Origin of the sequence: Streptomyces sp. NPDC093071 (genome assembly GCF_044754545.1) — a bacterium.
GTDB lineage: Bacteria > Actinomycetota > Actinomycetes > Streptomycetales > Streptomycetaceae > Streptomyces.
On record NZ_JBIVPH010000003.1, the window covers coordinates 1 to 53,791 of the forward strand.

Annotated in this window: 57 protein-coding genes, 1 rRNA gene and 1 pseudogene (1 of these 59 cut by a window edge); 24 read left to right on the forward strand and 35 right to left on the reverse strand. The window is 72.7% G+C overall.

What is annotated here, in order from left to right; all coding sequences use genetic code 11:
• Both ACIQD7_RS11305 and ACIQD7_RS11310 read right to left on the reverse strand, forming a co-directional pair.
• Positions 1-294 (reverse strand): 16S ribosomal RNA (locus tag ACIQD7_RS11305); the annotation flags it as partial.
• A gap of 497 nt (positions 295-791) precedes the next feature.
• Entirely contained in the window at positions 792-1,454 is a 663-nt protein-coding gene (locus ACIQD7_RS11310; RefSeq protein WP_402441403.1) for a DNA-3-methyladenine glycosylase, read from the reverse strand.
• An 88-nt stretch (positions 1,455-1,542) separates the two neighbouring features.
• Here ACIQD7_RS11310 and ACIQD7_RS11315 point away from each other — a divergent pair, with 88 nt between their 5' ends.
• The 3 genes from ACIQD7_RS11315 to ACIQD7_RS11325 all read left to right on the forward strand — a co-directional run bounded on the left by ACIQD7_RS11315 (position 1,543) and on the right by ACIQD7_RS11325 (position 3,594).
• Positions 1,543-2,325, forward strand: a complete 783-nt coding sequence (locus tag ACIQD7_RS11315; RefSeq protein WP_121830404.1) for a sporulation protein — start codon at positions 1,543-1,545, stop codon at positions 2,323-2,325.
• A 68-nt stretch (positions 2,326-2,393) separates the two neighbouring features.
• Entirely contained in the window at positions 2,394-2,933 is a 540-nt protein-coding gene (locus ACIQD7_RS11320; protein ID WP_402441404.1) for a YbhB/YbcL family Raf kinase inhibitor-like protein, read from the forward strand.
• 154 nt (positions 2,934-3,087) lie between these two features.
• Entirely contained in the window at positions 3,088-3,594 is a 507-nt protein-coding gene (locus ACIQD7_RS11325) for an HNH endonuclease (RefSeq protein WP_121830406.1), read from the forward strand.
• Positions 3,595-3,663: 69 nt separating this feature from the next.
• Here ACIQD7_RS11325 and ACIQD7_RS11330 read toward each other — a convergent pair whose 3' ends face one another.
• From ACIQD7_RS11330 to ACIQD7_RS11345, 4 genes are all read right to left on the reverse strand, one after another.
• On the reverse strand, positions 3,664-4,242 hold the full coding sequence (locus ACIQD7_RS11330) for a sulfite exporter TauE/SafE family protein (RefSeq protein ID WP_402441405.1): 579 nt from the start codon (positions 4,240-4,242) through the stop codon (positions 3,664-3,666).
• 98 nt (positions 4,243-4,340) lie between these two features.
• Complete coding sequence (locus ACIQD7_RS11335; RefSeq protein ID WP_121830408.1) at positions 4,341-5,279, reverse strand: SPFH domain-containing protein; 939 nt, start codon at positions 5,277-5,279, stop codon at positions 4,341-4,343.
• Between the two features lie 93 nt (positions 5,280-5,372).
• Entirely contained in the window at positions 5,373-5,804 is a 432-nt protein-coding gene (locus ACIQD7_RS11340) for an NfeD family protein (protein ID WP_402441406.1), read from the reverse strand.
• 71 nt (positions 5,805-5,875) lie between these two features.
• Positions 5,876-6,673 (reverse strand): ABC transporter ATP-binding protein, encoded by a 798-nt coding sequence (locus tag ACIQD7_RS11345; RefSeq protein WP_121830410.1) that lies wholly within the window; start codon positions 6,671-6,673, stop codon positions 5,876-5,878.
• Positions 6,674-6,809: 136 nt separating this feature from the next.
• On the opposite strand from ACIQD7_RS11345, the gene ACIQD7_RS11350 reads away from it, so the two are divergent.
• Positions 6,810-7,601: a hypothetical protein gene (locus tag ACIQD7_RS11350; RefSeq protein WP_402441407.1), complete on the forward strand. Its 792-nt coding sequence runs from the start codon at positions 6,810-6,812 to the stop codon at positions 7,599-7,601.
• Positions 7,602-7,673: 72 nt separating this feature from the next.
• Here ACIQD7_RS11350 and ACIQD7_RS11355 read toward each other — a convergent pair whose 3' ends face one another.
• The 3 genes from ACIQD7_RS11355 to ACIQD7_RS11365 form a co-directional block, all read right to left on the reverse strand.
• Positions 7,674-7,913: a chaplin gene (locus tag ACIQD7_RS11355; protein WP_062756710.1), complete on the reverse strand. Its 240-nt coding sequence runs from the start codon at positions 7,911-7,913 to the stop codon at positions 7,674-7,676.
• Between the two features lie 153 nt (positions 7,914-8,066).
• The gene (locus ACIQD7_RS11360) at positions 8,067-8,711 is read right to left on the reverse strand and encodes a response regulator (RefSeq protein WP_402441408.1); all 645 of its coding nucleotides are present in this window, start codon (positions 8,709-8,711) and stop codon (positions 8,067-8,069) included.
• Complete coding sequence (locus tag ACIQD7_RS11365; RefSeq protein ID WP_121830413.1) at positions 8,704-9,849, reverse strand: GAF domain-containing sensor histidine kinase; 1,146 nt, start codon at positions 9,847-9,849, stop codon at positions 8,704-8,706. Before ACIQD7_RS11365 ends, ACIQD7_RS11360 begins: the two co-directional genes overlap by 8 nt.
• A 185-nt stretch (positions 9,850-10,034) precedes the next feature.
• Between ACIQD7_RS11365 and ACIQD7_RS11370 the strand changes: the two are divergent.
• From ACIQD7_RS11370 to ACIQD7_RS11380, 3 genes and pseudogenes are all read left to right on the forward strand, one after another.
• A pseudogene (locus ACIQD7_RS11370) lies at positions 10,035-10,715 on the forward strand (SDR family NAD(P)-dependent oxidoreductase); the annotation flags it as partial.
• 194 nt (positions 10,716-10,909) lie between these two features.
• Positions 10,910-12,004: an S-adenosylmethionine:tRNA ribosyltransferase-isomerase gene (locus ACIQD7_RS11375; protein WP_402441409.1), complete on the forward strand. Its 1,095-nt coding sequence runs from the start codon at positions 10,910-10,912 to the stop codon at positions 12,002-12,004.
• Between the two features lie 291 nt (positions 12,005-12,295).
• On the forward strand, positions 12,296-13,072 hold the full coding sequence (locus tag ACIQD7_RS11380) for a transglycosylase SLT domain-containing protein (RefSeq protein WP_402441410.1): 777 nt from the start codon (positions 12,296-12,298) through the stop codon (positions 13,070-13,072).
• A gap of 69 nt (positions 13,073-13,141) precedes the next feature.
• On the opposite strand, the gene ACIQD7_RS11385 is transcribed toward ACIQD7_RS11380, so the two are convergent.
• The gene (locus tag ACIQD7_RS11385; RefSeq protein WP_121830416.1) at positions 13,142-15,724 is read right to left on the reverse strand and encodes an FHA domain-containing protein; all 2,583 of its coding nucleotides are present in this window, start codon (positions 15,722-15,724) and stop codon (positions 13,142-13,144) included.
• A gap of 196 nt (positions 15,725-15,920) precedes the next feature.
• On the opposite strand from ACIQD7_RS11385, the gene serB reads away from it, so the two are divergent.
• The gene (gene serB, locus ACIQD7_RS11390; protein WP_121830417.1) at positions 15,921-17,150 is read left to right on the forward strand and encodes a phosphoserine phosphatase SerB; all 1,230 of its coding nucleotides are present in this window, start codon (positions 15,921-15,923) and stop codon (positions 17,148-17,150) included.
• A gap of 156 nt (positions 17,151-17,306) precedes the next feature.
• On the opposite strand, the gene ACIQD7_RS11395 is transcribed toward serB, so the two are convergent.
• From ACIQD7_RS11395 to ACIQD7_RS11410, 4 genes are all read right to left on the reverse strand, one after another.
• On the reverse strand, positions 17,307-17,825 hold the full coding sequence (locus ACIQD7_RS11395; RefSeq protein WP_121830418.1) for a histidine phosphatase family protein: 519 nt from the start codon (positions 17,823-17,825) through the stop codon (positions 17,307-17,309).
• A 35-nt stretch (positions 17,826-17,860) separates the two neighbouring features.
• Positions 17,861-18,064 (reverse strand): hypothetical protein, encoded by a 204-nt coding sequence (locus ACIQD7_RS11400; RefSeq protein ID WP_121830419.1) that lies wholly within the window; start codon positions 18,062-18,064, stop codon positions 17,861-17,863.
• A 146-nt stretch (positions 18,065-18,210) separates the two neighbouring features.
• Entirely contained in the window at positions 18,211-18,327 is a 117-nt protein-coding gene (locus ACIQD7_RS11405) for an SGM_5486 family transporter-associated protein (protein WP_260321902.1), read from the reverse strand.
• 17 nt (positions 18,328-18,344) lie between these two features.
• A complete protein-coding gene (locus ACIQD7_RS11410; protein WP_402441411.1) occupies positions 18,345-19,730 on the reverse strand; it encodes a CynX/NimT family MFS transporter in 1,386 nt (461 codons plus the stop codon).
• Positions 19,731-19,794: 64 nt separating this feature from the next.
• On the opposite strand from ACIQD7_RS11410, the gene ACIQD7_RS11415 reads away from it, so the two are divergent.
• Positions 19,795-20,499, forward strand: coding sequence for a FadR/GntR family transcriptional regulator (locus tag ACIQD7_RS11415; RefSeq protein ID WP_402441412.1), 705 nt, complete (start codon positions 19,795-19,797; stop codon positions 20,497-20,499).
• Here the strand turns inward: ACIQD7_RS11415 and ACIQD7_RS11420 are convergent.
• From ACIQD7_RS11420 to fabG, 3 genes are all read right to left on the reverse strand, one after another.
• Complete coding sequence (locus ACIQD7_RS11420) at positions 20,485-20,889, reverse strand: hypothetical protein (RefSeq protein ID WP_402441413.1); 405 nt, start codon at positions 20,887-20,889, stop codon at positions 20,485-20,487. The two genes, ACIQD7_RS11415 and ACIQD7_RS11420, sit on opposite strands and share 15 nt — an antisense overlap.
• Positions 20,890-21,076: 187 nt before the next feature.
• Positions 21,077-21,853 (reverse strand): enoyl-ACP reductase FabI, encoded by a 777-nt coding sequence (gene fabI, locus ACIQD7_RS11425; RefSeq protein WP_121830423.1) that lies wholly within the window; start codon positions 21,851-21,853, stop codon positions 21,077-21,079.
• A 5-nt stretch (positions 21,854-21,858) separates the two neighbouring features.
• Positions 21,859-22,578: a 3-oxoacyl-[acyl-carrier-protein] reductase gene (gene fabG, locus ACIQD7_RS11430; RefSeq protein WP_121830424.1), complete on the reverse strand. Its 720-nt coding sequence runs from the start codon at positions 22,576-22,578 to the stop codon at positions 21,859-21,861.
• 443 nt (positions 22,579-23,021) lie between these two features.
• Here fabG and ACIQD7_RS11435 point away from each other — a divergent pair, with 443 nt between their 5' ends.
• From ACIQD7_RS11435 to tyrS, 3 genes are all read left to right on the forward strand, one after another.
• Positions 23,022-24,545, forward strand: coding sequence for a TldD/PmbA family protein (locus ACIQD7_RS11435; protein ID WP_121830425.1), 1,524 nt, complete (start codon positions 23,022-23,024; stop codon positions 24,543-24,545).
• A gap of 82 nt (positions 24,546-24,627) precedes the next feature.
• The gene (locus ACIQD7_RS11440; protein ID WP_402441414.1) at positions 24,628-26,019 is read left to right on the forward strand and encodes a metallopeptidase TldD-related protein; all 1,392 of its coding nucleotides are present in this window, start codon (positions 24,628-24,630) and stop codon (positions 26,017-26,019) included.
• Positions 26,020-26,073: 54 nt separating this feature from the next.
• Positions 26,074-27,342 carry a tyrosine--tRNA ligase gene (gene tyrS, locus ACIQD7_RS11445; protein ID WP_402441415.1) on the forward strand — a complete coding sequence of 423 codons (1,269 nt, stop codon included), beginning with the start codon at positions 26,074-26,076 and terminating at the stop codon, positions 27,340-27,342.
• Between the two features lie 93 nt (positions 27,343-27,435).
• Here tyrS and ACIQD7_RS11450 read toward each other — a convergent pair whose 3' ends face one another.
• Positions 27,436-27,711, reverse strand: coding sequence for a GlsB/YeaQ/YmgE family stress response membrane protein (locus tag ACIQD7_RS11450; RefSeq protein WP_383405627.1), 276 nt, complete (start codon positions 27,709-27,711; stop codon positions 27,436-27,438).
• Between the two features lie 169 nt (positions 27,712-27,880).
• Between ACIQD7_RS11450 and ACIQD7_RS11455 the strand changes: the two genes are divergently transcribed.
• Together ACIQD7_RS11455 and ACIQD7_RS11460 are read left to right on the forward strand one after the other, a co-directional pair.
• Positions 27,881-28,225 (forward strand): DUF3099 domain-containing protein, encoded by a 345-nt coding sequence (locus ACIQD7_RS11455; RefSeq protein ID WP_402441416.1) that lies wholly within the window; start codon positions 27,881-27,883, stop codon positions 28,223-28,225.
• Between the two features lie 188 nt (positions 28,226-28,413).
• Positions 28,414-28,638 (forward strand): hypothetical protein, encoded by a 225-nt coding sequence (locus ACIQD7_RS11460; RefSeq protein ID WP_062756692.1) that lies wholly within the window; start codon positions 28,414-28,416, stop codon positions 28,636-28,638.
• A gap of 8 nt (positions 28,639-28,646) precedes the next feature.
• Here the strand turns inward: ACIQD7_RS11460 and moaA are convergent, their stop codons facing one another.
• The 3 genes from moaA to ACIQD7_RS11475 form a co-directional block, all read right to left on the reverse strand.
• Positions 28,647-29,636 (reverse strand): GTP 3',8-cyclase MoaA, encoded by a 990-nt coding sequence (moaA, locus tag ACIQD7_RS11465; protein ID WP_383148867.1) that lies wholly within the window; start codon positions 29,634-29,636, stop codon positions 28,647-28,649.
• A 163-nt stretch (positions 29,637-29,799) separates the two neighbouring features.
• Positions 29,800-31,425, reverse strand: coding sequence for a cation acetate symporter (locus tag ACIQD7_RS11470; protein ID WP_402441417.1), 1,626 nt, complete (start codon positions 31,423-31,425; stop codon positions 29,800-29,802).
• Positions 31,422-31,796, reverse strand: a complete 375-nt coding sequence (locus ACIQD7_RS11475; protein WP_121830432.1) for a DUF485 domain-containing protein — start codon at positions 31,794-31,796, stop codon at positions 31,422-31,424. The genes ACIQD7_RS11470 and ACIQD7_RS11475 overlap by 4 nt, the downstream gene beginning before the upstream one ends.
• A gap of 273 nt (positions 31,797-32,069) precedes the next feature.
• Here ACIQD7_RS11475 and ACIQD7_RS11480 point away from each other — a divergent pair, with 273 nt between their 5' ends.
• Together ACIQD7_RS11480 and ACIQD7_RS11485 are read left to right on the forward strand one after the other, a co-directional pair.
• Positions 32,070-33,605, forward strand: a complete 1,536-nt coding sequence (locus tag ACIQD7_RS11480) for a S8 family peptidase (protein ID WP_402441418.1) — start codon at positions 32,070-32,072, stop codon at positions 33,603-33,605.
• 91 nt (positions 33,606-33,696) lie between these two features.
• Positions 33,697-35,004: a CoA transferase gene (locus tag ACIQD7_RS11485; RefSeq protein WP_402442318.1), complete on the forward strand. Its 1,308-nt coding sequence runs from the start codon at positions 33,697-33,699 to the stop codon at positions 35,002-35,004.
• Here ACIQD7_RS11485 and ACIQD7_RS11490 read toward each other — a convergent pair.
• From ACIQD7_RS11490 to ACIQD7_RS11505, 4 genes are all read right to left on the reverse strand, one after another.
• Entirely contained in the window at positions 34,994-36,037 is a 1,044-nt protein-coding gene (locus ACIQD7_RS11490) for a zinc-dependent alcohol dehydrogenase family protein (protein ID WP_402441419.1), read from the reverse strand. The two genes, ACIQD7_RS11485 and ACIQD7_RS11490, sit on opposite strands and share 11 nt — an antisense overlap.
• A gap of 18 nt (positions 36,038-36,055) precedes the next feature.
• Positions 36,056-36,733, reverse strand: coding sequence for a lysoplasmalogenase (locus ACIQD7_RS11495; protein WP_402441420.1), 678 nt, complete (start codon positions 36,731-36,733; stop codon positions 36,056-36,058).
• A complete protein-coding gene (locus ACIQD7_RS11500; RefSeq protein WP_402441421.1) occupies positions 36,730-37,662 on the reverse strand; it encodes a sterol desaturase family protein in 933 nt (310 codons plus the stop codon). The genes ACIQD7_RS11495 and ACIQD7_RS11500 overlap by 4 nt, the downstream gene beginning before the upstream one ends.
• Positions 37,663-37,777: 115 nt before the next feature.
• A complete protein-coding gene (locus ACIQD7_RS11505; RefSeq protein WP_402441422.1) occupies positions 37,778-38,491 on the reverse strand; it encodes a VIT family protein in 714 nt (237 codons plus the stop codon).
• Between the two features lie 117 nt (positions 38,492-38,608).
• On the opposite strand from ACIQD7_RS11505, the gene ACIQD7_RS11510 reads away from it, so the two are divergent.
• The 5 genes from ACIQD7_RS11510 to ACIQD7_RS11530 all read left to right on the forward strand — a co-directional run bounded on the left by ACIQD7_RS11510 (position 38,609) and on the right by ACIQD7_RS11530 (position 43,371).
• Positions 38,609-39,583, forward strand: a complete 975-nt coding sequence (locus ACIQD7_RS11510; protein WP_121833478.1) for a DEDDh family exonuclease — start codon at positions 38,609-38,611, stop codon at positions 39,581-39,583.
• A gap of 63 nt (positions 39,584-39,646) precedes the next feature.
• A complete protein-coding gene (locus ACIQD7_RS11515) occupies positions 39,647-39,880 on the forward strand; it encodes a hypothetical protein (RefSeq protein ID WP_078489738.1) in 234 nt (77 codons plus the stop codon).
• Between the two features lie 91 nt (positions 39,881-39,971).
• Positions 39,972-40,787, forward strand: a complete 816-nt coding sequence (locus ACIQD7_RS11520; RefSeq protein ID WP_402441423.1) for an SURF1 family protein — start codon at positions 39,972-39,974, stop codon at positions 40,785-40,787.
• Between the two features lie 36 nt (positions 40,788-40,823).
• On the forward strand, positions 40,824-42,611 hold the full coding sequence (locus ACIQD7_RS11525; RefSeq protein WP_402442320.1) for a glycoside hydrolase family 15 protein: 1,788 nt from the start codon (positions 40,824-40,826) through the stop codon (positions 42,609-42,611).
• A 4-nt stretch (positions 42,612-42,615) separates the two neighbouring features.
• Positions 42,616-43,371, forward strand: a complete 756-nt coding sequence (locus ACIQD7_RS11530; protein WP_121833475.1) for an SDR family oxidoreductase — start codon at positions 42,616-42,618, stop codon at positions 43,369-43,371.
• A gap of 27 nt (positions 43,372-43,398) precedes the next feature.
• Here the strand turns inward: ACIQD7_RS11530 and amaP are convergent, their stop codons facing one another.
• The 5 genes from amaP to ACIQD7_RS11555 all read right to left on the reverse strand — a co-directional run bounded on the left by amaP (position 43,399) and on the right by ACIQD7_RS11555 (position 45,771).
• Positions 43,399-43,986, reverse strand: a complete 588-nt coding sequence (gene amaP / locus ACIQD7_RS11535; RefSeq protein WP_402441424.1) for an alkaline shock response membrane anchor protein AmaP — start codon at positions 43,984-43,986, stop codon at positions 43,399-43,401.
• Positions 43,987-44,059: 73 nt separating this feature from the next.
• Positions 44,060-44,674 (reverse strand): DUF6286 domain-containing protein, encoded by a 615-nt coding sequence (locus tag ACIQD7_RS11540; protein WP_402441425.1) that lies wholly within the window; start codon positions 44,672-44,674, stop codon positions 44,060-44,062.
• Positions 44,671-45,048, reverse strand: coding sequence for an Asp23/Gls24 family envelope stress response protein (locus tag ACIQD7_RS11545; RefSeq protein WP_402441426.1), 378 nt, complete (start codon positions 45,046-45,048; stop codon positions 44,671-44,673). The genes ACIQD7_RS11540 and ACIQD7_RS11545 overlap by 4 nt, the downstream gene beginning before the upstream one ends.
• Before the next feature lie 6 nt (positions 45,049-45,054).
• Entirely contained in the window at positions 45,055-45,246 is a 192-nt protein-coding gene (locus tag ACIQD7_RS11550; protein WP_121833471.1) for a hypothetical protein, read from the reverse strand.
• Between the two features lie 42 nt (positions 45,247-45,288).
• The gene (locus ACIQD7_RS11555; RefSeq protein WP_399761429.1) at positions 45,289-45,771 is read right to left on the reverse strand and encodes an Asp23/Gls24 family envelope stress response protein; all 483 of its coding nucleotides are present in this window, start codon (positions 45,769-45,771) and stop codon (positions 45,289-45,291) included.
• Positions 45,772-45,864: 93 nt separating this feature from the next.
• On the opposite strand from ACIQD7_RS11555, the gene ACIQD7_RS11560 reads away from it, so the two are divergent.
• Positions 45,865-46,539, forward strand: a complete 675-nt coding sequence (locus ACIQD7_RS11560; protein ID WP_402441427.1) for a hypothetical protein — start codon at positions 45,865-45,867, stop codon at positions 46,537-46,539.
• A 13-nt stretch (positions 46,540-46,552) separates the two neighbouring features.
• Here the strand turns inward: ACIQD7_RS11560 and ACIQD7_RS11565 are convergent, their stop codons facing one another.
• From ACIQD7_RS11565 to ACIQD7_RS11575, 3 genes are all read right to left on the reverse strand, one after another.
• Positions 46,553-47,353 (reverse strand): enoyl-CoA hydratase/isomerase family protein, encoded by an 801-nt coding sequence (locus ACIQD7_RS11565; RefSeq protein WP_161372815.1) that lies wholly within the window; start codon positions 47,351-47,353, stop codon positions 46,553-46,555.
• Between the two features lie 129 nt (positions 47,354-47,482).
• Entirely contained in the window at positions 47,483-47,704 is a 222-nt protein-coding gene (locus tag ACIQD7_RS11570) for a helix-turn-helix domain-containing protein (RefSeq protein ID WP_006123601.1), read from the reverse strand.
• A gap of 410 nt (positions 47,705-48,114) precedes the next feature.
• Complete coding sequence (locus ACIQD7_RS11575) at positions 48,115-49,713, reverse strand: ABC-F family ATP-binding cassette domain-containing protein (RefSeq protein WP_121833813.1); 1,599 nt, start codon at positions 49,711-49,713, stop codon at positions 48,115-48,117.
• Between the two features lie 276 nt (positions 49,714-49,989).
• Between ACIQD7_RS11575 and ACIQD7_RS11580 the strand changes: the two genes are divergently transcribed.
• Both ACIQD7_RS11580 and ACIQD7_RS11585 read left to right on the forward strand, forming a co-directional pair.
• Complete coding sequence (locus tag ACIQD7_RS11580) at positions 49,990-50,880, forward strand: neutral zinc metallopeptidase (protein ID WP_402441428.1); 891 nt, start codon at positions 49,990-49,992, stop codon at positions 50,878-50,880.
• 68 nt (positions 50,881-50,948) lie between these two features.
• Positions 50,949-51,350: a VOC family protein gene (locus tag ACIQD7_RS11585; RefSeq protein ID WP_402441429.1), complete on the forward strand. Its 402-nt coding sequence runs from the start codon at positions 50,949-50,951 to the stop codon at positions 51,348-51,350.
• Between the two features lie 49 nt (positions 51,351-51,399).
• On the opposite strand, the gene ACIQD7_RS11590 is transcribed toward ACIQD7_RS11585, so the two are convergent.
• The gene (locus ACIQD7_RS11590) at positions 51,400-52,809 is read right to left on the reverse strand and encodes a hypothetical protein (RefSeq protein WP_390755237.1); all 1,410 of its coding nucleotides are present in this window, start codon (positions 52,807-52,809) and stop codon (positions 51,400-51,402) included.
• 283 nt (positions 52,810-53,092) lie between these two features.
• On the reverse strand, positions 53,093-53,791 hold the 3' portion of the coding sequence (locus tag ACIQD7_RS11595; RefSeq protein WP_402441430.1) for an alpha/beta hydrolase. It continues 429 nt past the right edge of the window; only the last 699 of its 1,128 coding nucleotides appear in the window; its start codon lies off the right edge, out of view; it ends in the stop codon at positions 53,093-53,095.

Here is a 53,791-nt window from a genome sequence, read left to right on the forward strand (position 1 = left end):
CCTCTCAGGCCGGCTACCCGTCGTCGCCTTGGTAGGCCATTACCCCACCAACAAGCTGATAGGCCGCGGGCTCATCCTTCACCGCCGGAGCTTTCAACCAGCCCCCATGCGGAAGCCGGTGTTATCCGGTATTAGACCCCGTTTCCAGGGCTTGTCCCAGAGTGAAGGGCAGATTGCCCACGTGTTACTCACCCGTTCGCCACTAATCCACCCCGAAGGGCTTCATCGTTCGACTTGCATGTGTTAAGCACGCCGCCAGCGTTCGTCCTGAGCCAGGATCAAACTCTCCGTGAATGTTTACCGGATATCCGGTGTGACACTCGCGTTGAGCGGGACAGCCATGCCGGAATAAGGCCGGCTGTCCACAACGTCCTCGCTGTGTTTTTCTTCAAAGGAACCTCGACCAACCGAAACCGGCTGGACGGGGTATCAACTAATCTGGCGTTGATTTTTGGCACGCTGTTGAGTTCTCAAGGAACGGACGCTTCCTTCGTACTCACCCTCGCGGGCTTTCCTCCGGGCTTTTCCCTTCGGTCTTGCGTTTCCGACTCTATCAGATCTTTCCGATCCGATTTCCTCGGTGCTTTCCGGTCCCTTTCGCTTTCACTCCGGGGGCCTTTCGGCGTGGTCACTACTTTAGCGGATTTCCCCGGTGACTCATAATCGAGTCATTCGAAACGCATTTACGGCACGCCGAAATACGCCCCCGCCGGGGGAATCTTCTTGAGTAGTGGATGGCCGCTACGGGGGTGCTTGAACAAGCAGGCCCTGATCCAGCGGCTCGGGCCACATTACGCACTTCCCCGTCCGGAGTCAAGGCGCCGCTTGCGAGGGGTGTGGGCGCGGTACGGGCTCACCGTGCGGTCGCCCTCGATCCAGAAGCGCCAGGGGTGCGGGGCGCCCTCGCCGCCGACGCCCGTGCGGGGGCCGCTGCGGATCAGGGCCGGGGCCGGCGGGGTGCCGGTGAGGACGGCGAGCGGGGCGTCCGGGCCGGCGCAGGCGTCCTCGCCGTTCAGGGAGAGCGCGACGTCGAGGGCGGTGGCCAGGCGCGCCGGGCCCTTGGCCAGCTCCTCGTCCTTCCGGGCCGAGCGGCGGCGGGGGCGGGCCTGGTCGGCGCCGCTCACGATCTCCCCCGCGCGCAGCAGGACCCCGCTCGCGCTGCCCTCGGGGCCGCACACCAGGTTCAGGCAGTGCCACATGCCGTAGGTGAAGTACACGTACGCGTGTCCGGGCGGGCCGAACATGACGGCGTTGCGTGCCGTCCGTCCCCGGAAGGCGTGCGAGCCCGGGTCGATCGCTCCGGCGTACGCCTCCACCTCCGTGAGGCGCAGTTCGATGCGTCCTTCCTCCGTGGTGCGGACGAGGGTGCGTCCGAGGAGGTCGGGGGCCACCTCCAGGACGGGGCGGTCGAAGAAGGACCGCGGGAGCGGCGTACGGTCGGGGCTCTCGTTCATGGCGTCCGAGGGTAGTGGGGGGGCCGGCGCGGAACCGGTTACCGTCTTCGCGCGTATGTAGGGGTCAGGACTAGAAGGAGTGAAGGCCATGGGATTCAAGAAGCTGCTCGCGAGCCTGGGTGCCGGTGGGGCCACCGTGGAGACGGTGCTCACCGAGGAGAACGTGGTCCCGGGCGGGGTCGTCCAGGGCGAGGTGCGGATCCAGGGCGGGAGCGTCGACCAGCAGATCGAGGGGCTGTCCGTCGGGCTCCAGGCGCGCGTGGAGGTCGAGGGCGGCGACCAGGAGCACAAGCAGGACATCGAGTTCGTGAAGGTGCGCCTCGGCGGGGCCTTCCAGGTGCAGGCCGGCGCGGTGCACGTGGTGCCGTTCGGTCTGGAGATCCCGTGGGAGACGCCGGTCACGGCCGTGTCCGGGCAGCAGCTGCGCGGCATGAACATCGGCGTGACCACGGAGCTGGAGATCGCGCGCGCCGTGGACTCCGGTGACCTGGACCCGATCAACGTGCACCCGCTGCCGGCGCAGCAGGCGATCCTGGACGCCTTCCTCCAGCTGGGCTTCCGCTTCAAGAGCGCGGACATGGAGCGCGGGCACATCCGGGGGACGCGGCAGAAGCTGCCCTTCTACCAGGAGATCGAGTTCTTCGCGCCGCAGCAGTACCGCGGTCTGAACCAGGTCGAGGTCAGCTTCGTCGCCGACGACCGCGAGATGGACGTCGTCCTGGAGATGGACAAGAAGCCGGGCCTGTTCACCGAGGGCAGCGACTCCTTCCGGTCCTTCACGGTGGGCCTGCACGACTTCCACACCACCGATTGGGCGGCTTACCTGAACCAGTGGCTCGCCGAGGTCGGCGGCCGTCGCAACTGGCTCTAGGCTCGGGTGCGCAAGGCCGTCGAGGCGGGACCGCCGAGGCGGCGACGGGCGATACGGAGGGTTTCTACGTGTCCGAGGGCAAGAGGGCGCCGCTCCCCCACGACTTCCATCCGCCGGTGGCGACGTTCACCGTGGTGAGCGACGACATCGCGCCGGGCGGGGTCCTGAAGGACGCTCAGGTGTACGCGGAGGGGAACACCTCGCCGCAGCTGCGCTGGGAGGGGTTCCCGGCGGAGACCAAGAGCTTCGCCGTCACCTGCTTCGACCCGGACGCCCCGACGGGCAGCGGGTTCTGGCACTGGGTGGTGTTCGACATCCCGGCGTCGGTGACGGAGCTGCCGGCCGGTGCCGGGTCGGGTGCGTTCGAGGGTCTGCCGGCCGGTGCCGTGCACGCCCGGAACGACTACGGCGCGAAGGAGTTCGGCGGTGCGGCTCCCCCGGAGGGGGATCCGGCGCACCGTTACGTCTTCACGGTGTACGCGGTGGACAGCGAGAAGCTGGGGCCGGACGCCGACGCCTCGCCGGCGGTGGTGGGATTCAACCTGCGGTTCCACACGCTGGGCCGTGCGCAGTTGGTCGGTGAGTACGCGGCTCCCGCGGCAGGCTGATCGTTCGTTTGTTGTTTGCCCGCTTCTGGTCTTGGAGAGATCAGAAGCGGGCACCTTTTGTTTCGCGAGAAATTGCGTTGTCCGACCCGGCCGGCCCGGCCATCGTTGATCCAAGCCCGCCAGGGGGCGGGCCGGCATACGGGAGGTGGGCAACATGCGGGACACGCTGGTACTCAACGCGAGCTTCGAGCCGCTTTCGACGGTCACTCTGCACCGTGCGGTGGTGCTCGTGCTGCAGGCCAAGGCCGTCGTCGAGCAGGCCCATCCCGAGCTGCGGGTGCGCGGTGCCGCCGTCGACCTGCCGGTGCCCCGGGTGATCAGACTCTGCAGATACGTACGGGTGCCCTTCCGAAGACAGGCTCCGTGGTCGAGACGGGGGGTGCTGGTCCGGGACCAGCACCGGTGCGCGTACTGCGGGAGACGGGCGACGACGGTCGACCACGTCGTGCCGCGGGCCCAGGGCGGCAAGGACACCTGGCTGAACACGGTGGCGTCCTGCGCCGAGGACAACCACCGCAAGGCCGACCGGACGCCGGAGCAGGCGGGGATGCCGCTGCTGCACCAGCCGTTCGAGCCGACGCCGGCGGACGCGATGCTGCTCGCGATGCGGGCGAGCGAGCGGTCCGCGCTGCCGGAGTGGCTGGCGAACTCGGCCGCGTAGTCCGCGTACCCGCGGATCCGCTCCGTATGCGAGGGCCCGTCTCCCGGGAGGGGGGCGGGCCCTTCCGCGTCACTTGAGGGTCAGCTGGAGGATGGCGACGACGCCGACGGCGATGATCACTCCGCGCAGGACGGTGGGTGAGAGCCTGCGGCCGACCTTGGCGCCGAGCTGGCCGCCGATGGTGGAGCCGACGGCGATGAGCAGGACGGCCGTCCAGTCGAAGTCGGCGACGAAGAGGAAGAAGACGGCGGCGACGCCGTTGACGAGGGCTCCGAGGATGTTCTTGACGGCGTTGATCCGCTGGAGGTCGTCGTGGAGCAGCAGGCCCATGAGGGAGAGGTAGAGCACGCCCTGGGCGGCGCCGAAGTATCCGCCGTACATGCTGGCGAGGAGGAGGCCGACGAGGGCGGCGGCGCCGAGGCGGAGGACGCGCTTCTTCTGGCCCTTGAGTTCGCGGCGGTAGCCGATGGCGCCGCTGACGGAGCCGGGGACGAGGCCGAGGGCGTTGGAGACGTTGGCGGTGATCGGTGGCAGTCCGGTCGCGAGGAGGACCGGGAACGTGATCAGCGTTCCCGATCCCACGATCGTGTTGATGGTGCCGGCGCCGATGCCGGCGGCGAAGACCGCCAGGGCTTCCCAGGGGGACAACGCCATCTCCTTACAAGGTCGGTGAGTCGCCTCCCCGCTCCGGGTCCGCCGGGGTCGAGGGGCTCGCACCGATCATGCACGAGAGTTACGTGTACGTGTCAGTCAACCGGCGGTTCGTCTCGCCTTTCGGGCGCGCCCGTCTTGGTGTTGAAGCCGGGGGTGCCGCCGCCGATGTTGCCGAAGGCGCCGGAGAGGCCCTTGAGGGCGTCGCCGATCTCGCTGGGCACGATCCAGAGCTTGTTGGCGTCGCCCTCGGCGATCTTCGGGAGCATCTGGAGGTACTGGTACGAGAGGAGCTTCTGGTCGGGGTCGCCGGCGTGGATGGCCTCGAAGACCGTGCGGACGGCCTGGGCCTCGCCCTCGGCGCGCAGCGCGGCGGCCTTGGCCTCGCCCTCGGCGCGGAGGATCTGTGACTGCTTCTCGCCCTCGGCGGTGAGGATCGCGGACTGGCGGGTGCCCTCGGCGGTGAGGATCGCGGCGCGCTTGTCGCGCTCGGCGCGCATCTGCTTCTCCATCGAGTCCTGGATGGAGGTCGGGGGCTCGATCGCCTTGAGCTCGACGCGGTTGACGCGGATGCCCCACTTGCCGGTGGCCTCGTCGAGGACGCCGCGCAGGGCCGCGTTGATCTCCTCGCGGGAGGTGAGGGTCCGCTCCAGGTCCATGCCGCCGATGATGTTGCGGAGGGTGGTGACGGTGAGCTGCTCGATGGCCTGGATGTAGCTGGCGACCTCGTAGGTGGCGGCCCGGGCGTCGGTGACCTGGTAGTAGATGACCGTGTCGATGTTCACGACCAGGTTGTCCTGGGTGATGACCGGCTGCGGCGGGAAGGGGACGACCTGTTCGCGGAGGTCGATCCGGTTGCGGATCGAGTCGATGAACGGGACGACGATGTTCAGTCCCGCGTTGAGGGTGCGGGTGTAGCGGCCGAAGCGCTCCACGATCGCCGCGCTCGCCTGCGGGATGACCTGGATCGTCTTGATCAGGGCGATGAAGACGAGCACCACCAGAATGATCAGGACGATGATGACTGCTGACATCGTGTTCCCCGTGCCCTTCGCTGCCGGTTGACTGCCGGTTTGCTTTCGATGATCGAGTCTCGCAGACGCCGGAACGTCATGGGCGGGGTTCGGTCACATGACCACGGCGGTGGCACCGTCGATCTCGACGACGTCGACCTGTTCGCCCGGTTCGAAGGTCTGTCCGGCGTCGAGCGCGCGGGCGGACCAGATCTCTCCGGCGAGTTTGATGCGGCCCCCGCCGGCGCCGTCGATCCGTTCCAGGACGACGGCCTGACGTCCTCTCAGGGCGTCGACCCCGCTGGAGAGTCCGGGTCCGTCGCCCCTGTGGCGGGCGGCGAGGGGGCGTACCACCGCGATGAGCGCCACGGAGACGACGACGAAGACGAGTACTTGGGGAACGATGCCGAAGCCGAGGGCGGCGGTCACCGCTCCCGCGACCGCTCCCACGGAGAACATGCCGAACTCCGGCATCGCGGTGAGGACCAGGGGAATGCCGAGCCCCACCGCGACGATCAGCCACCACACCCACGCGTCGATGTCCACGTGGTCATGGTAGGGCGGTGGGGCGCTTCCGGGACAGGGCGCGGTGCCGTGCGGTCACGGCGCCCGGCCGGTCACTTGAGCGGCAGGCCTCGGGCGGTCCAGCGGTCCTCCAGGCGCTCGACGACGAGCGGGAGGCCGAAACAGAGCGAGAGGTTACGGGAGGTGAGCTCGGTCTCGACGGGGCCGGCGGCGAGGACCTTGCCCTGACGGATCATCAGGACGTGGGTGAAGCCGGGGGCGATCTCCTCAACGTGGTGGGTGACCATGATCATGGAGGGGGCGTACGGGTCGCGGGCGAGGCGGCCGAGGCGGCGGACCAGGTCCTCGCGGCCGCCGAGGTCGAGGCCGGCGGCGGGCTCGTCGAGGAGGAGGAGCTCGGGGTCGGTCATCATCGCGCGGGCGATCAGGGTGCGCTTGCGCTCGCCCTCGGAGAGCGTCCCGAACCTGCGGTCCAGGTAGTCGTTCATGCCGAGGCGGTCGAGGAAGGCCTTGGCGCGGTCCTCGTCGACCGGGTCGTAGTCCTCGTTCCAGGTGGCGGTCATGCCGTACGCGGCGGTGAGGACGGTCTGGAGGACGGTCTGGCGCTTGGGGAGCTTCTCCGCCATGGCGATGCCGGCCATGCCGATGCGGGGGCGGAGCTCGAAGACGTCGGTGCCGACGCCGCCGAGCTGCTCGCCCAGGATGCGGGCGGTGCCCTTGGTGGGGAAGAGGTAGCTGGAGGCGACGTTCAGGAGGGTGGTCTTGCCGGCGCCGTTGGGGCCGAGGATCACCCAGCGTTCGCCCTCCTTGACCGACCAGGAGACCTCGTCCACCAGAGCCCGTCCGTCGCGGACCACGGATACGTCCACCAGCTCCAGTACATCGCTCATGAGCGCGTTGTCTCCCCTTGGGGTCGAGTGTCGTCGCCTTGCGCCGGCGGGCGCGGCGTCCAGGGGAAAACCTACGTTATCGCCGGAGCGGGCCGGACAGGCCCTGGTGTTTCCCCCGGGTCCTTAGTCTGGGGGGATGTTTTCGGAACCACGCTCAGGACGTCTGGCCGCCTGGGGCAATGCCCTGCTGGCCGGGGAGGTGTCGCCGGACGAGGCGGCGCTCGCCATTGTCGGGGAGGACGCGGTGCACCGCGTGGAGGGGCTGCCGGGTGAGGCGGGCCCGGTCGGGCTGACGCTGGCCCTGGGGCGGCTGCGGCGGCTCGGGGTGACCGGGTGGCGGGTGGCGTTGCCGGCGCCGGGGCATCCGCTGGGGCTGAGCGGGCCGCCGGACTTCAACGCGCGCGCGTTGGAGGCGGAGGAGGCGGTGGTGGGCTTCGGCGCGCCGTACGGTCTCGTGCCGGAGGTCTCGGAGGCGGGTCCTGCGGGGGACGTGCACGTGGCGGTGGTGTGGCGCTGTCTCGCGGTGCGGGAGGCGCCGCCGGCGGACGTGCCGTCGCTCGGCGAGGCGGAGCGGGAGCTGGCGGAGGCGCTGCGGGACGCGACGGCGGTGCTGACCCGGCTGGACGTGGCGGCCTCGGGCCCTGCGGCGGACGCGGCGCGGGAGGCGTACCGGGCCCGGTCGGAGACGGACCGCGAGGCCCTGGCCCCCGGCTACCCGCCGCGCGCGGTCCGGGTCCTGGAGCTGGCCCGGCGCATCGGCCTCCTCGTGGACCTGGCGTACGACCACGGCCACGGGGGCGCGGTCAGCGCCTCGGAGATGACGGCGCGGGGGGAGGCGCTGCGGCCGGTGGAGCGGGTGGCGCGGCGGGCTCGGGTCGCCGCGTACAACGCGTACGTGGAGGAGAGGGAGCGGGAACGGGGGTTCTGAGGGGTGGGGCGGGAACGGGGGAACCCCCGGCCTCCGGGGGGAACGTCCGGGGGCCGGGGGTTCGGTGGCGGGTCAGTCGTTGACGGCGCCGTTGCCGAAGGCCGGGTTGAGCAGGCCGATCACGTTGACCGTGTTGCCGGAGACGTTCACGGGGACGTGGACCGGGACCTGCACCGCGTTGCCGGAGGCGACACCCGGGGAGTGGACGGCCGCGGCCTCGGCGCCCGCGTCGGCGGAGGCGACGCCCGCGCCGGCGGCGACGATGCCACCGGCGACCATGGTGAGGGCGGCGGCCTTCTTGAACTTGTTCACTTGGTGATTCCTCCTGGTCGTGGCTGCGGCCGGTCCGCCGCAGCACGCCCTGGAGAACGCCCCGCCGCCCGGGAGGTTGCGCCGAACGGGGGACGTACACCCGACGGTATGAAGGGGTGAACGGTCGTGCGCCCGGCGCGCGACGGGGGCGCGTCAGCGGGTGAGGCCGTGGCGGACCGCCCAGAGGGCCGCCTGGGTGCGGTCCGCGAGGTCGAGCTTCATCAGGATGTTCGAGACGTGCGTCTTGACCGTCTTCTCGGAGAGGACGAGGGCGCGGGCGATCTCGCGGTTGGAGCGCCCGTCCGCGATCAGGCCCAGGACCTCCCGCTCGCGTTCCGTGAGGGACGGCCCCCGGCCCGTACCGCCGTGGGAGTCGTCCGGGGAGAGGAGCGCGCCGGCGACCTCGGGCTGGAGCAGGACGTGTCCGGCGTGGACGGAGCGGATCGCGCCGGCCAGGGCGTCGGGGTCGATGTCCTTGTAGACGTATCCGGAGGCACCGGCGCGGAGCGCGGGGACGACCGTGCGCTGCTCGGTGAAGCTGGTGACGATCAGGACCCTGGCGGGGTTGGCGAGCTCGCGGAGCCGCTTCAGGGCCTCGATCCCGTCCGTACCGGGCATCTTCACGTCCATCAGGACGATGTCGGGGCGGAGCTCCTCGGCGCGGGCGACGCCCTCGTCGCCGTCGGAGGCCTCCCCCACGACCTCTATGTCGTCCTGCACCTCCAGGAAGGTGCGCAGGCCTCGGCGGACGACCTGGTGGTCGTCGACCAGCAGGACGCGGATCGGCTTGTCAGCCACCGGGAACCTCCATCTCGATCGTGGTGCCCTCGCCCGGGGCCGAGGTCACGGTGAGCCGTCCGCCGACGCCGCCCGCCCGGTCCCGCATGGAGACCAGGCCGAGGTGGCGTCCGGCGCTGCGGACCGTACGCGGGTCGAAGCCCTTGCCGTCGTCGGTGACGGTGAGCCGGGCGCCCTGGCCGCTGCGGACGAGGGAGACCCGGACCCGTTCCGCGTCGGCGTGCCGCAGGGCGTTGTGCAGGGCCTCCTGGGCGACCCGGAGGACGGCCTCCTCCTGGGCGGCCGGCAGGGCGCGGGTGCCCGGGCTCTCGAAGGTGACCCGGGCGGAGTGGGCGCGGTCCAGGACCTGGATCTGGGTGCGGAGGGTGTGGACGAGGCCGTCCTCGTCGAGGGCGGCGGGGCGCAGCTCGACCACGGCGGCGCGCAGCTCGTCGGCGGCCTCGGCGGCGAGCGCGGCGACCTGCTGGAGCTCGCCCTTGGCGCGGGCCGGGTCGCGGTCGACGAGGGCGGCGGCGGCCTGGGCGGTGAGCCGGAGCGAGAACAGCTTCTGGCTGACGGCGTCGTGCAGCTCGTGGGCGAGGCGGGAGCGCTCCTCGACGATGGTGAGCTCGCGGCTGCGCTCGTACAGACGGGCGTTGGTGAGGGCGATGGCCGCGTGCTGGGCGAGGATCGCGAGCAGGGCCTCGTCCTCGGCGGTGAAGCCGCAGCGGCCGTCCTCCTTGGGGCAGCGCTTGTTGGCGAGGAAGAGGGCGCCGAGGGTCTCGTCGCCGTCCCTGACGGGCAGGCCGATGAAGTCGGACATCTCGGGGTGGGCGTCGGGCCAGCCCTCGAAGCGGGGGTCCTTGCGGACGTCGGCGAGCCGCTCGGGCTCGGCCTTGTGGAGCATCGAGGCGAGGATGCCGTGCTGGCGGGGCAGCGGGCCGATCGCCCGCCACTGTTCGTCGCTGACGCCGTCGACCACGAACTGGGCGAAGCCGCCGTGGTCGTCGGGGACGCCCAAGGCCGCGTACTCGGCGTCGAGGAGCTCGCGGGCCGAGGCCACGATCGTCTTGAGGACGTCGCGGACCTCCAGGTGGCGGCTCATCGCCAGGAGCGCGGTGCTCACGGCGGCCAGGCCGGAGCTGGGTCGATGGCTCATGTGTTCACCGTACCGGCGGGGCGTGACCGTCCGTATCCGTCCGGGGACGAGGCCGGGGCGGGTCCCGGGACCTAGGTCGAAGTGCCCTCGGCGGTCCGGGCGCGGGGACGAGGCGGCGGGCGGGGGCCGCGCCGGAGGGTGGAGCCGTAGGTGTCCGAGCGATGGGACGGGAAGGTGTGGTCGTCATGGCGGTCGCGATCGTGACGGGGGCGTCGAAGGGGCTGGGCCGGGCGCTGGCCCACGCGCTGGCGGAACGGGGCTGGGACCTCGTGCTCGACGCCCGGACGGCGGAGGTGCTGGAGGAGGCCGCGGCGGCGGTCCGCGCGGCGCACGGGACGCGGGTGGTGGCGCTGCCCGGGGACGTCCGGGACGCGGGGCACCGACGGGAGCTGGTGGCGGCGGCGCGGGGGCTCGGCGGGCTCGACCTGCTGGTGAACAACGCGAGCGCGCTGGGCGCGGCCCCGCTGGTGCGCCTGGAGGAGCAGTCGCTGGAGGGCCTGCGGGAGGCCCTGGAGACGAACGTGGTGGCGGTGCTCGGTCTCGTGCGGGAGGGGCTGGCGCCGCTGCGGGAGAGCGGGGCGGGGACGGTGGTGGTGGTCAGCTCGGACGCGGCGGTGGAGGCGTACGGGACGTGGGGCGGGTACGGGGCGTCGAAGGCGGCGGCGGACCACTTGGCGGCGGTGCTGGCGGTGGAGGAGCCGGGGCTGCGGGTGTGGGCGGTGGACCCGGGCGACATGGAGACGGACCTGTACGCGGCGGCGGAGCCGGAGGGGGCCGGGGAGCGGCCGGCCCCGGAGACCGTGGTGCCGGGCTTCCTGTCCCTGCTCGACCGGCGTCCGGCGAGTGGGCGGTACGGGGTGGGGGCGGAGGCGGGTTCGGCGGCGCCTTCGGGCGCGGGTTCGGGCTCAAGTGCAGGCGCGGACTCGTCTTCGGGCGCGGCTTCGGATTCGGGCTCGGGTTCGGGTTCGGCGGCGCCTTCGGGTGCAGGTGCAGGCGCGGGCTCGTCTTCGGGCGCGGGCTCGGCGGCGGGTTCCGGCTCGGCTTCCGTGGAGTCGGTCCGATGAGTCCGGTGGTGGACGGGCTGGCGGGGCTGCGCGTGCCGGAGGAGTTGTCGGCGCGGGTGCCGGCCGAGCAGCGGGGGCCGGGGCGCGGCCGGGACGACGTACGGCTGCTGGTGTCGCGGGGCACGGCGGTGTCGCACCACGCCTTCCGGGAGCTGCCGTCGCTGCTGCGGGCCGGGGACGTGCTCGTCGTCAACACCTCGCCGACGCTGGCGGCGGCGGTGGACGGGCGGCTCGGGCCCGAGCCGGGCGGGGAGCCGGTGGTGGTGCACTTCTCGACGCGGGGCGACGACGGGCGGTGGGCGGTGGAGCTGCGGTCGCCGGAGCCGTCGGGCAGTACGCGCCCGCGTGCGGGCGGTCCCCCGGGGGCGGTCGTGCGGCTGCCGGGAGGGGGGCGGCTGGTCCTGGCGGGGCCGCTGGCGCCGGGGAGCGGGCGGCTGTGGTGGGCGCGGGCGTACGGGGACGTGCCGGGGCTGCTCGGGAGGCACGGGCGGCCGATCCGGTACGGGTACACGGAGCGGGACCAGCCGCTGTCCGTGTACCAGACGGTCTTCGCGCGCCCCTCCCCCGACGGCGCGGGCTCGGCGGAGATGCCGAGCGCGGGGCGGCCCTTCACGCCGGAGCTGGTGGCGGAGCTGGAGGCCCGGGGCGTGCGGATCGCCCCGCTCTCGCTGCACACGGGGGTGGCGTCGGCGGAGGCGCACGAGCCGCCGTACCCGGAGCGCTTCGAGGTCCCGGAGGAGACGGCGGCCCTGGTGAACGCGGTGAGGGCCGGTGGCGGCCGGGTCGTCGCGGTGGGGACGACGGTGGTGCGGGCGCTGGAGTCGGCCGCGGCCGGTGCCGCGGTGCGGGGTGCCCGGGGGTGGACCGGTCTGGTCGTGACGCCCGCGCGGGGCGTGCGGGTCGTGGACGGGCTGCTCACCGGGCTGCACGAGCCGGAGGCCTCGCACCTGCTGATGCTGGAGGCGGTCGCCGGGCGGGCGGCGCTGCGGAGCGCGTACGCCGCGGCGGTGAGGGACCGCTATCTCTGGCATGAGTTCGGGGACGTCCATCTCCTCCTCCCGGAGGAGACGGCTCACTGTGCGCATTGCTGACGCAACGTGGGGTGAGTTCGGGGCCACCCCCATGTGAGGCGCCGCATAGGACCCACGTCACTTACGAAGCCCCTTAGTGGACACCTCAAGGTCGGATAAGGACGGAGAAAAACGGGCACAGAGGACAGCCGACGACCCGTCCCCGACCCCCCGATCCACTACCCGGCTTCGTACGTCACACCTTTGCCAGCAGATTTTGCTGCCGCTAAGAATTGCATCCGTCGCCGCCGAGTGAGGCGTGTGCCGCCCCCGGCCGGAGCGACCCCCAGCGATTCGAAGAGGTAGTCCTGCATGTCTGCGAACACCCCTGGCCACAGTCGTCGTGGTCTGAAGAAGACCCACAAGGCCACGATCGCCGGCGTCGCCGCTCTGGGCGCCGCGGCCCTCACGCTCTCCCTGGTCCCCGGCAACGGTTCCACCGAGACCGAGCCGCAGGCTCTTTCCGGTACGCAGAAGGTCGCGTGGTCCTACGACGCGAACAGCACCCAGGCCAAGGCGCTGGCCGCCAGCCTCAACGAGCAGCAGACCGCCCTCGGCCTCAAGGCCCAGCAGGAGGCCAAGGCCAAGGCGAACCTCGCCGCCCAGGCGAAGGCCGCCGCCGAGGCCAAGGCCGCGAAGGCCAAGTCCGTCGCCCAGGCCAAGGCCGCCGCGAAGGCGAAGGCCGCTGCCAAGGCGAAGGCCGCCGCAGCGAAGCGCGCCGCCGAGAAGGCCGCCGCCAACCGCTCCGTCACCCGCACCCCGGTCTTCGCGAACAACCTCGACGGCTGGATCCGCGAGGCGCTGTTCATCATGGACAAGCACGACATCCCCGGCACCTACGCGGGCATCCACCGCAACATCATCCGGGAGTCCAGCGGCAACCCGCGCGCCATCAACAACTGGGACATCAACGCCATCAACGGCATCCCCTCGAAGGGCCTGCTCCAGGTCATCCAGCCGACCTTCGAGCGGTACCACGTCAAGGGCACCAAGTTCGACCTGTACGACCCGGTCGCCAACATCGTCGCGGCCTGCAACTACGCCGCCGACCGCTACGGCTCGATGGACAACGTCAACAGCGCGTACTGATCGCGCGCCGGTACGCCGAAGGGCGGCACCCCGCACGGGATGCCGCCCTCGGACGCGTTCGCCGGCCGGTTACTTGCGCATGACCTCGGGCTCGTGGCGGCGCAGCAGCCGCGCCACGAGCACGCAGAAAACGGTCGCCATCAGGAGCTGGACGCCGAGGTCCAGGCTCCACTGGCCGACCGTGTGCTCCCACAGGGGGTCGGTGTCCGTGGGGTTCTTCGGGTCCCACGGCGGCATGAGGCGGCCCAGGTCGAGGGTGGTGCCGGCACCGGCGATGCCCCAGCGCGACGGCATCAGCCAGGCGAACTGCTCCAGGCCGGGCGAGCCGTACACCTGGAACAGGATGCCGGTGAAGACGACCTGGACGATCGCGAACATCACCAGGAGCGGCATGGTCTTCTCGGCGGTCTTCACGAGCGCGGAGATGACCAGGCCGAACATCATCGAGGTGAGGCCCAGGGCGATGACCTGGACGCACAGCTCGACGGCCGGCGGCATGAAGAGGCCCTCCTCGGGCAGCGCCCGGGTGGAGAAGCCGATGCCGCAGATGATGACGCCCTGGAAGGCCGTGATCAGGCCGAGGACGATGACCTTGGACATCAGGTACGCGGAGCGGGAGAGGCCGGTGGCGCGCTCCCGTTCGTAGATGACCCGTTCCTTGATCAGTTCGCGGACCGAGTTGGCGGCGCCGCTGAAACACATGCCGACCGCGAGGATCAGCATGATCGTGCCCGCGTCGCCGTTGAAGCGGGACGGCGGGGTCGGCGAGCCGAGGCCGAAGTCGGCCGGGATGACGACCGAGACCGCGCCGAGGACGGCCGGCAGGATCACCATCAGGCCCAGGAAGCCCTTGTCGGACGCGATCACCGAGACGTAACGGCGGATCAGGGTCCACAGCTGGGAGCCCCAGCCCTGCGGCTTCGGCGGGCGGGACATCGCCTGCTGCGGCACCTGGACGGGCTGGGCGGCGACGGCGTCGATGTCCGCGGCGTACATCTGGTAGTGCTGCGAGCCCTTCCAGCGGCCCGCCCAGTCGTACTCGCGGTAGTTCTCGAAGGCGGAGAAGACGTCGGCCCAGGTGGAGTAGCCGAAGAAGTTCAGCGCCTCCTCCGGCGGGCCGAAGTACGCCACCGAGCCGCCGGGCGCCATCACCAGGAGCTTGTCGCACAGGCCCAGCTCGGCCACCGAGTGGGTGACGACGAGGACCGTGCGGCCGTCGTCGGCGAGGCCGCGCAGCAGCTGCATGACGTCACGGTCCATGCCCGGGTCGAGGCCGGAGGTCGGCTCGTCCAGGAAGATCAGCGAGGGCTTGGTGAGGAGCTCCAGGGCGACGGAGACGCGCTTGCGCTGGCCACCGGAGAGGGAGGTGACCTTCTTCTCCTTGTGGATGTCGAGCTTGAGCTCGCGCAGCACCTCGTCGATGCGGGCCTCGCGCTCGGCGGTCGCGGTGTCGCCGGGGAAGCGGAGCTTGGCCGCGTAGCGCAGCGCCTTCTGGACGGTCAGCTCCTTGTGCAGGATGTCGTCCTGCGGGACCAGACCGATGCGCTGGCGCAGCTCGGCGAACTGCTTGTAGAGGCTCCGGTTGTCGTAGAGGACGTCGCCCTCGTTGGCCGGGCGGTAGCCGGTCAGCGCCTTGAGGAGCGTGGACTTTCCGGAGCCGGACGGGCCGATGACGCCGATCAGCGACTTCTCCGGGACGCCGAAGGTGACGTCCTTGAGGATCTGCTTGCCGCCGTCGACGGTGACCGTGAGGTGGCGGGCCGAGAAGGAGACCGAGCCGGTGTCGACGAACTCTTCCAGCTGGCCGCCGACGATCCGGAAGGTCGAGTGGCCGACGCCGACGATGTCCTGCGGGCCCAGGAGGGCCGTGCCGCCCTTGGGGATCGGCTGACCGTTGACGTACGTGCCGTTGTGCGAGCCGAGGTCGCGGATCTCGAAGCGCCCGTCGGGCGTCGCGTGGAACTCGGCGTGGTTCCGCGAGACCTGGAGGTCGGAGACGACCAGCTCGTTCTCCAGGGCACGGCCGATGCGCATGACGCGGCCGAGGGAGAGCTCGTGGAACGTGGTGGGGCTGCGGTCGGAGTAGGCCGACGACGCCCCCGCGACGGCGCCGGGGTGACCGTGGCCGGGCCCCTGCTGGTGCGGGACCTGCGGCTGCTGCCAGCCGGGCTGCTGCGGCGCCTGGTGGTGCTGCGGCGGCTGCGGCTGCTGGTGCTGCGGCGGTGCCTGGTGGGTGATCCACTCGGCCTGCTCGGCGGCCTGGTGGGCCGGGACGGGCTGGGCCACCGGCGGCTGCTGGTGCGGCGCGGGCTGCTGCGCCGGCTGCTGGGGCTGGTGCCCGGCCTGGGCTCCGGCGGCGAGATTCAGCCGCGGGCCGTCGGTCGCGTTGCCCAGGTGGACGGCCGAGCCGGGGCCGATCTCCATCTGGTGGATCCGCTGCCCCCGGACGAACGTGCCGTTCGTGGAGCCGTGGTCCTCGATGACCCAGCTCCGGCCGCCCCAGCTGATCGTGGCGTGCCGCCACGAGACCCTGGCGTCGTCGATGACCAGGTCCCCCTGCGGGTCCCGGCCCACGGTGTACGACCTGGACGGATCGAGGGTCCAGGTCCTTCCATTCAATTCCAGTACGAGTTCTGGCACTCCATGCCCCACTACTTGTCCCCCGATGTACCCCCGTCGCTGGGAGTCCAGGGATGGCGAACATCCGGGGGGAACTATTTCAGGCCCGGTCCCCTCTCCGAAAGTCGGGCCGCGGGACGGGGGCCGGAGGAGCCTCCCGGGCGCCCGGGTGTCCGGTACGCGGGACGGGGGGCCAGGGGCGCGCGGTGCCCGATACGGTGGGACCACCATGAGCGCATCGCAGATCTCAGACGTTCCCCCCTCGGACGTTCCCACCCTTCTCGTCAAGATCTTCGGGAAGGACCGCCCCGGGATCACCGCGGGACTCTTCGACACCCTCGCCGCCTACTCCGTCGACGTCGTGGACATCGAGCAGGTCGTCTCGCGCGGCCGCCTCGTCCTGTGCGCGCTCGTCACCGAGCCGACCGTCGCCTCGCAGGGCGAGCTCCGGGCGACCGTGCACAGCTGGGCCGAGTCGCTGAAGCTCCAGGCCGAGATCATCTCCGGTACGGGCGACAACCGCCCCCGGGGCGAGGGGCGCTCGCACGTCACCGTGCTCGGCAACCCGCTCACGGCGGAGCAGACGGCGGCCATAGCGGCCAGGATCGCGGAGACCGGCGGCAACATCGACCGTGTCTTCCGCCTCGCGAAGTACCCGGTGACGGCCGTCGAGTTCGCGGTCTCGGGCTGCGAGACCGAGCCGCTGCGGACGGCGCTCGCCGTCGAAGCGCACACCATCGGGGTCGATGTGGCCGTGGTCTCCGCCGGTCTGCACCGGCGCGCCCAGCGGCTGGTCGTCATGGACGTGGACTCGACCCTGATCCAGGACGAGGTGATCGAGCTCTTCGCGGCGCACGCGGGCTGCGAGGACAAGGTCGCCGAGGTGACGGAGGCCGCGATGCGCGGCGAGCTGGACTTCGAGCAGTCCCTGCACGCGCGGGTGGCGCTGCTCGCCGGGCTCGACGCCTCGGTGGTGGACAAGGTGCGCGCCGAGGTGCGGCTGACGCCCGGGGCCCGGACCCTGATCCGTACGCTCAAGCGGCTCGGCTACCAGGTGGGCGTGGTCTCCGGCGGGTTCACCCAGGTCACCGACGACCTGAAGGAGCGGCTGGGGCTCGACTTCGCCTCGGCCAACACCCTGGAGATCGTGGACGGGAAGCTCACCGGGCGGGTCACCGGGGAGATCGTGGACCGGGCGGGCAAGGCGCGGCTGCTGCGCCGGTTCGCCACGGAGGCGGGGGTGCCGCTGGCGCAGACCGTGGCGATCGGCGACGGGGCCAACGACCTGGACATGCTGAACGCGGCCGGGCTCGGGGTGGCGTTCAACGCCAAGCCGGTGGTGCGCAAGGCGGCCGACACGGCGGTGAACGTGCCCTTCCTGGACACCGTGCTCTATCTGCTCGGGATCACGCGCGAAGAGGTCGAGGCGGCGGACGGCGGCGAGGACCTGCTGCACTGAGCCGTGGGCCGGCCTTCACGGCGAGGAGGGCCCGGTCATCCTGGGGACGGCCGGGCCCTCGTGCGTACGGGAGGGGGCGCGGGCCCGTCGATCACACGGGCCCGTCGATCACGCGGCCCGTTCAGTCGTGCGGGGTCCCGTCAGTCGTGCGGCCCGTCAGTCGTGCGGGGTCCAGAAGTCGACGAGGCTGCCGACGCCGTGCTCCACCGACTTCCAGGAGCCGTCGAAGGTGAGGACGGCGAAGGCGGAGGTCGGGAAGCCGCTGCGGTTCATCCGGGTCGCGGTGTCGCCCTCGGCCCGGCCCGCGAGGGCATCGGCGAGGGCGTGCATACCGGGATTGTGGCCGATGACCAGGAGGTCGGAGACCTCGTCCGGGACGTCGTTGAGCAGGGCGATGAGTTCGCCGAGCGAGGCCTCGTACAGCCGGTCCTCGTACACGGTCCTGGGGCGCTCCGGCAGTTCCTGCACGGCGAGCTTCCAGGTCTCGCGGGTTCTGACGGCGGTCGAGCAGAGGGCCAGGTCGAAGCCGATGCCGGTCTCGGCGAGCTTGCGGCCCGCGACGGGGGCGTCCGAGCGGCCTCGTTCGGCGAGGGGGCGCTCGTGGTCGGACACCTGGGGCCAGTCTGCCTTCGCGTGCCGGAGCAGCACGATCCTGCGGGGTGTATCGACGCTCATGGTCCACAGCTTCGCACGAAAAGGGCCGCTCCGACTCAGAGAGGCAGCGTTTGCCTGACCTGCTCCAGGAACCGTCCGACCGTCGGGTCTCCCCCGGTCGCGTGGGCCTCTCCCGGCCCGGTCATGAGCAGCAGGAGGGCGACGAACGCGGCCGCCGGGAGGGCGAGGGCCCACCAGGACAGCCGGGTGTCGACGCCGGTCGCCGTGGTTCCGCTGCCGCTGTGCGTACGGACCGACATGGCCGCCTCCGTGGTGGGTGGGTCTCCGCTTTCGCCGTCGGCTCCACCGTACGGAGCGCGGGGGCGGCGGCCCATCCGGTGATCCACCCACTCGACCCTGAGACCCACCCCCTAGGGGATGCGGGGGTTACCCCCCGGCCGGAGGGTCACGGGGCGGCGATGGAGGCGATGACTCCGATGACGACGGTGATGGCGATCATCGCGCCGAAGACGGCGAGCAGCTTCTTCTGGCCGTTCGGCGGATTGGGTTCGAGGACTGGCATGGGAACAGTCTCGCACCTCAGCATTCGTCCTCGACCGTCCGGTCCCTGCCCGCGAGGATTCCGACGATCATCTGAGGCACCATCAGCCCGCCCATGAGCGCGATGGGCAGTCCCCAGCCGCCGCTGTGCTGGTAGAGCACGCCGACGAGGAGGGGGCCGGGGATGGAGATGAGGTAGCCGACGCTCTGGGCGAAGGCGGAGAGGCGGACGACGCCGGCGCCGGTGCGCGAGCGCATTCCGATCATGGTGAGGGCGAGCGGGAAGGCGCAGTTGGAGACGCCGAGCAGCACCGCCCAGACCCAGGCTCCGGCGGCCGGGGCGAGGAGGAGGCCGGTGTAGCCGCCGAGGCCGCACAGGGCGAGGGCGACGACGATCGGGCCCTGGGTCTTCATGCGGGTGGCGAGCCGGGGGATGACGAAGGCGAGCGGGACGCCCATGACCATGGTGACGGCGAGGAGCACACCCGCGGTGGAGGCGGGGACGCCGGCGTCGCGGAAGATCTGCGGCATCCAGCCCATGGTGATGTAGGCGCCGGTGGCCTGGAGGCCGAAGAAGGCGCCGAGAGCCCAGGCGGTGCGGCTGCGGGTGACGCGCGGCGCGGCGTCCGGCGCCGGGGCCTTCGCCTCCGTACGGGAGACGGGGGCGCCCGTACGGGAAGGGCCGGTCTCCGTACGGGAAGGGCCGGTCCCCGTACCGGAAGGGCGGTCGGTCCCCGTACGGGAGACGCGGTCGCGGTCTCGGTCGCGCAGGAGCGGGAGCCAGGGCAGGACGGCGAGCGCGGCGAGGACCGCCCAGACGCCGAGGCCGAGGCGCCAGTCCCCGCCGAGCGCGTCGGTCAGGGGGACGGTCGCGGCGGCGGCGACGGAGGTGCCGAGGGCGAGCGCCATGGAGTACAGGCCGGTCATGGTGCCGACGCGGTCGGGGAAGTACCGCTTGACGATGACGGGCATCAGGACGTTGCTGACGGCGATGCCCATGAGGGCGAGGGCGCTGGCGGCGAGGAAGCCGGCGGTGCCGCCGGCGAGGGGCCGCAGGAGGAGGCCGGTGAAGATCGCGGCCATGCCCGCGCAGACGACGGCGGCGGGGCCGAAGCGGCGGGCGAGGCGCGGGGCGGTGATGCCGAAGACCGCGAAGCAGAGCGGCGGCACGGAGGTGAGGACGCCGGCGACGCTGCCGCTCATGTGGAGGCCCTCGCTGACCTCTTCGAGGAGGGCGCCGAGGCTGGTGATGGCGGGGCGCAGGTTGAGCGCGGCCAGGACGAGTCCGACGGTGACCGGGACGAGGAACCGGGTCCGGGACGGAGCGTCCCCATCGGCGCGGCGGTCCCGGTCGGGTGCGGGAGAATCCCCGGCGGTGGCGGCCGGTCGGGCGGCGGGGTCGAGGGTCTTCGGCTCGTCAGGCATGAGGCCATCATAGAATCATGGGATGATTGGTTGTCCAATCTCGAACGAATGGGAAGGTGCCTCCATGGCTCTCGGCCATCCCCGGCGCGCAGGCCTCTCCGACCAGGTGATCGCCGAGCTGCGGAACCAGATCACCTCCGGCGAGTGGCCGGTGGGCTCGCGCATCCCGACCGAGCCCGAGCTGGTCGAGCAGCTGGGCGTGGCCCGGAACACGGTGCGCGAGGCGGTCCGCGCGCTCGCGCACAACGGGCTGCTCGACATCCGGCAGGGCTCCGGGACGTACGTGGCGGCTACCAGCGAGCTGGCGGGCGTGATGCACCGGCGCTTCTCCGGCTCCGACCCCCGGCACGTCGCCGAGCTGCGCTCGACCCTGGAGTCCGCCGCCGCGCGGTTCGCGGCGGAGCGGCGCACGGAGCGGGACCTGAAACAGCTCGACGCCCTGCTCGTACGGCGCGAGGAGGCGTGGGGGACGGGGGACGCGGAGCGGTTCGTGACGGCCGACGCGGCCTTCCACCACGCGGTCGTCGCCGCCTCGGGCAACGAGGTGCTGACGGAGCTGTACGCGGACCTGGGCGATCTCCTGCGGCAGTGGCTGCGGGACGACGTGGGGCAGGAGCTGCGGCCGGAGAACCACATGGACCACGCGCGCCTGGTGGACGCGATCCGGGACGGCGACGCCGAGCGGGCCGGTGCGGAGGCGGCCGGCTACCCCTTCATGTGCCTGCGGAGCCCGGCGCCGGACGCCGTACCGGACTCAGGGGCCCGATGAGCCCGGCGCGGGTTCCGGGTCCGCCGGCTGGTGGGTGATCCAGGCGGACCGGACCTCCTTCCAGCAGCGGCCGGTGAGCTGGGCGTAGTCGGCGGGGCCGACGTCCACGGGGGCGCTGTCGGTGTCGACGTCCCACCACTGCTCGCACTCGACGTGGAGGCGGACCCGGTCGGTGCGCGGGTAGGGGTTCTGGCAGTGGGCGGTGACGCGGGAGCCCTCGACGTCGGTGCGGCAGGAGGCGCCGAAGTTCTCCGGCTCCCCGGCCGCGGGAGCGGCGGCGGGTTCCTCGGCCGGGGCGGGCGCCGCGCGCACCTCGGCGGCGAGGGCGACCCCGGTCAGCAGCACGGCGACCGAGGCGAACGCCCCGAATCCCTGGCGTATCACGCGCATGTCCGTACCTCCTCCCCGCCAGCAGCAGACCTTCACGCTCTGCCCCAGTCTGGGGTCGTTCGGGCTACTTTTCGAGTCGAGTGTTCGATTACGGCGTTCGGGAGCCCGCGGCCCGGGAGACGGCGAAGGGCCGTGCGCACCGCCCCGGGGGGGCGGGCACACGGCCCTGGAGTCCGTACGGAAGGCGTCAGGCGCCGATCGCGTGCAGACCGCCGTCGACGTGGACGATCTCGCCGGTCGTCTTCGGGAACCAGTCGGAGAGCAGCGCGACGATGCCGCGGCCGGCCGGCTCCGGGTCGGTGAGGTCCCACTCCAGCGGGGAGCGGCTGTCCCAGACGGAGGCCAGCTCGCCGAAGCCCGGGATGGACTTGGCGGCCATCGAGCCGAGCGGACCCGCCGAGACCAGGTTGCAGCGGATGTTCTGCTTGCCCAGGTCACGGGCGATGTAGCGGCTGGTGGCCTCCAGGGCGGCCTTGGCCGGGCCCATCCAGTCGTACTGCGGCCAGGCGAACTTCGCGTCGAAGGTGAGGCCGACGACGGAGCCGCCCTCGCTCATCAGCGGCAGCAGCGCCATCGTCAGGGACTTCAGGGAGAAGGCCGAGACGTGCATGGCGGTGGCGACGGACTCGAACGGCGTGTTGAGGAAGTTGCCGCCGAGCGCGTCCTGCGGGGCGAAGCCGATCGAGTGCACGACGCCGTCGAGGCGGTCGCCGAGGTGCTCGCGGACCTGGCCCTCCAGGCGCGCGAGGTGCTCGTCGTTGGAGACGTCGAGCTCCAGGACCTTGACGTCCTCGGGCCGGGGCAGCTTCTTGGCGATGCGCTCGGTCAGCGTCGGCCGGGGCCAGGCGGTGAGGATGATCTCCGCACCCTGCTCCTGGGCCAGCTTCGCGGCGTGGAAGGCGATGGAGGACTCCATCAGCACACCGGTGATGAGGATGCGCTTGCCCTCGAGGATTCCACTCATGGTGATCAGTGACCCATGCCCAATCCGCCGTCAACCGGGATGACGGCTCCAGTGATGTACGCGGCGTCGTCGGAGGCGAGGAACCGCACCGCGGCGGCGATCTCCCCGGGCTGCGCGTAGCGGCCCAGCGGCACCTGGGACACGATGCCCGCGCGCTGCTCGTCGGTGAGCACCGCGGTCATGTCGGTGTCGACGAAGCCGGGGGCGACGACGTTGAAGGTGATGTTGCGGGAGCCCAGCTCACGCGCGAGGGAGCGGGCGAAACCGACCAGACCGGCCTTGGAGGCGGCGTAGTTGGCCTGGCCCGCGGAGCCCAGCAGGCCGACGACCGAGGAGATCAGGACGACGCGGCCCTTCTTGGCGCGCAGCATCCCGCGGTTGGCCCGCTTGACGACCCGGAAGGTGCCGGTGAGGTTGGTGTCGACGACGGAGGTGAAGTCCTCCTCGGACATGCGCATGAGGAGCTGGTCCTTCGTCACGCCGGCGTTGGCCACGAGGACCTCCACCGGACCGTGCTTCTCCTCGATCTCCTTGTACGCCTGCTCCACCTGCTCGCCGTCGGTGATGTCGCACCGCACGGCCAGGCAGCCCAGCTCGGCCAGCGCGGCCGGCGGCTCGCCGGAGCGGTACGTGAAGGCGACCTTGTCGCCGGCCTCGGCGAACGCGCGGGCGATGGCGAGGCCGATGCCCCGGTTTCCTCCGGTGACGAGAACCGAGCGGCTCAACGGATCACCCTTTCGATAGCGGTCTGGTAGCCGAAAACCTATCTGCATCGCTCCCGACATGAGGAATCGACCTCCGACAGTGGCGTACGGGCCGCTCTGTCGGGTCCCTACAGCCCGGGGGCTCCGGGAGGCGGCCGCCCGGCGGCCCGCGACCGGGCCCGCGCGGGGTGCCGTCCGGGGCGTGAGAGGCGTGGTCCGGGGCGGGGGATCGCGTCTTCCGGCCGCCGGGTCGCCTGCCGGGAAGCGCGGCCCGTACGCGGCCGGGCGGCCCGGCCAGTACCGGAGCGCCTTGTGCCGTCACCCCAATGCCCGCTGTGCGGTGGCCGGTTGGGTCCGGTTCCGCCGAGGGCGCACGGCAATGCGCCGCCCCGACCGCCCGTCCCGTGATTGACTTCCCGGGCAGTTCCGTGACCGTCTTCCGATCACCGAGAGCGAGGCCGCTCGTGGGCCATCAGATCGACCCTTCGTTCGTCGCGCTGCCCCTTCGGGCACTCGCCGACGCCGCGCTCGCCCGAGCGCGCGCGCTGGGTGCCGAGCACGCCGACTTCCGCCTGGAGCGGGTGCGCAGCGCCGCGTGGCGGCTGCGCGACGCCAAACCGTCCGGATCCTCCGACACCACGGACCTCGGCTACGCGGTGCGGGTGGTGCACGGCGGGGCCTGGGGGTTCGCCTCCGGGGTCGACCTGACCATGGACGGGGCGGCCCGGGTCGCCTCGCAGGCGGTCGCCATGGCCAAGCTGTCCGCGAAGGTGATCGCGGCGGCCGGGTCCGAGGAGCGCGTGGAGCTGGCGGCGGAGCCGGTGCACGAGGAGAAGGTGTGGGTCTCCTCGTACGAGATCGACCCCTTCTCCGTGCCCTCCGAGGAGAAGAGCGCCCTGCTCGCCGACTGGAGCGCGCGGCTGCTGGGGGCGGAGGGCGTGGCGCACGTGGACGCCTCGCTGCTCACCATCCACGAGAACAAGTTCTACGCGGACACGGCCGGCACCGTGACCACCCAGCAGCGCGTGCGGCTGCACCCGCAGCTCACGGCGGTGGCCGTGGACGGGACGACCGGTGAGTTCGACTCGATGCGGACGATCGCGCCGCCGGTCGGGCGCGGCTGGGAGTACCTGACCGGCACGGGCTGGGACTGGGACAAGGAGCTGGACGAGATCCCGGCGCTGCTGGCCGAGAAGATGCGGGCGCCGAGCGTCGAGGCCGGGCGGTACGACCTGGTCGTGGACCCGTCGAACCTGTGGCTGACCATCCACGAGTCGATCGGGCACGCCACCGAGCTGGACCGGGCCCTCGGCTACGAGGCGGCCTACGCGGGCACCTCCTTCGCCACCTTCGACCAGCTGAACAAGCTGACGTACGGCTCCTCGGTCATGAACGTGACGGGCGACCGGACCGCCGAGCACGGGCTCGCGACCATCGGCTACGACGACGAGGGCGTCGAGGCGCAGTCCTGGGACCTGGTGAAGGACGGCACGCTCGTCGGCTACCAGCTGGACCGGCGGATCGCGAAGCTCACCGGCCTCGGCCGGTCGAACGGCTGCGCCTTCGCGGACTCCCCCGGGCACGTGCCGGTGCAGCGGATGGCGAACGTCTCGCTCCAGCCGGACCCGGGCGGCCTGTCGACGGAGGACCTGATCGGGGGCGTGGAGCGCGGGATCTACGTGGTCGGCGACCGGTCCTGGTCGATCGACATGCAGCGGTACAACTTCCAGTTCACCGGGCAGCGCTTCTTCCGCATCGAGAACGGGCGGCTGGCCGGACAGCTGCGGGACGTCGCGTACCAGGCGACGACCACGGACTTCTGGGGCTCGATGGAGCAGGTCGGCGGCCCGCAGACGTACGTGCTCGGCGGCGCCTTCAACTGCGGCAAGGCCCAGCCGGGCCAGGTCGCCGCGGTCTCCCACGGCTGCCCCTCCGCCCTCTTCCGGGGCGTCAACATCCTCAACACGACGCAGGAGGCCGGTCGATGATCGCTCGCCACCAGATCTGCCGGGGGTCCGGGGGTCGACCCCCGGGCAAGCACAGCCTCAACACGACGCAGGAGGCGGGACGATGAGCCGCGTCAGCAAGCCGTACGAGATCGTCGAGCGGGCCCTGGAGCTGTCCCGGGCCGACGGGTGCGTCGTCATCGCGGACGAGGAGTCCTCGGCCAATCTGCGCTGGGCGGGGAACGCCCTCACGACGAACGGCGTCACCCGGGGCCGCACTCTCACGGTGATCGCGACCGTCGACGGGGCGCAGGGCACCGCCTCCGGCGTCGTCTCCCGGTCGGCCGTGACCGTGGACGACCTGGAGCCCCTGGTGCGGGCCGCCGAGGCCGCCGCCCGGTCCGCCGGGCCCGCCGAGGACGCGCAGCCGCTGGTGGAGGGCGTGCCCGTCTCCCCCGACTTCACGGACGCCCCGGCGGAGACCTCCTCCGCCGTCTTCGGGGACTTCGCGCCCGCGCTCGGCGAGGCCTTCGCCCGGGCCCGGTCCGGGGGCCGCGAGCTGTACGGCTTCGCGAACCACGAGCTGACCTCCACCTATCTGGGCACGTCGACCGGGCTGCGGCTGCGGCACGACCAGCCCAACGGGACCCTGGAGCTGAACGCCAAGTCCCCCGACCGCTCGCGCTCCGCCTGGGCCGGGCGCGCGACCCGGGACTTCAAGGACGTCGACCCGGCGGCGCTCGACGCCGACCTGGCGGTCCGGCTCGGCTGGGCGGAGCGGCGGATCGAGCTGCCCGCCGGGCGCTACGAGACGCTGCTGCCGCCGACCGCCGTGGCCGACCTGCTGATCTACCAGCAGTGGAACGCCGCGGCCCGGGACGCGGTGGAGGGCCGTACGGTCTTCTCCAAGCCCGGCGGCGGCACCCGGCTCGGCGAGACCCTCTCGCAGCTGCCGCTGACGCTGCGGACCGACCCGAACGAGCCGGGCCTGGAGTCCGCGCCGTTCGTGATCGCGCACTCCTCCGGCGACGACTCCTCGGTCTTCGACAACGGCCTGCCGCTGGCGCCGACGGACTGGGTGCGGGACGGGAAGCTGGAGCGGCTGGTCACCACCCGGCACTCGGCGGGACTTACTCGGTTGCCCGTGGCCCCCGGAGCGGGGAACCTGATCCTGGACGGCGGCGGGGAGCGTTCCCTGGAGGAGATGGTGTCCTCCACCGAGCGCGGTCTGCTGCTGACCTGCCTCTGGTACATCCGCGAGGTCGACCCGGCAACGCTGCTGCTCACCGGGCTGACCCGGGACGGCGTCTACCTCGTCGAGAACGGCGAGGTGGTCGGCGAGGTGAACAACTTCCGGTTCAACGAGTCGCCGGTGGACCTGCTGTCGCGGGCCTCGGAGGCGGGCCGTACGGAGAAGACGCTGCCGCGCGAGTGGAGCGACTGGTTCACCCGGGCCGCGATGCCCGCCCTGCGGGTGCCGGACTTCAACATGAGCTCGGTCAGCAAGGGGGTCTGACCCACCTAGACTGGGCCCCGGCATCACCCCGATCAATCAAGGAGACGGACGACCGTGACGGACATCGTCGACGAGCTGAAGTGGCGCGGGCTCTTCGCCCAGTCCACCGATGAGGACGCACTGCGCAAGGCTCTCGCGGACGGTCCCGTCACGTTCTATTGCGGCTTCGACCCGACCGCGGCCAGTCTCCACGTCGGTCACCTGGTCCAGGTCCTCACCGTCCGCCGGCTCCAGCGGGCCGGGCACCGGCCGCTGGCGCTGGTCGGCGGGGCCACCGGGCAGATCGGCGACCCGCGGCCGTCGGCCGAGCGGACCCTGAACGACCCCGAGACGGTCGCGAACTGGGTGAACCGGCTGCGGTCGCAGATCGAGCCGTTCCTCTCCTTCGAGGGGGAGAACGCGGCGGTCATGGTGAACAACCTGGACTGGACCGCCGGCCTCTCGGCGATCGAGTTCCTGCGGGACATCGGCAAGCACTTCCGGGTCAACAAGATGCTGACCAAGGACTCCGTGGCCCGGCGCCTGGAGTCCGAGCAGGGCATCAGCTACACCGAGTTCAGCTACCAGCTGCTCCAGGGCATGGACTTCCTGGAGCTGTACCGCCGCTACGGCTGCGTGCTCCAGCAGGGCGGCTCGGACCAGTGGGGCAACCTGGTGGCCGGGCTCGACCTGATCCACCGCCTGGAGCCGGGGGCCGAGGTCCACGCGCTCGCGACCCCGCTGATGGTCAAGGCGGACGGCACCAAGTTCGGCAAGACCGAGGGCGGGGCCGTCTGGCTGGACCCGGAGATGACCACGCCGTACGCGTTCTACCAGTTCTGGCTGAACGTGGACGACCGGGACATCTCCACGTACATGCGGATCCTCTCCTTCCGTTCCCGTGCGGAGCTGGAGGAGCTGGAGGAGCAGACCGCCGAGCGGCCGCAGGCCCGGGCGGCCCAGCGGGCGCTGGCCGAGGAGCTGACCACCCTGGTGCACGGCGCCGAGCAGTGCGCGGCCGTCATCGCCGCCTCCAAGGCGCTGTTCGGCCAGGGCGACCTGGCCGAGCTGGACGGGCCGACGCTGGCCGCGGCCCTGTCCGAGCTGCCGCACGCGCGCGTGTCGGCGCTCGGCCAGGTGGTGGACCTGTTCGCCGAGGTCGGTCTGGTGGCGAGCAAGTCGGCGGCGCGCCGCACGGTGAAGGAGGGCGGGGCGTACGTGAACAACGCGAAGGTCGCCGCCGAGGACGCCGAGGTGTCGGCGGACGACCTGCTGCACGGGCGCTGGCTAGTGCTGCGGCGCGGCAAGAAGAACCTGGCGGCGATCGAGTACACCGGCGCCTGACGGGTCCGCCCGTACGACACGACCGGAGGCCCGGTACGGCACGTGGTGTGCCGTACCGGGCCCCCGGTCTCTCCGGTGCCGTCCCGCGAGGGGTCAGGCCCGTCGTCTTTCGCCCTTGATCGAGGCCCAGAGCATGTCGCCCAGGCCGACGACGACGACCGCGCCGATCAGCTGGAGCAGATGACGGATCCAGTCGATGCCCTTGGTGTCGTTCACGCCGATCCAGGTCGCGACCGCGTTTCCGAGGACGCTGCCGAGGATGCCGAACACGACCGTCAGCCAGAGCGGGATCTGCTGCTTGCCCGGCAGGATCGCCTTCGCGATCAGACCGAGGACGAGTCCCACGATGATCGCCCACAACCAACCCATTGTCGCCTCCTTGTAAGCATGTGGGGCCAGTCTCGGCCTTGCCGACATGCGGCGCATGTCGGACAGCGCCATACGTGCCCCGGTCTCGTACGCGCCGGAGGGCGGGCGTACCGTGGAACGAGGACCGGACCGGGGTGGGTCCGGCGCGACCGGCGGGTGGTGAACGGTGATGCCGAAGCGTGGCGGAACCGAGGTCTTCCGGATCACGGGGGCCCGGCAGGGGCTCGCCGACGACGTCCGGGGGCGGCAGCGGAGGTACGTCATCTCGATGACGGTCCGGACGCTCTCCGTGATCGCCGCCGCGGTGCTGTGGAACGTCGAGCGGCACGTGGCGGTCGTGGCGCTGGCCCTGGGCATCCTCCTGCCGTACGTCGCCGTGGTGATCGCCAACGCGGGACGCGAGTCGGCGCCGTCCCTTCCCTCCACGTTCGTACCGACTCCGGTGCGGCCCGCGCTCGGCGCGGAGGGGTCGGAGGCGGCCCCGGAGACGGACCGCGCGCACGGCCGGAACTGATCACCGAGCGTGGCCGGAAACCTCAAGAAAAGCTCAGATCAATCATGAAGTTCCAGTGCACCGGACCCCATGTGCCGTGACATACTGCCTACGCGCTCCGCATCCCCCGTCGGAGCGACGGACCGGTGCCGGGCAGCTCCCCCCGTGGCTGCTCGGCATCGCCCTTGCTGGACAATGACCGGGTGATCATGGGTCCAGTGAGCGAAGAGAAGCCGATCTGTTCCGCCAAGGGCTGCCGCGCCGACGCCGTCTGGGTGCTCGCGTGGAACAACCCCAAGCTGCACACGCCGGAGCGGCGCAAGACCTGGCTCGCGTGCGAGGAGCACCGCGAACACCTCTCCCAGTTCCTGGGCGTACGGGGCTTCCTCAAGGACGTCGTGCCGCTGGCCGACTGGGAGTCGGAAGCGCCCTAGCGCGGGGGTCAGCCGCCGATCGCCGACATCGGGCGGTCGGGCTGGAGGAAGCTCGGGTCGTCGAGGCCGGAGCCGGCCTTCTTGCCCCACATCGCCTTCTTCCAGAGCTCCGCGACCTCGGCGTCCCCCGCGTCCGAGCGGAGCGCGGCCCGCAGGTCGGTCTCCTCGGTGGCGAAGAGGCAGGTGCGGACCTGTCCGTCGGCGGTGAGCCGGGTGCGGTCGCAGGCCCGGCAGAACGGGCGGGTGACGGAGGCGATGACGCCGACCGTGTGCGGTCCGCCGTCGACGACCCAGCGCTCGGCGGGGGCCGAGCCGCGCTCGTCGGCGCCCTCCGGGGTCAGGGCGAAGCGGGTGCGCAGGGACTCCAGGATGTCCCCCGCGGTGATCATGCCGTCGCGCTTCCAGCCGTGCTGGGCGTCGAGCGGCATCTGCTCGATGAAGCGGAGCTCGTACCCCTCCTCGATCGCCCAGGCCAGCAGGTCGGGGGCCTCGTCGTCGTTGAGCCCGGGCATCAGGACGGCGTTGACCTTGACCGGGACCAGGCCGGCGTCGCGGGCGGCGGCCATGCCGTCGAGGACGTCCCGGTGCCGGTCGCGGCGGGTGAGGGTCTTGAAGACGTCGGGGCGCAGGGTGTCGAGGGAGACGTTGACCCGGTCGAGGCCCGCGGCCTTCAGGGCGGTCGCGGTGCGCTTGAGCCCGATGCCGTTGGTGGTGAGGGACATCCGGGGGCGGGGCTCCAGGGCCGCGCAGCGCTCGACGATGCCGACGAGCCCGGGGCGGAGCAGCGGCTCGCCGCCGGTGAAGCGGACCTCGGTGACGCCGAGGTCGGTGACGGCGATGCGGATGAGCCGGACGATCTCGTCGTCCGTGAGCAGGTCCGGTTTGGCGAGCCACTGGAGGCCCTCCTCCGGCATGCAGTACGTGCAGCGCAGGTTGCACCGGTCCGTGAGCGAGACGCGCAGGTCGGTGGCGACCCGGCCGAAGGTGTCGATGAGCACGGTGGGCCCCCTCCCCGTCTGTGGATCGGTTCGTTTCGATCGCCTGTTCCGAGCCTACGCGAGCGGTGCGACATCGAGCAGGACAGATTGTCACGAGGACCGGAGCGGCCGCGTCGTAGAAGCCTACGACGCGGCCGCCCGGGAAATGCGGAACGTGTGCGGTTCAGTGCGCTCCGACACCGGTGAGGGACTTGACCTCCAGCTCCGCGTACTTGCCCTTGTCGGCCTTCTCCTTGGAGAGGACCGAGCCGAGCCAGCCGAGCAGGAAGCCGAGCGGGATGGAGACGAGCCCGGGGTTCTCCAGCGGGAACCAGTAGAAGTCGACGCTCTTGAACATCGAGGTCGGCTTGCCGGAGACGACCGGCGAGAACAGCACCAGGACGACGGCGGAGACCAGACCGCCGTAGATCGACCACAGGGCGCCCTGGGTGGTGAACCGCTTCCAGAAGAGCGAGTACAGGATCGTCGGCAGGTTGGCGGAGGCGGCGACCGCGAAGGCGAGGGCGACCAGGCCGGCGACGTTGAGGTCGCGGGCGAGGGCGCCGAGCGCGATGGAGACGACGCCGATGAGGACGGTCGCCCAGCGGGCGGCCCGCACCTCCTCCTTCTCGGTGGCCTGTCCGCGCCGGATGACGTTGGCGTAGATGTCGTGCGCGAAGGACGACGAGGAGGCCAGGGTCAGGCCGGCGACGACGGCGAGGATGGTCGCGAAGGCGACGGCGGAGATGACGGCGAGGAGGATCGCGCCGCCGGTGGAGCCGGCTCCGCCGCCGATCTCCAGGGCCGCGAGCGGGGCCGCGGTGTTGCCCGCCTTGTTGGAGGCGATGATGTCGCTGTTCTTGAGCAGGGCGGCGGCGCCGAAGCCCAGGACGATGGTCATCAGGTAGAAGGCGCCGATGATGCCGATGGCCCAGTTGACCGACTTCCGGGCGGCCTTGGCGGTCGGGACCGTGTAGAAGCGGATGAGGATGTGGGGCAGGCCGGCCGTGCCGAGGACGAGCGCGATGCCGAGCGAGAGGAAGTCCAGCTTCGAGGTCGCGGTGGCGCCGTACTTGAGGCCGGGCTCCAGGAAGGCCTGGCCCTTGCCGCTGTTGGTGGCGGCCGCGCCGAGCAGCTCCGACAGGTTGAAGTGGAACTTCCACAGGATGAGGAAGGTGATCAGGAGCGTGCCCGCGATGAGCAGGACGGCCTTGACCATCTGCACCCAGGTGGTGCCCTTCATGCCGCCGATGGTCACGTACACGATCATCAGGACGCCGACGAGGGCGACGATCGCGACCTTGCCGCCGTCGCTGGTGATGCCGAGGAGCAGCGAGACGAGGACGCCCGCTCCGGCCATCTGCGCGAGCAGGTAGAAGATCGAGACGACGATGGTGGAGGTGCCGGCGGCGGTGCGGACCGGGCGCTGGCGCATCCGGTAGGCGAGGACGTCGCCCATGGTGAAGCGGCCGGAGTTGCGCAGCGGTTCGGCGACCAGGAGCAGGGCGACGAGCCAGGCGACGAGGAAGCCGATCGAGTAGAGGAAGCCGTCGTAGCCGAAGAGGGCGATGGCGCCGGCGATGCCGAGGAAGGACGCGGCGGACATGTAGTCGCCGGAGATCGCCAGGCCGTTCTGGAAGCCGGTGAACTGGCGTCCGCCGGCGTAGAAGTCGGCGGCGCTGCGGGTCTGCCGGCCGGCCCACACGGTGATGACGAGGGTGGCGATCACGAAGGCGCCGAACAGGGCGATGATCAGGGGCCGGTGCTCGCCGGTGGCGTTGCCCGCCGCGAGCAGGACGGGGGTGCTCATGCGTCGCCCTCCATACGGGACTTGATGGCCTCGGCCTTGGGGTCGAGCCGGTTCGCCGCGTGCCGCGAGTAGAGCCAGGCGATGAGGAAGGTGGTGAGGAACTGGCCGAGGCCCAGGACCAGCGCCACGTTGATGTTGCCGAAGAGCCTGGTGCCCATGAAGCCGCCCGCGTAGTTGGAGAGCAGCACGTAGAGCAGGTACCAGGCGATGAAGGCGAGAGTGAGGGGGAAGGCGAACGAGCGGTAGGTGCGGCGCAGTTCGCCGAACTCCTCGCCCTCCTGCACCTCGACGAACTGCTCCGTGGTGGGCGGCACGGGAACCCGATCGGTCTCCGTGCCGTTTCGGGCTGGCGGCGGTGCTTCGGTAGCCACGGAATCTCCTCGTGACGCGGGGGCGGACGGCTGGGTCAAAGGGGGCCTCACCGGGGGTGCGGGAGCCAGGGCTCCGGGTGGAGCCCTCCCCTGCACAACGGCACGGAGGAGGAAGCGAAGCGGTTCACCCCGAGGATTTTCTCGGGCAGATCTTCATGAAGTCTTCTCAACTCATTGATGGGACAGGAAGATCAGCGATAGCTTCACTCGTCATGCACCTGTCCGCGCGCAAACCCGCGCGCGAGCAGTACATACGGATGATGTGGAGAACCCATGGCTCATCTGGGATCGAGGCGCGGCCGAGCTCTCGCTCTGCCGGTCGGCCTCGCGCTCACGGCCTCGCTCGGCTTCCTTCCCTCCGGTGCCTCGGCCGCGGAGCTGAGCGACGCCCCGGCCGCCGCCGTGGCGACGGACGGACCGAAGCTGTCGTACGTCGTGAACGTCGACGGGGGCCACTCGACCGCCAAGTCAGTGAAGAAGGCGATAGCCGCCGCGGGCGGTACGGTCGTCGTCTCCTACGACCAGATAGGCGTGATAGTCGTCCACTCGCAGAACCCGGACTTCGCGAAGCAGGTCCGCAAGGCGCGCGGCGTGGTGTCGGCCGGCGCGACCCGTACCGCCCCGCTCTCCGTGCAGGGCGACAAGTCGGTCGGCGGCGGCACGCAGGAGCTGACCGAGGCCGAGGCCAAGGCCGCCGCGGCCCGGGCGACGGACGAGCAGGACGCGCTGGAGCCCCTGCAGTGGGACCTGCCGGCGATCAAGGCCGACAAGGCGCACCAGCGGACGCTCGGCAGCAAGCGCGTCACCGTCGGCGTCATCGACACGGGCGTGGACGACACCCACCCGGACCTGGCCCCGAACTTCAACGCCAAGGCCTCCGCGAACTGCGTCTCCGGCAAGCCGGACACCACCCCCGGTTCGTGGCGTCCGAACCCGGGCGAGAGCGACCACGGCACGCACGTCGCCGGTACGATCGCCGCCGCCAAGAACGGCATCGGCATCACCGGTGTCGCCCCGGGCGTGAAGGTCTCCGGCATCAAGGTGTCCACGCCGGACGGCTTCTTCTACACGGAGGCCGTGGTCTGCGGCTTCGTGTGGGCGGCCGAGCACGGCGTCGACATCACGAACAACAGCTACTACACCGACCCGTGGATGTTCGCGTGCAAGAACGACGCGGACCAGAAGGCCCTGATCGAGGCCGTCACCCGCGCCACCCGCTACGCGGAGCGCAAGGGCACGGTCAACGTGGCGGCGGCCGGCAACTCCAAGTTCGACCTGGCGGCCGACTCGATCGTCGACGACAGCAGCCCGAACGACTCCACGCCGGGCGGCCGGACCATCGACCCGAAGAAGTGCCTGGACTACCCGGCGATGCTCCCGGGCGTCGTCACGGTCTCCGCGACCGGCGCCAAGGACCTCAAGGCGTCCTACTCGAACTACGGCCTCGGCGTCATCGACGTCGCCGCGCCCGGCGGCGACCGCACCGCGTACCAGACGCCGGACGCCCCGGCGGTGAACGGCCTGATCCTGTCGACCACGGTCAACGGCGGCTACAACTACAAGGGCGGCACGTCGATGGCCTCGCCGCACGCGGCGGGCGTCCTGGCGCTCATCAAGTCGAAGCACCCGGGCGCGAGCCCGGCGGCGCTGAAGGCGCTGCTGTACGCGCAGGCCGACAAGCGCGCCTGCACGAACCCGTACGACATCGACGCCGACGGCACGATCGACGCCGTCTGCGAGGGCGGCAAGAACAAGAACGGCTTCTACGGGGCCGGTCTGATCGACGCGCTCGACGCGGTCCGCTGGTAACCAGCGGTCGTCGGGGCCCCGGTGCGGTACGCCGCGCCGGGGCCCTTTCGCGTGACCGGCCCCGGCGCGGATCATGGACTCCATGAACGCCATGGACAGCACGGTGCGCACGGGTACGGAGTCGCTGTGGTCGGCCCTCGGCGGTGATCCCGCCCTCGTCGACCGGGTGTCGTTCACCGGGCCCTCGGGGCTGCTGCCGGCCCGGCTGCCGGTGATGGACCTGGCGCGGGCCTCGGTCGCGGTGGCGGGGCTCGCGGCGGTCGAGCGGGCGGGGCTCCCGGGGCCGGTGCGGGTGGACGACGGGGCGGTGGCCACCGCCTTCACGAGCGAGCGGCACCTGCGGGTGGACGGGCGGGCGCCGGTGAACTTCGCGCCCCTCTCCCGGTTCTGGCGGGCGGCGGACGGCTGGGTCCGCACCCACGCCAACTATCCGCACCACCGGGCGGCGCTCCTGGCCGCCCTCGGCGTGCCGTCCGGGGCGGTCGAGGAGGTGGCGGCGGCGATCGGCGGGCGGCGGGCCGTCGAGGTCGAGACGGCGGTGTACGGGGCCGGGGGCCTGGCCGTCGCCCTGCGCACCCCCGGGGAGTGGGCGGCGCATCCGCAGGGCCGGGCGGTGGCGGAGAGCCCGCTGCTGACCCGGGAACGGCTCGACGAGGCGCCGCCCCGGCCGCGTACGGGGCCGCCGCGGGTCCTGGACCTGACCCGGGTGCTCGCGGGCCCCGTGGCGACCCGGACGCTCGCGCTGCTCGGCGCGGACGTGCTGCGGATCGATCCGCCGGGCAATCCGGAGCTGCCGGACCAGCACGCGGACACGAACGTCGGGAAGCGGACGACCGTCCTCGACCTGGAGCGGCCCACGGACCGGCGCACCTTCGGCGAACTCCTGGACGCGGCCGACGTGCTGGTGACCGGCTACCGGCCGGGCGCGCTCGACCGCTTCGACCTCCACCGCCCGGGGCTGGTCACGGCCCGGGTCTCCGCCTGGGGCGAGCACGGGCCGTGGGGCGGGCGGCGCGGCTTCGACTCGCTGGTGCAGGCGGCGACCGGGATCGCCGTGGTGGAGGGCTCGGCGGAGGAGCCGGGCGCGCTGCCCGCGCAGGCCCTGGACCACGGCACCGGCTATCTCCTCGCGGCGGCGGTCCTGCGGTCGCTGACCGAGCGGGACCGGGACGGCGGCACCCGGCTCGTCCGCCTGGCCCTCGCGCGGACGGGCCACTGGCTGACGCACGCGCTGCCCGCGTACGACCCCGGGCGGTACCTCACCGAGTCGCAGGGCCCGCTCGGGCGGCTGCGGCACGCGCTGTCCCCGGTCGCGTACGAGGGCGGCCCGGCGGGCTGGTCGCGGCCGCCGGGCCTGCCGGGGGCGGACGCGCCCGCGTGGACGGGTCCTACGGCTTGACGAGGACCTTGAGGGCGGTGCGCTCGTCCATGGCCTTGTAGCCGCCGGGGACGCCGTCGAGGCCGACGGTCAGGTCGAAGACCGGGGACGGGTCGATCGTGCCGTCGAGGACGTCCGGGAGGAGTTCCGGGATGTACGCGCGCACGGGGGCGACGCCGCCGCGCAGCGCGATGTTCCGGTCGAACATGACGGACAGGTCGAGGCCGGTGCCGCTGCCGTGCGGGACGCCGACGTAGCCGATGGACCCGCCGTCGCGGGCGATCGCGACGGCGGTCCGCATGGACTGTTCGGTGCCGACGGCCTCGATGACGCCGTGGGCGCCCTGGCCGCCGGTGAGCTCGCGGACGGCGGCCTCGGCGGCCTCCCCGCGCTCGGCGACGACGTCGGTGGCGCCGAAGGCGCGGGCGATGTCGGTGCGGGCGGTGTGCCGGCCGAGCGCGATGATCCGCTCGGCGCCGAGCCGCTTGGCGGCGAGGACGCCGCAGAGGCCGACGGCTCCGTCGCCGACGACGGCGACGGTGGAGCCGGGCCCCACTCCCGCGCCGAGGGCGGCGTGGTGGCCGGTGCCCAGGACGTCGGAGAGGGCGAGCAGGGCGGTCAGGAGCCGGTCGTCGGAGGCCGCCTCGGCGGGCAGCTTGACGAGGGTGCCGTCGGCGAAGGGGACGCGGACGGCCTCGCCCTGGCCGCCGTCGGAGCCCGCGGAGCCCCAGAAGCCGCCGCGCGGGCAGGAGGTCTGGAGGCCCTCGGCGCAGTACGCGCAGGTGCCGTCGGACCAGACGAAGGGGGCGACGACGAGGTCGCCCCTGCGGAAGCCGCGGACCCCGTCGCCGGCCTCCTCGACGACGCCGAGGAACTCGTGGCCGATGCGCTGGCCCGGCTGCCGGGCGGACTCGCCGCGGTAGGCCCACAGGTCGCTGCCGCAGACGCAGGCGCGCAGGACCCGCAGGACGACGTCCTGGGGATCCTGGATCACCGGGTCGGGCACGTCCTCCACGCGCATGTCGAACGGGGCGTGGATGGTGGTGGCGCGCATGACGGACGGTCCTTGCTGTCAGACGGTTGTACGACTTTCACCGTACATCGCCCGGAGCGCCCCGGCCGCCAGCAGGCACTGCGCCGCGAGGTAGGTCAGCATGATCCAGAAGTCGGGCGCGGGCGGCTGGGGCCACTCGGCGACGCCGGTGGCGATGAGGGTGTCGGACAGCAGGAAGAGGGCGCCGCCGAGACCGGCGAGGAGTCCGAGGGAGCTCGCGCGGTAGGCCATGGCGGTGAGCAGCAGCGAGTACCCGGCGACCGGGATCCGCAGCTCGGCGGGGAGGTCGGGCCAGAGGAGCGCGACGGTGCCGACGAGGGCGACGGCGTAGAGGGCGCCGAGCGCCGGGGACGTGCGCCGGCGGCCGAAGAGCACCAGGTAGCAGACGTGCCCGGCGGCGAAGGAGCCCATGCCGACGAGGAAGGCCCAGTCGGCGTCGGAGAGCAGGAAGACGTCGCCGCCCCAGCCGAAGAGGAGCGCCACGACCAGGAGCTTCGGGGCCCCCTTGGTGGCGGCGTACGCGGCGAGCAGCGGCATCAGGAGCGGCTTGGCGATCCGGTGGCCGAGCTCGGCCCCGGCGAGCAGGGAGACCAGGTCGACGGCGACGGCGATCCCGAGGGCGACGAGCAGCGCGCGGGAGAGGGCGGGGGCGCGCGGGGCGGACGACTCGGCCCGCGGCGCGGCGGGGGCGCTCACGCGGCGGACTCCGCGGCGGGGCCGGCCGGGGCGGGGCCGGTGGTGACGGGGCCTGCCTCGGGCGGGACCGGGACTGGTGCCGGTGCAGGGGCCGGTGCAGGGGCCGGCTGCCAGCCCGGGCCGCCGAAGACCCGTCCGGCCCGCTCGCGCCAGCCGTTCGCCGCCCGCAGGTCGCGGGCGATGGCGGCGTACTCGTGGGTGGCGACCCGGAGCGGGTTGTACGTCTCGATGTTCTTGGTGAGACCGTAGACGGGCCGCTCGGTCTCGCCGACCCAGGAGCCGAACATCCGGTCCCAGACGATGAGGATCCCTCCGAAGTTCCGGTCCAGGTAGCCGCCCTGGGAGGCGTGGTGGACGCGGTGGTGCGAGGGGGTGTTGAAGAGGTACTCGAAGGGGCGCGGCAGCTTGCCGACGCGCTCGGTGTGGATCCAGAACTGGTAGACGAGGTTGACCGAGTAGCAGAAGGCGACGGCCGCCGGGTGCACGCCGAGGGCGATCATCGGCAGGTAGAACGGCCAGGAGGTCACGCTGGTCCACGGCTGGCGCAGGGCGGTGGTGAGGTTGAACCGGCGGCTGCTGTGGTGGACGACGTGGCAGGCCCAGAGGATGCGGACGACGTGGTGCCCGCGGTGCTGCCAGTAGTAGAAGAAGTCCTGGGCGAGCAGCATGAGCGGGATCGTCCACCAGAGGACGGGCACGCGGAGCGGGGTCAGCTCGTAGACGGCGGTGTAGATCGCCACCACGGGGATCTTCCACAGCGCGTCGAAGGCCAGGCTCCCCAGACCCATGCCGATGCTGGTGGCGGCGTCCTTGGTCTCGTACCCGGCGGCGTCCTCGTCGGGGTGGATCCGGTGGCTGACCATCTCCAGGACGGTGAGCAGGACGAACGCCGGTATGGACCAGAGCACGACATCGGGCAGGTTCGGCATGTCGTCGACGGTAGAGGCGGGGGTCGGGGCGCGGCTAGACGTTGTTACCAACAAGTATGCGAGACGGGTTGTCAGCAGGCTTTGGCACCTTCCGACAAGCCCCTCCGGGCCGGGCTCAGACGCCCGCCGCCCCGAGCAGCGTTCCCGCCCCGTACGTCACCCCCATCGCCAGGGCCCCGCCCGCCACGTTGCGCAGGACCGCGCGGGCCGGTGGGGCGGCGCCCAGGCGGGCGCTGGACCAGCCGGTGAGGGCGAGGGCCGCCAGGACCGAGAGGACGGTGATCCAGAGGCGGGCGGAGGGCGGGGGCAGGACGATCGCGAGGAGCGGGAGCAGGGCCCCGGCGGTGAAGGCGAGGAAGCTGGCGACGGCCGCGTGCCAGGGGTCGGTGAGGGCGTCCGGGTCGATGCCCAGCTCCACGCGCGCGTGGGCGCGCAGGGCGTCGCGGGCCGTGAGCTGCTCGGCGGCCTCGCGGGCGACGTCCGGGGAGAGGCCCCGGGCGGCCAGGAGGGCGGCGAGTTCGTCGAGCTCGGCCGCGGGCCGCTCGCGCAGCTCGCGCCTCTCCTCGGCGAGCGCCGCCTTCTCGGAGTCGCGCTGGGTGGAGACCGAGACGTACTCCCCCGCCGCCATCGACATCGACCCGGCGAACAGCCCGGAGAGACCGGCCGTGAGCAGCGCGGACCTGGAGCCGGTGGCCCCGGCGACGCCGACGACGAGGCCCGCCGTGGAGACGACGCCGTCGTTGGCGCCGAGGACCGCGGCCCGGAGCCGGTTGAGGCGGGGGCCGAGGCCGCCGCCGTGGGCCTCGGCGGGCGCGGGGGGTTCGGTCACGTCAGGAGGGTCGCACCCGGCCGGCCGCCGGCCGTGGAACGACCCGCCCGGAGGCCCGGCGGGCGGGGTGCCCCCGGAGTCCGGGGAGGGGATTGTCGGTCGCGGGCCGTATTCTCAATGACCATGCTCGACGACCTCACGACAGCAGCAGCGTGGCCGGCCGCCTACCCGCAGGGGTACGCGGTCGTCGACGTGGAGACCACCGGCCTCGCCCGCGACGACCGGATCGTGTCCGCCGCCGTCTACCGGCTGGACGCCCAGGGGAACGTCGAGGACCACTGGTACAGCCTCGTCAACCCCGAGCGCGACCCGGGTCCGGTGTGGATCCACGGGCTGACCAGCGACGCCCTGGAGGGCGCGCCGCTCTTCCCGGAGATCGCGGCCGAGTTCGCGGCCCGGCTCGACGGGCGGGTGCTCGTCGCGCACAACGCGATCTTCGACTGGCAGATGATCGCCCGGGAGTACGCGCGCGCCGAGTCCACCGCGCCCGTGCGGCAGCGCCTGTGCACGATCGCGCTCTCCAAGCAGCTGTCGCTGCCGCTGCCCAACCACAAGCTGGAGTCGCTCGCCGCGCACTTCGGCGTCGAGCAGCGCCAGGCGCACAACGCGCTGGACGACGCCCGGGTGCTCGCCGAGGCGTTCCGGCCGAGCCTGCACGCGGCGGCCGAGCAGGGCGTGCGGCTGCCGCTCCTGGAGTGCCGGCCGCTGACCGAGTGGGCCGCCTCCCCGGCCGCGCCCGCCGCGTACCCCTCCTCCTCGTACCGGGCGAACAGCTGGCGTCCCTCGCGGAAACGGCCGGCCTGCCCGTATCCCAATCCCGGCCGTTACACGGCCGACGAGCCGCTCAAGCAGGGGATGCGGGTGGCGTTCTCCGGGGACACCTCCATCGACCGCGAGCTCCTGGAGGACCGCACCGTCGAGGCCGGTCTGCACGTCGCCACCAGCGTCTCCCGGCTGACGAGCCTGCTCGTCACCAACGACCCGGACGCGGCCACCTCCAAGACCCTCAAGGCCCGGTCCTTCGGCACGCCCGTCGTCGACGAGGCCGCCTACACCCAGCTGCTGCGGGACGTGGCCCCGGCAGACGGGTGACACCCCGGCCCCTCCGGGCGTGCCGGACCGCGCGCGCCCGCGAGGAGCCCCACCCTGTGGCGCATGGCACGTTGTGAGGTCTGCGGAAACGATTACGGCATGTCCTTCGAGGTGCACGCGCAGGGCGCGGTGCACGTCTTCGACTGCTTCGCCTGCGCCATCCACCGCATGGCGCCCATCTGCGAGCACTGCCGGGTCCAGATCATCGGCCAGGGCGTCGAGGTGGAGGGCAGCTGGTACTGCGGCGGCCACTGCGCCCGCGCGGAGGGGAAGGTGGGCATCGTCGACAAGGTGTGAGGACGGAACCCGAAGAAACGATTCCGGAGGGCGCGCCGGCGCCCCCAACCCCCCTGCGTGCACCCCGTGGCCCCCGCTGTACGGTCATGGGGTGTACCGCTTCCTGTTGTCCCGGCAGTGGGTGATCCTCACCCTGATCGCCCTCGTCCTCGTCCCCACGATGATCGAGCTGGGCTTCTGGCAGTTCCACCGGCACGAGCGCCGGGTCGCCCAGAACGCCCTGATCGAGGACAGCGTCAGCGCGAAGCCGGTGCCGGTCGAGGAGCTCACCTCCCCCGGTCACACCGTCCCGCGCGCCGACTACTGGCGCCCGGTGACCGCCACCGGCACCTTCGACACCTCCCACGAGGTGGTCGTCCGCCGCCGCACCTCCTCCGACGACCGGATCGGCGTCCACGTCCTGACCCCGCTGGTCCTGCGGGACGGGAAGATCGTGATGGTCAACCGGGGCTGGGTGCCGGCCGCCGCCGACCAGCACTCCTACCCGGCGGTGCCGCCCGTCCCGAAGGGCGAGGTCACCATCGCCGGCCGGCTCAAGGCCGACGAGACGACCGGCGCCAGCGGCATCAAGGACCTCAAGGGCCTGCCCGACCGGCAGGTCATGCTGATCAACAGCCGGCAGCAGGCCGAGCTCATCGGCCGCGAGGTCCTCGGCGGCTACGTCGAGCAGACCGCGCCCGACCCCGCCGACGGCACCCTCGAACAGATCCCCGAGCCCGACCACGACTCGATCGGCGCCCACATGGCGTACGCCGTGCAGTGGTGGCTCTTCGCGGCCGGCGTGCCCGTCGGCTGGGTGATCCTGGTGCGCCGCGAGAAGCGCGACCGGGAGGCCGGAGCCGCCGCCGGGACCGCCGGAACGCCGGAACCGGACGCCGCGGAGACCCTGGCCACGCCGTCGCGCTGATTGACCGCCGCCGCTTCCGGGAACAGCCCGAGCGTGATGCAACACATCGACGACTACGCCCTCATCGGCGATCTCCAGACCGCCGCGCTCGTCGGCCGTGACGGATCGGTCGACTGGCTGTGTCTGCCCCGGTTCGACTCGGCCGCCTGCTTCGCCGCCGTCCTCGGCGATGAGGAGAACGGGCACTGGCGGATCGCCCCCAAGGGCGCCACGACCTGCACCTCCCGCCGCTACGCCGAGGACTCCCTCGTCCTGGAGACCTCCTGGGAGACCCGTACCGGCACCGTCAAGGTCATCGACTTCATGCCGCAGCGGGACGCCTACCCCGACGTGATGCGGATCGTCGAGGGGGTCAGCGGCAGCGTCGAGATGAGCGCCGTCCTGCGGCTGCGCTTCGACTACGGCTCGATCGTGCCCTGGATGCGCAGGGCGGACGGCCACCGGGTGGCGGTCGCCGGGCCCGACGCGGTCTGGCTGCGCAGCGAACCGCACGTGAAGACCTGGGGCCAGCAGTTCTCCACCTGCTCCTCCTTCACCGTCTCCGCCGGCGAGAAGGTGGCCTTCGTGCTGACCTGGCACCCCTCGCACGAGCCGCGCCCCGACCTGATCGACCCCTTCGAGGCGCTGGAGCAGTCGCTCGCGGACTGGCGGGAGTGGGCGGCCCGCTGCACCTACCGGGGACCCCACCGGGAGGCGGTGATGCGCTCCCTGATCACCCTGAAGGCGCTCACGTACGCCCCCACCGGGGGGATCGTCGCCGCCCCCACCACCTCCCTGCCGGAGGAGGTCGGCGGCGTGCGGAACTGGGACTACCGCTCCTGCTGGCTGCGCGACTCCTCCCTCACCCTGGGCGCGCTGCTCGCCGCCGGGTACGTGGAGGAGGCCGCCGCCTGGCGCGACTGGCTGCTGCGCTCGGTCGCGGGCGACCCGGCCGACCTCCAGATCATGTACGGCCCGGCCGGGGAGCGCCGGCTGCCCGAGACGACCCTGCCGTGGCTGCGGGGGTACGCCGACTCGGCGCCGGTGCGGACCGGGAACGCGGCCGTGGACCAGTTCCAGCTCGACGTGTACGGCGAGGTCATGGACTCGCTCAACCGGGCGCGGGAGGCCGGGATCCCGGCGGAGCGGCACGCCTGGAACCTCCAGCTGAGCCTGCTGGGCTTCCTGGAGTCGACCTGGCGGGAGCCCGACGAGGGGCTGTGGGAGGTGCGCGGACCGCGCCGCCACTTCACCCATTCGAAGGTGATGGCCTGGGTGGCCGCCGACCGGGCCGTGCGCACCCTGGAGGCCGACCCGTCGCTGCCGGGGGACGCGGCCCGCTGGCGGGCCATGCGGGACGACATCCACGCCCAGGTGTGCGACAAGGCGTACGACCCCGTGCGGAACACCTTCACCCAGTCGTACGGCTCGCGGGAGCTGGACGCCGCCACCCTGCTCATCCCCCAGGTGGGCTTCCTGCCGCCGGACGACCCCCGGGTGGTGGGCACGGTGGACGCGGTCATGACGGAGCTGATGCACGACGGGTACGTGCGCCGCTACAGCGCCGACTCGACGGCGGTGGACGGCCTGCCGGGGCAGGAGGGGACCTTCCTGGTCTGCTCGTTCTGGCTGGCGGACGCCCTGCGGATGACCGGGCGGCCCGGGGAGGCGCGGGCGCTCTTCGAGCGGCTCGTCGCGCTCGGCAACGACGTGGGGCTCCTCGCGGAGGAGTACGACCCGGCGACCGGCCGCCAGCTCGGCAACTTCCCGCAGGCCTTCAGCCACATCGGTCTGGTGGGCACGGCGCTCGCGCTGGCAGCGGACGAGCCGGACCCGGCAGGATAGGGCCATGGATCTCGGACTGAAGGACCGTGTGTACGTGGTGACCGGCGCGACGCGGGGGCTCGGCCGTGCCTCGGCGGAGGCGCTGCTCGCGGAGGGCGCCAAGGTGCTGGTGACCGGGCGCGAGGAGAAGACGGTCGCGGAGGCCGTGGAGGCGCTGGGCCCGGGCGCGGCCGGGGTCGCGGCCGACAACACCGACCCGGGGACCCCGGCCCGGCTGATCGCGGAGGCGCGGTCCCGGTTCGGCGGCTTCGACGGCGTCCTGATCAGTGTCGGCGGCCCGGCGCCCGGCTTCGCCGCGGACAACACCGACGAGCAGTGGGCCGCCGCCTTCGACACCGTCTTCCTGGGGGCGGTGCGGCTGGCCCGCGCGGCGGCCGAGACGCTCGGCGAGGGCGGGGTGATCGGCTTCGTCCTGTCCGCCTCGGTCCACGAGCCGATCGCCGGCCTGACCATCTCCAACGGGCTGCGCCCGGGGCTCGCGGGCTTCGCGAAGTCCCTCGCCAACGACCTGGGGCCGCGCGGGGTGCGGGTCGTCGGACTGCTGCCGAGCCGGATCGACACGGACCGGGTGCGCTCCCTGGACGCGCTCTCCGGGGACGCGGACGCGACCCGTGCGGCGAACGAGGCGACGATCCCGCTGCGCCGGTACGGCACGCCGGAGGAGTTCGGGCGGACGGCGGCCTTCCTGCTGTCACCGGCCGCCTCGTACCTGACGGGCGTGATGCTGCCGGTGGACGGCGGGGCCCGCAGCGGCTTCTGAGCCGCCCCCGGCCCGCCCGTCCGTCCGTCAGTTGACCCGGCGGGCGCGGTGCTTCACCGCGCGCAGGCGGGCCTCGGTGGGCAGCGAGGACAGGCCGGTCGCGGTGCGGGCGTTGGCGAGGGCCTGGGAGCCGAGGGTGGCGAGGGCGTCGGCCGGGGCCGCGTACGGTTCCAGCTGGAGCTTCACCCGGGCGCGGGGGGCGGTGCGGCGGCCGGTGAGGGAGACCCTGGCCCGGTCCACGCCGTCCTGGGAGGCGGCGTCGGCCTCCAGGACGCCCTCCAGGGCCCGGCCGCGCAGGATCGCCTCGTCGCCGTCGCCGCTGTCGACGGCGACCTCGGCGAGCCGGGCCCGGCGGAACTGGGCGATCAGCCACCACAGGGCGAGCAGGACGAGCACGCCGAGGACGGCGATGACCACCGGCCACCACCAGCCCTCGTCCCGCCAGCGCTGCCGGTCGGCGGTGGTCAGCAGGACGTCGGAGGGGCCCGACCAGGGCCACCAGGACGGTACGGACAGGCCGGCCGCGGCGGCGAGGACGGAGCCGCCGAGGACGACGAGGGCCAGTCCGGCCAGGCCGAGCAGGAAGCGGTTGACGCGGCGCAGGACGACGGTCACCTGCGGGCTCCTTCCGGGGGCGCGGGGGACGGGGCGCGGGACGGGGTCTTCTCGCGGGGCGTCATCGGGCCGCTCATCCCTTCCGGGGCGGCCGGGCCACCCGTACCTTCGGCGCGGGCGGGTGGGCGAGGCCGAGTTCGTCGATGCCGGTGGTGACCGCCCGCTCCAGGTCGGCCCGGACCTCGTCGAGGTCCCGGAAGTGCGAGACCGCCCGGACGGCGGCCTTGGAGCGGCGGACGCGGACCTTCGCGGTCTGCACGCCGGAGACCTCCATGGCGCGGTCCCGCAGGATGAGGGCCGCGGCCTTGCGGTCGAGTCCGGCCCGTACGTCGGGGTGGTCGCGCCGCATGGGGAGCACGGAGCGCAGCCCGGGGGTGAGGGCCAGGAACAGGAGCCAGAGGCCGATCAGGGCCGCGAGGGACGCTCCGGCCATGACCCAGGTGGAGTCGAGCGGCCGGGTCGCGAGGCCCTCGGCCGTCTCCTTCCGCCAGGCCATGGCCGAGTGGTCGGCCCGTACGGCCGCCACGTCGTAGAGGAGCAGCCCGGCGCCGCCGAGGACGACGGCGGCGAGTAGGGCGGCGGGAACGCGGCGCACCGCCCAGAAGCGGCGGGCGGGGGCCGCGGGGGCGGTGGTGCCGGGCTCCTCCTCCCGCGCGGGGGCGGGAGCGGGTGCCGGGGTGGTGGTCATGAGAGGCGGCCCCTCGGCGTGTCGTCACGGGTGAGGGCGGAGTGGAGGCGCTCCACGTCGACGGTCACCTCGTGGACCTCCAGGCCGACGAGGTGCTCCACCCGGCTGCGGACCCTGCTGCGCACGGCGCCGCACTGGCGGCCGACGTCGGAGGGGTAGTCGAGTTCGAGGGTCACCGCGACGCGGGCGGCGTCGCGGTGGACGACGACCGAGGCGTGGGGCTTCGAGCCTCCCTTCGGGACGCGGTCGAGCGCCTCCCGGGCCGCCTGGGCGGCGATCTTCGCGACGACCCGGTCGGCGATGTCGGTCGCTCCCCGCCCGCGCACCGGCTCCGGTGCCGTGTCCGCCGGGGCGGCTGCAAGGTCCGTCGCCACCGCCCGTCACCGCCGCCGGTCGCCGCGATCGCGTCCCCGGAACAGGTCGCCGGGTTCGAGGTCCCCGTCGGCGAAGCGGCCGACCACGAAGCCGACCGCCCCGAGGGCCGCGACCAGTACGAACGCTCCGAAGCCGCCGAAGTATCCGGCGAAGCCGAGAGCCATGCCGGCCAACAGGCCGACCACCGCCATGCTCATTCCGAGTCCCTTTCCTGGCCCTGGCCGCCGGGGTTCCGGTGCCTACTGGAGTCGACGCTCGTCCTCGTCGTCCTCGTCGTCCTCGTCGTCGGGCAGCTTCACGTCGCTGACCGCGATGTTGACCTCGACGACTTCGAGGCCGGTCATCCGCTCCACGGCGTTGACGACGTTCTCCCGGACGTTGCCCGCGACGTCGGAGATGGCGTACCCGTACTCGACGACGATCTCCAGGTCGAGCGCGGTCTGCACCTCGCCGACCTCGGCCTTCACGCCCCGGGTGACGTTCGACTTGCTGCTGCCGCCGGGGACCCGGTCGCGCACGGCGCCGAAGGTGCGGGAGAGTCCGCTGCCCATGTCGTGGACGCCCTCGACGTCCCGCGCGGCGAGACCGGCGATCTTCTCGACCACGCCGTCGGCGATGGTCGTCTTGCCGCGGGTGGCCGCGGGGCCGCCGCCCCGCTTGGTCACGGAGGTGCGGCGCGACTCGTCGGCCGAGGAGTCTCCGGTGTGGGTGGTGTCCGTCATCAGTTTTCGCCCCTTCTGGGATATTTCGGGGTTCCTCGCTCACATTAAGGGCGCTTTCCCATATCTGCTCCGCGAATGCGGCAGTCTGGGGGAATGACGACGGCTGAGGGTTGGACGGCGGCGGTCCGGGACCGCCTGGCGCCGGGCAGACTGCTGCCCCTGGGCACGGCGGAGGACGGCGCCTGGATCACGGAGCGGGCGGCACGACAGGTCCTCGACGGGGCCGCCGCGGCGGTACGGGGGGTGGTGCCGGGCCTGATCCGGGTCGGCGCCGATCCGGACGGGGAGCGGGAGGCCGGGCCGCTCCCGGTGCCGCCGGGAGGGCTCGCGCCGGGGCCGCTGCGGATCGCCGCGGACTTCGGGGCGGTGGCGGGCCGGCCGCTGCCGGAGGTGTCCGAGGAGCTGCGGGCGGCCCTGCTCGGGGCGGCGGCGGACGGGATCGGGCTGCGGGTGGCGGCCGTGGACCTGCGGGTGACGGAGCTGCTCGACGCGGCTCCGGAGGAGGAGCCGGCCGCTCCCCCGCCGGGGCGGCCCTCCCCGGCGACGGACGATCCGGTGGCCCTGGCGGTGCTGCGGGTCGAGGGGGTGGCGGGCGTGACGGACGCGCTGGGGCCGCCCGTGCGCCGGAGCGGGGACGCGCTGCGGGTCGAGCTGGCCGTGACGGCGGGCCGCCGCCCGCTGGACGTGGCCCGCGCGGCCCGGAGCGCCGCGACCGCGGCCGCCGGTGGGGCGACCGCGGTCACGGTGCTCGTGTCGGAGCTGCGCTGAAAGGGGTCCGGCGTCAGTCGCCGAGGCCCGCGAGGTCGCGCAGACGGCGGCCCTGGGCGGCGCGCTCGGCGACGCGCTGCTCCTCGTAGGAGCGGCCGGAGACGCCCTGGAGGAGCGCCTTGGTCTCGTTGACCGCGTCGCGGGGCGCCGCGAGCAGGGCGGCGGCGAGGTCCCGTACGGCCGCGTCGAGCTGGTCGGCGGGCACGGCGAGGTTGGCCAGGCCGGTGCGCTCGGCCTCGTCGGCGTGCACGAAGCGTCCGGTGGCGCAGATCTCCAGGGCGCGGGCGTAGCCCACGAGGGAGACGAGGGGGTGCGTGCCGGTGAGGTCCGGGACGAGGCCCAGGCTGGTCTCGCGCATGGCGAACTGCACGTCCTCGGCGACGACCCGCAGGTCGCAGGCGAGGGCGAGCTGGAAGCCCGCGCCGATGGCGTGGCCCTGGACGGCCGCGATCGACACGAGGTCGCCGCGGCGCCACCAGGTGAACGCCTCCTGGTACTCGGCGATGACGGCGTCGAGGTCCGCGTCGGACCCCCGCGCCATGTCCAGGAAGGACGGCTCGCCGTCGAAGCCCTCGGGCGTGAACGCCTGCCGGTCGAGCCCGGCGGAGAAGGACTTGCCCTCGCCGCGCAGGATCACGACCCGCACGCTGCCCGGCAACGACCGTCCGGCTTCCGTCAACGCCCGCCACAGAGCGGGAGACTGGGCGTTGCGCTTCGCCGGATTGGTCAAGGTCACCGTGGCAACGGCGTCCTCGACGGTGAGCCGTACACCGTCCTTGTCGAATACGAGCTCAGAGTCGTCGAGCGTAGTCATGGGGCGCCTCCGGTTCCGGTGCAGCACTGCATCCGATGCTAAGTGACTGCACAGTAACCACCCGGCCGACCGCGGAGCCGACCGGGTGGCCACCGGGAGACCCGGTGGCCCGGTGGGAGCCGCCCCGTGTCAGGCCGAGGCCGCCTTCTTGCCCCGTGTCGCTCCGCCGCGTCCGCGCAGCGTGACTCCGGACTCGCTGAGCATCCGGTGGACGAATCCGTAGGAGCGGCCGGTTTCCTCGGCCAGCGCCCGGATGCTCGCACCGGAGTCGTACTTCTTCTTCAGGTCTGCCGCGAGCTTGTCGCGCGCGGCGCCGGTCACCCGGCTGCCCTTCTTCAGAGTCTCGGCCACCCGTGCCTCCTCATGGGAAGTGCGCTCTGGACTTCTCATGATCACCCCTCCCGTCCGTCCTGGCCACCCATTCGACAAGGTCCGTGCGGCTTCGTTGGTGGACGAGTGCGGCATCGCCATGACCGGAAGGCCGGATTCCGGTCCTCGGGAAAGCCGCCTCCGCGCCGGGCGGAACGGGAAGTGCCAGGTCAGAGGGGCGCCGGGAACACACGTGCGGCGCGGGCCTGCCGGAAGGATTCAGCAGAGCACCGCGCCGACGGGTACGAGACGTCCTCACTCAGATGACGGATCACCCATGAGCCGAATGATCCAGTCTGGAATGATCGTCTCGGGTCCGAAGCGGGTCCGGACCGGCTCCGGACCGGCTCCGTTTCGGGTCCGGAAGGGGTCCGCGCCGGGTCCCCGGAGGGTCAGGCCAGGGCCACCAGGTCCGCGTAGTCCGCGCCCCACAGGTCCTCGACGCCGTCCGGGAGCAGGATGATCCGCTCCGGGTCGAGCGCCTCCACGGCCCCCTCGTCGTGGGTGACGAGGACGACGGCGCCCTTGTACGTGCGCAGCGCGCCGAGGATCTCCTCGCGGCTGGCCGGGTCCAGGTTGTTGGTGGGCTCGTCGAGGAGCAGCACGTTCGCCGAGGAGACGACCAGGGTCGCCAGGGCGAGCCGGGTCTTCTCGCCGCCGGAGAGCACCCCGGCCGGCTTGTCGACGTCGTCGCCGGAGAAGAGGAACGAGCCCAGCGTCTTGCGCACCTCGACCAGGTCCAGGTCGGGCGCGGCCGAGCGCATGTTCTCCAGGACGGTCCGGTCCGGGTCGAGGGTCTCGTGCTCCTGGGCGTAGTACCCCAGCTTCAGGCCGTGGCCCGGGGTCACCTCGCCGGTGTCGGGCTGCTCGACCCCGCCGAGCAGGCGCAGCAGGGTCGTCTTGCCGGCGCCGTTGAGGCCGAGGATGACGACGCGCGAGCCCTTGTCGATGGCGAGGCTCACGTCGGTGAAGATCTCCAGGGAGCCGTACGACTTGGAGAGCCCCTCGGCCGTCAGCGGGGTCTTGCCGCAGGGCGAGGGCTCGGGGAAGCGCAGCTTGGCGACCTTGTCGGAGGCGCGCACCGCCTCCAGGCCGGAGAGCAGCCGCTCGGCGCGCTTGGCCATGTTCTGCGCGGCGACGGTCTTGGTGGCCTTGGCGCGCATCTTGTCGGCCTGCGAGTTGAGCGCGGCGGCCTTCTTCTCGGCGTTCTGGCGCTCGCGCTTGCGGCGCTTCTCGTCGGCCTCGCGCTGCTGCTGGTAGAGCTTCCAGCCCATGTTGTAGACGTCGATCGTGGAGCGGTTGGCGTCCAGGTAGAAGACCTTGTTGACCACGGTCTCGACCAGGTCGACGTCGTGGGAGATCACGATGAAGCCGCCGCGGTAGGTCTTCAGGTAGTCGCGCAGCCAGACGATGGAGTCGGCGTCGAGGTGGTTCGTGGGCTCGTCGAGCAGGAGCGTGTCGGCGTCCGAGAAGAGGATCCGGGCGAGCTCGACGCGACGGCGCTGACCGCCGGAGAGGGTGTGCAGCGGCTGGCCCATGACCCGGTCGGGCAGGCCGAGGGCGGCGGCGATGGTGGAGGCCTCGGCCTCGGCCGCGTAACCGCCCTTGGTCAGGAACTCGGTCTCCTGGCGCTCGTACTGGCGCAGGGCCTTCTCGCGGGTGGCGCCGGAGCCGGTGGCGATGCGCTCCTCGTTCGCCCGCATCTTCTTGAGGAGGGTGTCGAGGCCCCGGGCGGAGAGGATGCGGTCGCGGGCCAGGACGTCGAGGTCGCCGGTGCGCGGGTCCTGCGGGAGGTAGCCGACCTCGCCGGAGCGGGCGATGGTGCCGCCGGCGGGCTGGCCCTCGCCGGCGAGGCACTTGGTGAGGGTGGTCTTGCCCGCTCCGTTGCGGCCGACCAGGCCGATGCGGTCGCCCTTGGCGACGCGGAAGGAAGCGGACTCGATGAGGACGCGGGCGCCGGCGCGCAGCTCGATGCCGGAAGCGGTGATCACGGACAGACTCCAGGGCGGTGGGGATACGGCGGAAGGACGGGGTGGAGGGCTTCGACGCCGCTAATGCACGGGGAGAATGGCCATACGGCCAGTCTAACGGGCCCCTGCAACTGGTTTTCGGCCACGCGGGGCGCAGGGCCGCGCCCCGGACCCCTCCCGCCCGCGTTCCGGTGGTCCCGCCGGCGCTTCGTAAAAGGGGCGGCGGGTAGGCGGTCGTCCGATACTCGGCGCAGGGCGGCGGCCACTGCCCGGCAGACACGCGGAGGGTGGTGGACCGTGCAGTTCGACGACGACGCCGACCTGGACACCTCGGAGGTCAAGGACGTCCGGAGCAGCCGGATCCCGGGCGGCGGGGCGACCATCGGCGGCGGGATCATCGGTTTCGTCGCGCTGGTCCTGGGGCTGTTCTTCGGGGTCGGACCGGAGCAGCTCGGGCTCTCCGAGGGTGGCGACGAACCGGCCGCGACCTCCTCCTCGGCGGCCCAGGTGAACCAGACCTGCCGGAAGGGCTCGGACGCCAACACGCGCGACGACTGCCGGATCGTGGCGGTCGTCAACAGCGTCCAGGACTACTGGCGGAGCGAGTACACCCGCCGGGGCGGGACCTACGCCACCGCGCCGACCGTGATGTTCACCCAGCGGGTCGGGACCGCGTGCGGCACGGCGACCTCGGCGGTCGGGCCCTTCTACTGCCCCGGCGACCGGCAGGTCTATCTGGACCTGGGCTTCTTCGAGGAGCTGCGGACCAAGTTCGGGGCGAGCGGCGGACCCTTCGCCCAGGCGTACGTGGTGGCGCACGAGTACGGCCACCACGTCCAGAACCTGATGGGGACCCTGAGCCGGGCCCAGGACGGCCGGACCGGCGCGGACTCCAACGCGGTGCGGGTCGAGCTCCAGGCCGACTGCTACGCGGGCGTGTGGGCGCGGCACGCGACGACCACGCCCGACGAGAAGACCGGGAAGCGGCTGCTGACCACGCTGACCGACCAGGACATCCAGGACGGGCTGGACGCGGCGGCGGCGGTGGGCGACGACCGGATCCAGGAGCGGTTCCAGGGCCGGGTGACGCCGGAGAGCTGGACGCACGGCTCGGCGGCGCAGCGGCAGCAGTGGTTCTACGAGGGTTACCGGACCGGCGACATGGCCCGGTGCAACACCTTCCGCTGAGTTGTCGGTGGCGGCTGCGAGACTGAGACCTGGATCACATGCGGCCGATTCGAGAGGACGTGGTCGGGATGACCGGGGCACCCCACATCTGTCCGACGCTGCTGTACGAGGACGCGAAGGCGGCGATCGAGCTGCTCACGGAGGGCTTCGGCTTCACCGCGACCGGCGTGTACGAGGGCGAGGACGGGCGCGTCGCGCACGCCGAGCTGTCCTTCGGGAACGGCGTCGTGATGCTGGGCAGCAAGGGCACCGGGAGCGCCTTCGACAAGGCGATGGCCGGTGCCGGTCCGGCGGGCGTCTTCGTGCACGTGGACGACGTGGACGAGCACCACGCGCGCGCGGTCGCGCACGGGGTGGAGGTCCTGACGCCGCCCACGGACCAGGAGTACGGCGCCCGGGACTACATGGCCCGGGACGCCGAGGGGAACGTCTGGAGCTTCGGGACGTACGGCCCCGGCGCCCCGGAGTAGCCGGGCGCCGGGCTCTCCCCCGACGGCCCGGCCCCTCCGGTGCCGGGCGTCACGCGCCCCCGGTGTGGACCTGGAAGGCGGCCCTGCGGACCGCCTTGGCCAGGGCCGGGTCCGGGTGGGCGGCCGCGAGGGCGACCAGGACCTGGACGGTACGGGGGTGGCCGACGGCCCGGACCTCGTCGAGCAGCGCGGGGACGGTGCCCTGCACGGCGGAGTCGAGGTGGCGGACCAGGAGCGCGCTCTCGCCGTGGTCGGCGACGGCCGCGGCGGTGTCCACCCAGAGCCAGGTGGCCTCCTCCCGGGTCAGCACCTCCTGGGCCTCGTCGGGGTCGGCGCCCTCGTACTCCGCGAGCCAGAGCAGCGCGTAGGGGCGCAGCGAGGGCTCGGCGACGGTGGCCCGGACCCCGGCCTCGGCGGGAGCGCCGACGACCCGGAGCGCCTCGAAGGCGAGGCCGCGCAGCAGGGCGTCCTCGCCCCGGGCGACGGCGAGCAGCTCGGCCACCGCGCTGGAGAGGGTGCGGGCCGCGAGCCAGGCGCGGTACTCGTCGCGGGCCGGGCCCGGGGTGAGCCGGGCGCAGCCGCGGAGCATGTCCTCGGCGGACTGCTCGATGTTGCCCGCGGGGCTCTGCGCGGCGACGCAGATCTGCTCCAGCTTGACCCACACGGCCCAGTTGCCGAGCGGGGTCAGGGTGGCGTGGCGCTCGCCGGCGCCGGAGTCCAGGGTGAGCGCGCCGACGGCGGCCAGGCCCTCCAGGGCCCAGTCGAGGAGGGCGGGGAGCCCGTCGACGCCGCCCTCGGCGGGCACTTCGGGGGCCTGCTCGGGCGCGGGGACCTCGCAGCGCTCCCCGCGGAGCTCCTCGACGCGCTGGCCGAGGAGGTCGAGGAGGGCCGGGACGAGGACCGGGCCCTGGGAGAGCTGGAGCAGCGAGAGCACCTGCGGGAGGGCCTCGACGACCTCGGCGACGGCGCCCGGGGCGACCCCCTCGGGGGCCGGGTGCACCAGGGACCAGGCGTCGAAGAGGGCGACCCAGCCGCGCAGCACGGCGGAGTCGTCGCGGTCCCAGGCGTGCAGCCGCCAGCCGGGGCGGGCGGTGTCGCCGTGGAGCTCGACGAGGCCGGCGAGCCGGGCGCGGTCCCAGCCGGCCCGGACCTGGCCGGGCGTCAGGTCGAGGGCCGCGGCCGCCCGTTCCTGCGGGGGGACGGCGTCGGGGCCGGTGCGGGGGGCCTTCCCGGCGCCGCCGTCGACGGCCGCCCAGCGGGCGATCCGTACGGCGTCGGCGAGGACGTGCCGGGCCTGGCGGGCGAGTTCCGCGCGGGGCGGAGTGCCCTCGGGCGGCCGCGGCGCCGGCCGGGTGCGCCGGGTCGTCACGGCCCGTCGGGCGGTGGCCAGCGACCGTGGGCGGACGAGTCGGAGTCTGGAGTTGCGCGCCAATGGTTCATCGGGCTTTCGAGACGTCACGGGGGCAGTCTTCCCGCTGACGGCCCGAAAGCCCAATCGGAACCGGCCGCGCCGTCGGAACGGGGGCCGCGGAGGGCCGGCGGAGACGGTGCGGAGGCCTGGCGGAGGCTTCCCGGAGACCTCGTGGAGACCGCGCGACGCGACCCGGCGGGCTCTCCCGGGCGGTCCGGGAGGACCGGAGGGCCGGGACGCCGGGAAACCCCGGCCGGTAAGGGAAAGGCCTCGGGCCGGTACCGGGCGGTCCCCGGTACCGCGCCTCGGGCCCGCCCCGGCGCGGGGGGTCTCAGAGCAGCGGGACGAGGAAGCGCCGCAAGGACTCCTCGTAGCGGAGCGGGTCCGGGTTCCACATCGCCGCGTGCGGGGCGTCCCGGACGGTCTGGAGGCTGATCAGGTCGGGGCGGCGGGCGGCGAGTTCGACGGAGGGCTCCCAGGGGGCGATCGCGTCCTCGGGGCCGTGGAAGAGGAGGGCCGGGGCGCGCAGGGCGCCGGGGGCCGAGGCGAGCTGGAGGAGGTCGCCGTGCGGGCCGGTCCTGCCCTGGGCGGCGCGGACGGCGAGCGGGACCAGGGGGCCGGGGACGTGCCGGGCCGACGCGAGGTTGCGGAGGGTGACCTCCCAGTCCAGGACCGGGGAGTCGAGGACGAGGCCGCCGATCCGGTCGCGGACCCCCGAGTCGGCGGCGGCGCGCAGGGCCATCGACGCCCCGGGCCCCCAGCCGTGCAGGACGACCTTCCGGGCGCCCCGGCGGACGGCGTAGCGCAGGGCCGCGTCGACGTCGCGCCACTCGGAGTCACCGAGGTGGGCGAGGCCGTCCGGGGACGGGGGCGCGCCCTCGTCGCCCCGGTAGGCGGGGACCAGGACCGGGATCCGGTGCCGGTGGTAGAAGGGGACGAGGTTCAGCGGGTGCTCGCGGGTGGTGCCGAGGCCGTGCAGGGCGATCACCCAGGTGGTGCGCGGGGCGGGCACGAGCCAGGCGGGCAGCGG

Bases quoted from the DNA above. Each gene is read 5' to 3' on its own strand.
- ACIQD7_RS11375 (WP_402441409.1), top strand. From the start codon at position 10,910: ATGAGTCCGGTGGTGGACGGGCTGGCGGGGCTGCGCGTGCCGGAGGAG.
- ACIQD7_RS11415 (WP_402441412.1), top strand. From the start codon at position 19,795: ATGGCTCTCGGCCATCCCCGGCGCGCAGGCCTCTCCGACCAGGTGATC.
- ACIQD7_RS11480 (WP_402441418.1), top strand. From the start codon at position 32,070: ATGGCTCATCTGGGATCGAGGCGCGGCCGAGCTCTCGCTCTGCCGGTC.
- ACIQD7_RS11470 (WP_402441417.1), bottom strand. From the start codon at position 31,425: ATGAGCACCCCCGTCCTGCTCGCGGCGGGCAACGCCACCGGCGAGCAC.
- ACIQD7_RS11365 (WP_121830413.1), bottom strand. From the start codon at position 9,849: ATGAGCCATCGACCCAGCTCCGGCCTGGCCGCCGTGAGCACCGCGCTC.
- ACIQD7_RS11350 (WP_402441407.1), top strand. From the start codon at position 6,810: ATGTTTTCGGAACCACGCTCAGGACGTCTGGCCGCCTGGGGCAATGCC.
- ACIQD7_RS11490 (WP_402441419.1), bottom strand. From the start codon at position 36,037: ATGCGCGCCACCACCATCCACGCCCCGTTCGACATGCGCGTGGAGGAC.
- ACIQD7_RS11380 (WP_402441410.1), top strand. From the start codon at position 12,296: ATGTCTGCGAACACCCCTGGCCACAGTCGTCGTGGTCTGAAGAAGACC.
- ACIQD7_RS11585 (WP_402441429.1), top strand. From the start codon at position 50,949: ATGACCGGGGCACCCCACATCTGTCCGACGCTGCTGTACGAGGACGCG.
- ACIQD7_RS11400 (WP_121830419.1), bottom strand. From the start codon at position 18,064: ATGTCGGTCCGTACGCACAGCGGCAGCGGAACCACGGCGACCGGCGTC.
- ACIQD7_RS11525 (WP_402442320.1), top strand. From the start codon at position 40,824: ATGCAACACATCGACGACTACGCCCTCATCGGCGATCTCCAGACCGCC.
- ACIQD7_RS11310 (WP_402441403.1), bottom strand. From the start codon at position 1,454: ATGAACGAGAGCCCCGACCGTACGCCGCTCCCGCGGTCCTTCTTCGAC.
- ACIQD7_RS11440 (WP_402441414.1), top strand. From the start codon at position 24,628: ATGAGCCGCGTCAGCAAGCCGTACGAGATCGTCGAGCGGGCCCTGGAG.
- ACIQD7_RS11395 (WP_121830418.1), bottom strand. From the start codon at position 17,825: ATGAGCGTCGATACACCCCGCAGGATCGTGCTGCTCCGGCACGCGAAG.
- fabI (WP_121830423.1), bottom strand. From the start codon at position 21,853: ATGAGTGGAATCCTCGAGGGCAAGCGCATCCTCATCACCGGTGTGCTG.
- ACIQD7_RS11500 (WP_402441421.1), bottom strand. From the start codon at position 37,662: ATGCCGAACCTGCCCGATGTCGTGCTCTGGTCCATACCGGCGTTCGTC.
- ACIQD7_RS11555 (WP_399761429.1), bottom strand. From the start codon at position 45,771: ATGACGGACACCACCCACACCGGAGACTCCTCGGCCGACGAGTCGCGC.
- ACIQD7_RS11455 (WP_402441416.1), top strand. From the start codon at position 27,881: ATGCCGAAGCGTGGCGGAACCGAGGTCTTCCGGATCACGGGGGCCCGG.
- serB (WP_121830417.1), top strand. From the start codon at position 15,921: ATGAGCGCATCGCAGATCTCAGACGTTCCCCCCTCGGACGTTCCCACC.
- ACIQD7_RS11420 (WP_402441413.1), bottom strand. From the start codon at position 20,889: ATGCGCGTGATACGCCAGGGATTCGGGGCGTTCGCCTCGGTCGCCGTG.
- ACIQD7_RS11540 (WP_402441425.1), bottom strand. From the start codon at position 44,674: ATGACCACCACCCCGGCACCCGCTCCCGCCCCCGCGCGGGAGGAGGAG.
- ACIQD7_RS11515 (WP_078489738.1), top strand. From the start codon at position 39,647: ATGGCACGTTGTGAGGTCTGCGGAAACGATTACGGCATGTCCTTCGAG.
- ACIQD7_RS11345 (WP_121830410.1), bottom strand. From the start codon at position 6,673: ATGAGCGATGTACTGGAGCTGGTGGACGTATCCGTGGTCCGCGACGGA.
- ACIQD7_RS11335 (WP_121830408.1), bottom strand. From the start codon at position 5,279: ATGTCAGCAGTCATCATCGTCCTGATCATTCTGGTGGTGCTCGTCTTC.
- ACIQD7_RS11550 (WP_121833471.1), bottom strand. From the start codon at position 45,246: ATGAGCATGGCGGTGGTCGGCCTGTTGGCCGGCATGGCTCTCGGCTTC.
- ACIQD7_RS11410 (WP_402441411.1), bottom strand. From the start codon at position 19,730: ATGCCTGACGAGCCGAAGACCCTCGACCCCGCCGCCCGACCGGCCGCC.
- ACIQD7_RS11560 (WP_402441427.1), top strand. From the start codon at position 45,865: ATGACGACGGCTGAGGGTTGGACGGCGGCGGTCCGGGACCGCCTGGCG.
- ACIQD7_RS11325 (WP_121830406.1), top strand. From the start codon at position 3,088: ATGCGGGACACGCTGGTACTCAACGCGAGCTTCGAGCCGCTTTCGACG.
- ACIQD7_RS11565 (WP_161372815.1), bottom strand. From the start codon at position 47,353: ATGACTACGCTCGACGACTCTGAGCTCGTATTCGACAAGGACGGTGTA.
- ACIQD7_RS11485 (WP_402442318.1), top strand. From the start codon at position 33,697: ATGGACAGCACGGTGCGCACGGGTACGGAGTCGCTGTGGTCGGCCCTC.
- ACIQD7_RS11405 (WP_260321902.1), bottom strand. From the start codon at position 18,327: ATGCCAGTCCTCGAACCCAATCCGCCGAACGGCCAGAAGAAGCTGCTC.
- ACIQD7_RS11460 (WP_062756692.1), top strand. From the start codon at position 28,414: ATGGGTCCAGTGAGCGAAGAGAAGCCGATCTGTTCCGCCAAGGGCTGC.
- ACIQD7_RS11450 (WP_383405627.1), bottom strand. From the start codon at position 27,711: ATGGGTTGGTTGTGGGCGATCATCGTGGGACTCGTCCTCGGTCTGATC.
- ACIQD7_RS11530 (WP_121833475.1), top strand. From the start codon at position 42,616: ATGGATCTCGGACTGAAGGACCGTGTGTACGTGGTGACCGGCGCGACG.
- ACIQD7_RS11510 (WP_121833478.1), top strand. From the start codon at position 38,609: ATGACCATGCTCGACGACCTCACGACAGCAGCAGCGTGGCCGGCCGCC.
- ACIQD7_RS11315 (WP_121830404.1), top strand. From the start codon at position 1,543: ATGGGATTCAAGAAGCTGCTCGCGAGCCTGGGTGCCGGTGGGGCCACC.